This window comes from Paenibacillus sp. MAEPY2 (genome assembly GCF_000499205.1).
Classification (GTDB): domain Bacteria; phylum Bacillota; class Bacilli; order Paenibacillales; family Paenibacillaceae; genus Paenibacillus; species Paenibacillus vandeheii.
The window spans coordinates 1-56,347 of sequence record NZ_AWUK01000029.1 but is presented as its reverse complement, the minus strand read 5'-3'; the positions used below and the strand labels follow the sequence as shown (position 1 = coordinate 56,347).

The 56,347-nt window shown below is 42.2% G+C and carries 73 protein-coding genes (1 of these 73 cut by a window edge); 67 read left to right on the top strand and 6 right to left on the bottom strand.

Going from position 1 to position 56,347, the window contains the following annotated elements; genetic code table 11:
• From P364_RS0121375 to P364_RS0121265, 26 genes are all read left to right on the top strand, one after another.
• On the top strand, positions 1-643 hold the 3' portion of the coding sequence (locus P364_RS0121375; RefSeq protein ID WP_024632113.1) for an aminoglycoside phosphotransferase APH(3'). Its footprint begins 137 nt before the window's first position; only the last 643 of its 780 coding nucleotides appear in the window; the start codon falls outside the window, past its left edge; it ends in the stop codon at positions 641-643.
• Positions 644-798: 155 nt separating this feature from the next.
• The gene (locus P364_RS0121370; protein WP_024632112.1) at positions 799-1,326 is read left to right on the top strand and encodes a hypothetical protein; all 528 of its coding nucleotides are present in this window, start codon (positions 799-801) and stop codon (positions 1,324-1,326) included.
• 130 nt (positions 1,327-1,456) lie between these two features.
• Complete coding sequence (locus P364_RS0121365) at positions 1,457-1,918, top strand: DUF5662 family protein (protein WP_081718070.1); 462 nt, start codon at positions 1,457-1,459, stop codon at positions 1,916-1,918.
• 551 nt (positions 1,919-2,469) lie between these two features.
• Positions 2,470-2,997, top strand: a complete 528-nt coding sequence (locus P364_RS0121360) for an AAA family ATPase (RefSeq protein ID WP_024632110.1) — start codon at positions 2,470-2,472, stop codon at positions 2,995-2,997.
• 206 nt (positions 2,998-3,203) lie between these two features.
• On the top strand, positions 3,204-3,728 hold the full coding sequence (locus tag P364_RS0121355) for a GNAT family N-acetyltransferase (RefSeq protein WP_024632109.1): 525 nt from the start codon (positions 3,204-3,206) through the stop codon (positions 3,726-3,728).
• A 162-nt stretch (positions 3,729-3,890) separates the two neighbouring features.
• Positions 3,891-4,124 (top strand): hypothetical protein, encoded by a 234-nt coding sequence (locus tag P364_RS38775; protein WP_024632108.1) that lies wholly within the window; start codon positions 3,891-3,893, stop codon positions 4,122-4,124.
• 18 nt (positions 4,125-4,142) lie between these two features.
• On the top strand, positions 4,143-4,322 hold the full coding sequence (locus tag P364_RS38770) for a GNAT family N-acetyltransferase (protein WP_442952295.1): 180 nt from the start codon (positions 4,143-4,145) through the stop codon (positions 4,320-4,322).
• Positions 4,323-4,346: 24 nt separating this feature from the next.
• Entirely contained in the window at positions 4,347-4,853 is a 507-nt protein-coding gene (locus P364_RS0121345) for a GNAT family N-acetyltransferase (protein ID WP_024632106.1), read from the top strand.
• A 74-nt stretch (positions 4,854-4,927) separates the two neighbouring features.
• Positions 4,928-5,308, top strand: coding sequence for an NUDIX hydrolase (locus P364_RS36985; RefSeq protein ID WP_328285969.1), 381 nt, complete (start codon positions 4,928-4,930; stop codon positions 5,306-5,308).
• 333 nt (positions 5,309-5,641) lie between these two features.
• A complete protein-coding gene (locus P364_RS35535; protein ID WP_052016706.1) occupies positions 5,642-5,923 on the top strand; it encodes a hypothetical protein in 282 nt (93 codons plus the stop codon).
• Positions 5,924-6,135: 212 nt separating this feature from the next.
• On the top strand, positions 6,136-6,270 hold the full coding sequence (locus P364_RS38625; protein WP_328285967.1) for a hypothetical protein: 135 nt from the start codon (positions 6,136-6,138) through the stop codon (positions 6,268-6,270).
• Positions 6,271-6,627, top strand: coding sequence for a GNAT family N-acetyltransferase (locus P364_RS35530; protein WP_328285968.1), 357 nt, complete (start codon positions 6,271-6,273; stop codon positions 6,625-6,627).
• Between the two features lie 195 nt (positions 6,628-6,822).
• Positions 6,823-7,599: a class I SAM-dependent methyltransferase gene (locus tag P364_RS0121330; RefSeq protein ID WP_024632105.1), complete on the top strand. Its 777-nt coding sequence runs from the start codon at positions 6,823-6,825 to the stop codon at positions 7,597-7,599.
• A 75-nt stretch (positions 7,600-7,674) separates the two neighbouring features.
• Positions 7,675-8,160 (top strand): NUDIX hydrolase, encoded by a 486-nt coding sequence (locus tag P364_RS0121325; RefSeq protein ID WP_024632104.1) that lies wholly within the window; start codon positions 7,675-7,677, stop codon positions 8,158-8,160.
• A gap of 15 nt (positions 8,161-8,175) precedes the next feature.
• A complete protein-coding gene (locus P364_RS0121320) occupies positions 8,176-8,412 on the top strand; it encodes a hypothetical protein (protein WP_152532733.1) in 237 nt (78 codons plus the stop codon).
• 23 nt (positions 8,413-8,435) lie between these two features.
• Complete coding sequence (locus P364_RS0121315) at positions 8,436-8,858, top strand: DUF1801 domain-containing protein (protein ID WP_024632102.1); 423 nt, start codon at positions 8,436-8,438, stop codon at positions 8,856-8,858.
• A 33-nt stretch (positions 8,859-8,891) separates the two neighbouring features.
• Positions 8,892-9,323, top strand: coding sequence for a GNAT family N-acetyltransferase (locus tag P364_RS0121310; protein WP_024632101.1), 432 nt, complete (start codon positions 8,892-8,894; stop codon positions 9,321-9,323).
• Between the two features lie 83 nt (positions 9,324-9,406).
• On the top strand, positions 9,407-9,808 hold the full coding sequence (locus tag P364_RS0121305) for an NUDIX hydrolase (protein ID WP_024632100.1): 402 nt from the start codon (positions 9,407-9,409) through the stop codon (positions 9,806-9,808).
• Positions 9,809-9,826: 18 nt separating this feature from the next.
• Positions 9,827-9,952 carry a hypothetical protein gene (locus P364_RS38505; RefSeq protein WP_268870904.1) on the top strand — a complete coding sequence of 42 codons (126 nt, stop codon included), beginning with the start codon at positions 9,827-9,829 and terminating at the stop codon, positions 9,950-9,952.
• 177 nt (positions 9,953-10,129) lie between these two features.
• Positions 10,130-10,591, top strand: coding sequence for a GNAT family N-acetyltransferase (locus P364_RS0121295; protein WP_024632099.1), 462 nt, complete (start codon positions 10,130-10,132; stop codon positions 10,589-10,591).
• A 57-nt stretch (positions 10,592-10,648) separates the two neighbouring features.
• Complete coding sequence (locus P364_RS0121290) at positions 10,649-11,203, top strand: GNAT family N-acetyltransferase (RefSeq protein WP_024632098.1); 555 nt, start codon at positions 10,649-10,651, stop codon at positions 11,201-11,203.
• Positions 11,204-11,233: 30 nt separating this feature from the next.
• On the top strand, positions 11,234-12,118 hold the full coding sequence (locus tag P364_RS0121285; RefSeq protein ID WP_024632097.1) for a hypothetical protein: 885 nt from the start codon (positions 11,234-11,236) through the stop codon (positions 12,116-12,118).
• A 46-nt stretch (positions 12,119-12,164) separates the two neighbouring features.
• Positions 12,165-12,971, top strand: coding sequence for an N-acetyltransferase (locus tag P364_RS0121280; RefSeq protein ID WP_024632096.1), 807 nt, complete (start codon positions 12,165-12,167; stop codon positions 12,969-12,971).
• Positions 12,972-13,037: 66 nt separating this feature from the next.
• Positions 13,038-13,316 carry a hypothetical protein gene (locus tag P364_RS0121275; protein WP_024632095.1) on the top strand — a complete coding sequence of 93 codons (279 nt, stop codon included), beginning with the start codon at positions 13,038-13,040 and terminating at the stop codon, positions 13,314-13,316.
• 12 nt (positions 13,317-13,328) lie between these two features.
• Entirely contained in the window at positions 13,329-14,126 is a 798-nt protein-coding gene (locus P364_RS0121270) for a phosphotransferase (protein WP_024632094.1), read from the top strand.
• A gap of 21 nt (positions 14,127-14,147) precedes the next feature.
• Positions 14,148-14,621, top strand: coding sequence for a GNAT family N-acetyltransferase (locus P364_RS0121265; protein WP_442952296.1), 474 nt, complete (start codon positions 14,148-14,150; stop codon positions 14,619-14,621).
• 286 nt (positions 14,622-14,907) lie between these two features.
• Here the strand turns inward: P364_RS0121265 and P364_RS0121260 are convergent, their stop codons facing one another.
• Positions 14,908-15,255 carry a hypothetical protein gene (locus tag P364_RS0121260; RefSeq protein ID WP_024632092.1) on the bottom strand — a complete coding sequence of 116 codons (348 nt, stop codon included), beginning with the start codon at positions 15,253-15,255 and terminating at the stop codon, positions 14,908-14,910.
• A 103-nt stretch (positions 15,256-15,358) separates the two neighbouring features.
• On the opposite strand from P364_RS0121260, the gene P364_RS0121255 reads away from it, so the two are divergent.
• The 22 genes from P364_RS0121255 (at position 15,359) to P364_RS0121145 (ending at position 34,293) form a co-directional block, all read left to right on the top strand.
• Positions 15,359-15,889: a DUF6933 domain-containing protein gene (locus tag P364_RS0121255; protein WP_052016704.1), complete on the top strand. Its 531-nt coding sequence runs from the start codon at positions 15,359-15,361 to the stop codon at positions 15,887-15,889.
• A 170-nt stretch (positions 15,890-16,059) separates the two neighbouring features.
• Positions 16,060-16,599: a GNAT family N-acetyltransferase gene (locus tag P364_RS0121250; protein WP_024632090.1), complete on the top strand. Its 540-nt coding sequence runs from the start codon at positions 16,060-16,062 to the stop codon at positions 16,597-16,599.
• A gap of 418 nt (positions 16,600-17,017) precedes the next feature.
• Positions 17,018-18,082, top strand: coding sequence for a polysaccharide deacetylase family protein (locus P364_RS0121245; RefSeq protein ID WP_024632089.1), 1,065 nt, complete (start codon positions 17,018-17,020; stop codon positions 18,080-18,082).
• Between the two features lie 249 nt (positions 18,083-18,331).
• Positions 18,332-18,886 (top strand): GNAT family N-acetyltransferase, encoded by a 555-nt coding sequence (locus tag P364_RS0121240; RefSeq protein ID WP_024632088.1) that lies wholly within the window; start codon positions 18,332-18,334, stop codon positions 18,884-18,886.
• A 61-nt stretch (positions 18,887-18,947) separates the two neighbouring features.
• Positions 18,948-19,424 (top strand): GNAT family N-acetyltransferase, encoded by a 477-nt coding sequence (locus tag P364_RS0121235; RefSeq protein ID WP_024632087.1) that lies wholly within the window; start codon positions 18,948-18,950, stop codon positions 19,422-19,424.
• A gap of 172 nt (positions 19,425-19,596) precedes the next feature.
• On the top strand, positions 19,597-20,532 hold the full coding sequence (gene cysK / locus P364_RS0121230) for a cysteine synthase A (RefSeq protein WP_024632086.1): 936 nt from the start codon (positions 19,597-19,599) through the stop codon (positions 20,530-20,532).
• 144 nt (positions 20,533-20,676) lie between these two features.
• Positions 20,677-21,735 carry an alpha/beta hydrolase gene (locus tag P364_RS0121225; RefSeq protein WP_024632085.1) on the top strand — a complete coding sequence of 353 codons (1,059 nt, stop codon included), beginning with the start codon at positions 20,677-20,679 and terminating at the stop codon, positions 21,733-21,735.
• 76 nt (positions 21,736-21,811) lie between these two features.
• On the top strand, positions 21,812-22,747 hold the full coding sequence (locus tag P364_RS0121220) for a GNAT family N-acetyltransferase (RefSeq protein WP_024632084.1): 936 nt from the start codon (positions 21,812-21,814) through the stop codon (positions 22,745-22,747).
• Positions 22,748-22,930: 183 nt separating this feature from the next.
• Positions 22,931-23,113 (top strand): hypothetical protein, encoded by a 183-nt coding sequence (locus P364_RS0121210; protein WP_024632083.1) that lies wholly within the window; start codon positions 22,931-22,933, stop codon positions 23,111-23,113.
• A 151-nt stretch (positions 23,114-23,264) separates the two neighbouring features.
• Positions 23,265-24,122, top strand: a complete 858-nt coding sequence (locus P364_RS0121205) for an MBL fold metallo-hydrolase (RefSeq protein WP_024632082.1) — start codon at positions 23,265-23,267, stop codon at positions 24,120-24,122.
• 264 nt (positions 24,123-24,386) lie between these two features.
• Positions 24,387-25,028 (top strand): FusB/FusC family EF-G-binding protein, encoded by a 642-nt coding sequence (locus tag P364_RS0121200; RefSeq protein ID WP_024632081.1) that lies wholly within the window; start codon positions 24,387-24,389, stop codon positions 25,026-25,028.
• A gap of 173 nt (positions 25,029-25,201) precedes the next feature.
• Entirely contained in the window at positions 25,202-25,837 is a 636-nt protein-coding gene (locus P364_RS0121195; RefSeq protein ID WP_024632080.1) for a hypothetical protein, read from the top strand.
• Positions 25,838-25,876: 39 nt separating this feature from the next.
• Complete coding sequence (locus P364_RS0121190; RefSeq protein ID WP_024632079.1) at positions 25,877-26,377, top strand: GNAT family N-acetyltransferase; 501 nt, start codon at positions 25,877-25,879, stop codon at positions 26,375-26,377.
• Positions 26,378-26,427: 50 nt separating this feature from the next.
• Positions 26,428-26,940 (top strand): DUF6886 family protein, encoded by a 513-nt coding sequence (locus tag P364_RS0121185; protein ID WP_024632078.1) that lies wholly within the window; start codon positions 26,428-26,430, stop codon positions 26,938-26,940.
• Positions 26,941-27,199: 259 nt separating this feature from the next.
• On the top strand, positions 27,200-27,670 hold the full coding sequence (locus tag P364_RS0121180) for a hypothetical protein (protein WP_024632077.1): 471 nt from the start codon (positions 27,200-27,202) through the stop codon (positions 27,668-27,670).
• 131 nt (positions 27,671-27,801) lie between these two features.
• On the top strand, positions 27,802-28,350 hold the full coding sequence (locus tag P364_RS0121175) for a glutathione peroxidase (RefSeq protein ID WP_024632076.1): 549 nt from the start codon (positions 27,802-27,804) through the stop codon (positions 28,348-28,350).
• A gap of 159 nt (positions 28,351-28,509) precedes the next feature.
• On the top strand, positions 28,510-29,370 hold the full coding sequence (locus P364_RS0121170; RefSeq protein WP_024632075.1) for an AraC family transcriptional regulator: 861 nt from the start codon (positions 28,510-28,512) through the stop codon (positions 29,368-29,370).
• 53 nt (positions 29,371-29,423) lie between these two features.
• Positions 29,424-30,194 carry an acyl-[acyl-carrier-protein] thioesterase gene (locus tag P364_RS0121165; RefSeq protein ID WP_024632074.1) on the top strand — a complete coding sequence of 257 codons (771 nt, stop codon included), beginning with the start codon at positions 29,424-29,426 and terminating at the stop codon, positions 30,192-30,194.
• A gap of 180 nt (positions 30,195-30,374) precedes the next feature.
• A complete protein-coding gene (locus P364_RS0121160; RefSeq protein ID WP_024632073.1) occupies positions 30,375-30,620 on the top strand; it encodes a hypothetical protein in 246 nt (81 codons plus the stop codon).
• A 129-nt stretch (positions 30,621-30,749) separates the two neighbouring features.
• Positions 30,750-31,352 carry a nitroreductase family protein gene (locus P364_RS0121155; RefSeq protein WP_024632072.1) on the top strand — a complete coding sequence of 201 codons (603 nt, stop codon included), beginning with the start codon at positions 30,750-30,752 and terminating at the stop codon, positions 31,350-31,352.
• A 149-nt stretch (positions 31,353-31,501) separates the two neighbouring features.
• Positions 31,502-33,133 carry an S-layer homology domain-containing protein gene (locus tag P364_RS0121150; RefSeq protein WP_024632071.1) on the top strand — a complete coding sequence of 544 codons (1,632 nt, stop codon included), beginning with the start codon at positions 31,502-31,504 and terminating at the stop codon, positions 33,131-33,133.
• Between the two features lie 197 nt (positions 33,134-33,330).
• On the top strand, positions 33,331-34,293 hold the full coding sequence (locus P364_RS0121145) for an NAD(P)/FAD-dependent oxidoreductase (protein ID WP_024632070.1): 963 nt from the start codon (positions 33,331-33,333) through the stop codon (positions 34,291-34,293).
• 99 nt (positions 34,294-34,392) lie between these two features.
• Here P364_RS0121145 and P364_RS0121140 read toward each other — a convergent pair whose 3' ends face one another.
• A complete protein-coding gene (locus P364_RS0121140) occupies positions 34,393-34,581 on the bottom strand; it encodes a hypothetical protein (protein ID WP_024632069.1) in 189 nt (62 codons plus the stop codon).
• 147 nt (positions 34,582-34,728) lie between these two features.
• On the opposite strand from P364_RS0121140, the gene P364_RS0121135 reads away from it, so the two are divergent.
• The 7 genes from P364_RS0121135 (at position 34,729) to P364_RS0121100 (ending at position 39,991) form a co-directional block, all read left to right on the top strand.
• Complete coding sequence (locus P364_RS0121135) at positions 34,729-36,156, top strand: FAD-binding oxidoreductase (protein ID WP_029881176.1); 1,428 nt, start codon at positions 34,729-34,731, stop codon at positions 36,154-36,156.
• A complete protein-coding gene (locus P364_RS0121130; RefSeq protein WP_024632067.1) occupies positions 36,153-36,707 on the top strand; it encodes an MFS transporter in 555 nt (184 codons plus the stop codon). Before P364_RS0121135 ends, P364_RS0121130 begins: the two co-directional genes overlap by 4 nt.
• Before the next feature lie 138 nt (positions 36,708-36,845).
• A complete protein-coding gene (locus tag P364_RS0121120; protein WP_024632066.1) occupies positions 36,846-37,193 on the top strand; it encodes a DUF3243 domain-containing protein in 348 nt (115 codons plus the stop codon).
• A 283-nt stretch (positions 37,194-37,476) separates the two neighbouring features.
• Complete coding sequence (locus P364_RS0121115) at positions 37,477-38,043, top strand: hypothetical protein (RefSeq protein ID WP_024632065.1); 567 nt, start codon at positions 37,477-37,479, stop codon at positions 38,041-38,043.
• Positions 38,044-38,199: 156 nt separating this feature from the next.
• On the top strand, positions 38,200-39,057 hold the full coding sequence (gene cyoE / locus P364_RS0121110) for a heme o synthase (RefSeq protein ID WP_024632064.1): 858 nt from the start codon (positions 38,200-38,202) through the stop codon (positions 39,055-39,057).
• Positions 39,058-39,257: 200 nt separating this feature from the next.
• Positions 39,258-39,740, top strand: coding sequence for a tetratricopeptide repeat protein (locus P364_RS0121105; RefSeq protein WP_024632063.1), 483 nt, complete (start codon positions 39,258-39,260; stop codon positions 39,738-39,740).
• Between the two features lie 47 nt (positions 39,741-39,787).
• Positions 39,788-39,991 (top strand): hypothetical protein, encoded by a 204-nt coding sequence (locus P364_RS0121100; RefSeq protein WP_024632062.1) that lies wholly within the window; start codon positions 39,788-39,790, stop codon positions 39,989-39,991.
• Here P364_RS0121100 and P364_RS0121095 read toward each other — a convergent pair.
• The gene (locus P364_RS0121095) at positions 39,988-40,863 is read right to left on the bottom strand and encodes a LysR family transcriptional regulator (RefSeq protein WP_024632061.1); all 876 of its coding nucleotides are present in this window, start codon (positions 40,861-40,863) and stop codon (positions 39,988-39,990) included. The two genes, P364_RS0121100 and P364_RS0121095, sit on opposite strands and share 4 nt — an antisense overlap.
• A 166-nt stretch (positions 40,864-41,029) precedes the next feature.
• On the opposite strand from P364_RS0121095, the gene P364_RS0121090 reads away from it, so the two are divergent.
• The 3 genes from P364_RS0121090 to P364_RS0121080 all read left to right on the top strand — a co-directional run bounded on the left by P364_RS0121090 (position 41,030) and on the right by P364_RS0121080 (position 46,001).
• Positions 41,030-41,977, top strand: a complete 948-nt coding sequence (locus tag P364_RS0121090; RefSeq protein ID WP_024632060.1) for a DMT family transporter — start codon at positions 41,030-41,032, stop codon at positions 41,975-41,977.
• Positions 41,978-42,171: 194 nt separating this feature from the next.
• Positions 42,172-43,197: a LacI family DNA-binding transcriptional regulator gene (locus P364_RS0121085; RefSeq protein ID WP_024632059.1), complete on the top strand. Its 1,026-nt coding sequence runs from the start codon at positions 42,172-42,174 to the stop codon at positions 43,195-43,197.
• A 254-nt stretch (positions 43,198-43,451) separates the two neighbouring features.
• The gene (locus P364_RS0121080) at positions 43,452-46,001 is read left to right on the top strand and encodes a beta-mannosidase (protein ID WP_024632058.1); all 2,550 of its coding nucleotides are present in this window, start codon (positions 43,452-43,454) and stop codon (positions 45,999-46,001) included.
• A 135-nt stretch (positions 46,002-46,136) separates the two neighbouring features.
• Here the strand turns inward: P364_RS0121080 and P364_RS0121075 are convergent, their stop codons facing one another.
• Positions 46,137-46,811 (bottom strand): hypothetical protein, encoded by a 675-nt coding sequence (locus P364_RS0121075; RefSeq protein WP_024632057.1) that lies wholly within the window; start codon positions 46,809-46,811, stop codon positions 46,137-46,139.
• Positions 46,812-46,854: 43 nt separating this feature from the next.
• Entirely contained in the window at positions 46,855-47,376 is a 522-nt protein-coding gene (locus P364_RS0121070; RefSeq protein ID WP_024632056.1) for a hypothetical protein, read from the bottom strand.
• A gap of 226 nt (positions 47,377-47,602) precedes the next feature.
• On the opposite strand from P364_RS0121070, the gene P364_RS0121065 reads away from it, so the two are divergent.
• The 5 genes from P364_RS0121065 to P364_RS0121045 all read left to right on the top strand — a co-directional run bounded on the left by P364_RS0121065 (position 47,603) and on the right by P364_RS0121045 (position 51,657).
• Positions 47,603-48,280, top strand: coding sequence for an SOS response-associated peptidase (locus tag P364_RS0121065; RefSeq protein ID WP_024632055.1), 678 nt, complete (start codon positions 47,603-47,605; stop codon positions 48,278-48,280).
• Between the two features lie 199 nt (positions 48,281-48,479).
• Complete coding sequence (locus tag P364_RS0121060) at positions 48,480-49,610, top strand: NADH-dependent flavin oxidoreductase (protein WP_024632054.1); 1,131 nt, start codon at positions 48,480-48,482, stop codon at positions 49,608-49,610.
• 152 nt (positions 49,611-49,762) lie between these two features.
• Positions 49,763-50,530: a DeoR/GlpR family DNA-binding transcription regulator gene (locus tag P364_RS0121055; protein ID WP_024632053.1), complete on the top strand. Its 768-nt coding sequence runs from the start codon at positions 49,763-49,765 to the stop codon at positions 50,528-50,530.
• Positions 50,531-50,549: 19 nt separating this feature from the next.
• Entirely contained in the window at positions 50,550-51,008 is a 459-nt protein-coding gene (locus tag P364_RS0121050; protein WP_024632052.1) for an OsmC family protein, read from the top strand.
• A 58-nt stretch (positions 51,009-51,066) separates the two neighbouring features.
• Positions 51,067-51,657 carry a DUF2062 domain-containing protein gene (locus tag P364_RS0121045; RefSeq protein WP_024632051.1) on the top strand — a complete coding sequence of 197 codons (591 nt, stop codon included), beginning with the start codon at positions 51,067-51,069 and terminating at the stop codon, positions 51,655-51,657.
• Here the strand turns inward: P364_RS0121045 and P364_RS0121040 are convergent.
• Entirely contained in the window at positions 51,635-52,564 is a 930-nt protein-coding gene (locus P364_RS0121040; protein WP_024632050.1) for an AEC family transporter, read from the bottom strand. The two genes, P364_RS0121045 and P364_RS0121040, sit on opposite strands and share 23 nt — an antisense overlap.
• Positions 52,565-52,778: 214 nt before the next feature.
• On the opposite strand from P364_RS0121040, the gene P364_RS0121035 reads away from it, so the two are divergent.
• From P364_RS0121035 to P364_RS0121020, 4 genes are all read left to right on the top strand, one after another.
• Positions 52,779-53,861 carry a lactonase family protein gene (locus P364_RS0121035; protein WP_024632049.1) on the top strand — a complete coding sequence of 361 codons (1,083 nt, stop codon included), beginning with the start codon at positions 52,779-52,781 and terminating at the stop codon, positions 53,859-53,861.
• 404 nt (positions 53,862-54,265) lie between these two features.
• Entirely contained in the window at positions 54,266-54,898 is a 633-nt protein-coding gene (hxlA, locus tag P364_RS0121030; protein ID WP_024632048.1) for a 3-hexulose-6-phosphate synthase, read from the top strand.
• A 6-nt stretch (positions 54,899-54,904) separates the two neighbouring features.
• A complete protein-coding gene (gene hxlB, locus P364_RS0121025) occupies positions 54,905-55,468 on the top strand; it encodes a 6-phospho-3-hexuloisomerase (protein ID WP_024632047.1) in 564 nt (187 codons plus the stop codon).
• Positions 55,469-55,753: 285 nt separating this feature from the next.
• Positions 55,754-56,119 (top strand): winged helix-turn-helix transcriptional regulator, encoded by a 366-nt coding sequence (locus P364_RS0121020; protein ID WP_024632046.1) that lies wholly within the window; start codon positions 55,754-55,756, stop codon positions 56,117-56,119.
• Positions 56,120-56,347: the final 228 nt, after the last annotated feature.

Genomic DNA, 56,347 nt, shown 5'->3' with positions numbered 1-56,347 from the left:
AGAAAACGATCTCTATAATGAATGGTTATTAGAAGAATACAAGGTGCTTCAATATCTTTACCATACGGGACTACCAGTTCCGAGAGCATATTCGTATCATGTTGAGAATAAATCGAGATGGCTTTTAATGGATTATATTGATGGAATAAGTTTAAGGGAATTTCTCTCTAGAGAGCTCGACCTCAAAGATAAAGAAAAAGTTATTTTTAACTTTGGCCTTAGTTTAAAGAAAATACATGAATGTTCTTGCCCTATTGAATTATTGGAAAATGATAATCCTTGGTTAGATACAATGCTTAATAAAGCAGAATATAATCTTAATCACTTTGCTGTAGACGGATCAGAAGAATTACTTAAACGGTTGAAAGAAGTAAGACCCAAACCAATAGATAACACTTTAATTCATGGCGATTTTACAATTGATAATGTATTAATTAAAGAATGCAACATAGTTGGAGTTATTGACTGGTCAGGAGCGACATACGGGGATCCGAGATATGATGTAGCATTGGCCATTAGACCCAAATGTAATACTTTTGATAATGAAAGAGATAAAGAAATATTTTATAACGCATACGGCAAGTTACGAATAACGGATGAAGAATATAACTATTTTGAAGACGGAATATATAGCTTCTTTTAGTATCGCTTCGGAGTGTGCTTCATCAGATAACACTATATTCAGGCAGACACTTCCATACTGACTAACCGCATCGAGGCTAGGCAACCACCCCTTAAGTAGGTGGAGGGTTCATGAATACAGAATCGTTATAAGCTACACATATTAGGAGGTCAACTATGTTAGATCATAAAGAAATCTTACCGATTATTAGAAGGTTTGAAGAGAATGATTTAACTTATTCACTTGGTGGAAGTGGATTGTTATATTATTTTAATTTATCAAATACAGTGAATGATTGGGATTTCATAGTTGATTGTCCAAAAGATATGCTGCTTAAAGTTATAGATGGATATGATTGGATAGAACAGGATAGTGGTGACTACCCCTTTGCAAGTGAATACAGGATACATATTCCTTCATTAAGAATAGATATCATTGGAGGATTTGCTTTTTATGCTGAAGGAGAAGTAGTTTGTTTACCTACATCTCATATTCGAAATAGAGAATGGGATGGAATAAAGCTATCCAATCCTGAAATCTGGTATGTTGCATATTATTTAATGGGAAGAGAAGCGAAATCAAATTTGATCTTAGATCACTTACAAACACATAAAGAAATTGTAGATCAACAAGTAATAAGAGATTTATTAATGAAAAATGGTTTAAATTATGAAATTAAAGAAGAACTTAGTAAATTAATTTAATGATGGTTCCTACATCTAAAGCATAAAACGATAAATCCATGTTATTAAGGCATTTCAAATCAAGTAACTTACGAGACTCATCCGCACTGCCTTAAGCAAGAATTGATAAGAGACTATAAAGCCGAAGGAGATGGTCGCTATACTCCTAGTATATTGGCGGTATTTTCTTTATGTTTTGGATCATAAATTAAACGTTCTCATCGAATGTTGGCATGAAGGATTATATCTTCAAGGGATAATCCATGACATGTCTAAATTTTCTCCTCACGAATTTTTTCCTTATGCACATAAATTCTATTCAAATCATAAGGACGAGAATATCGAGCTGAGGTGGAAGAATGCGTGGCTGCACCATCAAAATCATAATAAACACCACTGGGAATATTGGATAGTAAATAAAAATACTAGAGAAGCCTTACCCATGCCAAAGAAATATTTGATAGAAATGGTATGTGACTGGCGGGCTTTCTCAAGAAAATGGGGGCGTAAAGTTAAAGAAACTAATTTACCAGAAAGAATGATGACATCTGAAAGTATAATATTACATCCAAAGACAAGGAAAGAACTTGAAAATTTCATGAAGAAAAACTAATAAAAATACACATTTTGAAATTTATTTCAATGAAGTCGATCATTATATATAATGATCGGCTTCATGCTGCTAACCGATTAACAGTGTCTCTTGTCCCACCCTTGGATATTGTCAGAGAAGTAAATTCAGGCAGACAATCCAGTTTAACTGTGCAAGTGCAGTTGGGGACTTTGCGGCCTTAAGCCTCTCGGTTTCGTTAATACTCTGAGGGGTATAACAAAGATCTGCGAATAAAAATGAGAACATAGCAAGCGAAAAATCTATACGCTTCGTATTGAGTTCGAATTACTCTAAATAAATGATAACAATTTAAGATATATATACGAGGATTGTTCATTTTTCATAGACATCACCAATAAGCAAAACACACAAAAATATTTGAGAGTAATTCAGGAGGACCGTATTTATATAACATTGTATCTACGCAGCGGGTTCTGCTCTAAGATCACATGAAGATGAGAGTAGAGTAGTTTGAACCAGAACACAACGACGAACATTAGACGAAAGCGCAAAAGGCTAATATATTGCAGTAATTTCAAGGAGGATACAACATGTCAAGATCCGTTTATATTATTTCCGGTACTGCCGGTGTTGGGAAATCTACTACATCAAAGAAACTTGTTGAACATCTGGATCGCAGTTCATATATATCTGGTGATGATATTAGTCATCTACCTGTAAACGGGAGGGGAAAGCCGTGGATCTGTCAAGAAACTCATAAGCTAACGTGGATAAATATTTTAAGTTTAGTGAAGAATCTAATTCAATTTAATTACGATGTTGTTATAGATTATGTGACGTTTCCAATGGAGGCTAACTGGTTAGCTAGTGAGCTGGGGAGTATAAATGTAAGGATTATTTATGTAGTATTTATGGTCGATGATGAAACAATTATTAGAAGAGATCAGTTAAGAGATCCAACGACACAAATGGGAGAACGAAGCGTAATCCTTTTGAATGAATTTAAAGAAGCCCTAAAAGACGAAAGACATATATTAAATACAGAAGAATATTCTGTTGACCAGATAGATGAAGTGATTGAAGAGATATTAAACAACAATAGATTTTTAATAAGCTAATTTGAAGAAGTAGTGACATCGTATAACATATAATTAAGCTGCGGCTCCTGGGAATACCTGATTCAGCAAGATGGGTCTGGAAGAGGCATTTCATGCTAGTCTCACGAGAGTAGCCTACACCTTCGAACTTCATATTTCTATATTCTGGTAATAGTAAATCTCTTCCTCTAAATTTGGTTACAAATAAAAACAGGGAGGTGAGTGAGATGGAACAAAGGAATGCGCCAGAGGTAAGAATTGAACTGTGGGATGAAGGAGATCTAGATTTGCTTCGTCAATTAAATTCGCCTGAGATGACAGTACACTTCGGAGGACCAGAGACTGAGGAGAAAATCCTAGCTCGCCATAAGCGCTATTATGAAATCGCCCAAAGTGGAACAGGGAAAATGTTTAAGATCCTTTTGCTTCCGCATCTTGAAGTCGTGGGTAGTGTAGGGTATTGGGATCAGACGTGGAAAGAAGAATCTATTTTCGAGATAGGTTGGAGTGTTTTATCTGAATATCAAGGTAGAGGAATAGCGACTGAAGCAACAGCAAAGGCCATAGCTTCTATTCGTTCTGAAAAGAAGAAACATAATTTTATTCACGCTTTTCCTAAAACTAAAAATCCCGCTTCGAATGCCATTTGTCGCAAGCTGGGCTTTTCGTATATTGGCGAGTGTAATTTTGAATACCCTATTGGGACTACCATACGATGTAATGACTGGAGATTGGCAGTCGAGGAAAATTAAGATCAAGATCATGGAGGGAATTTTAAATCAGCTGCATGGCTTTCTCCCATATTTCAGGGCAGATGAGAGACCATCTGCTTTTTTTTGCTTGATTTACTTCATATATGTAATAATATGGATTAGTACTGAGTGAGGCTACTTAAACCATTAAGGAGAACTAAAATGTCGCAGTTTCCCGAATTAGAAACAAAAAGACTTGTATTAAGAGAGCTAACACAGAATGATTCCACAGAACTATTTCAATTTTTTTCATTGGATGAAGTTACGAAGTTTTATGATGCGGAGAGTTTTACAACCATTAAACAAGCAGAAGAATTAATTCAAAGATGGATGAAAGATATGAAACAGGTCAAGCCATTCGTTGGGGAATCACTTTGCAGTCGGAAAACAAAGTAATTGGAACATGTGGCTTTCATGGCTGGCTTAAACCGAATTGAAGCATTTGTAGAACCAGAGAATGTGGGATCAAGAAAGGTACTTGAGAAAATCGGCTTTAGAGAAGAAGGGATATTAAAGGAAAATTATTATTGGAAGAATCGATTTGTTGATAAAGCCATTTATGCATTTCTTAAGAAAGACTATAAAGTTCGTTAATTAATAATGAAAGAAGGATACCAGATGATTACAATTCGATTTGTTTCACATGAGGATATCCCACACATTCAATCCATAGCTCAAGAAACATGGAATTATACTTATAAAGGCATATACTCCGAAGGCTACATACAAAATTTTCTAAGTAGAGCATATTCAGATGAGAATTTAAGTCGATCTGTCGAGAGAGATCTTCAAAGTGCCAAACGGCAGTTTTTAATAGCTGAATTTAATGGAAAAATCGTTGGATATGCTCAAACAAGACAAGTGAATGAAGAAGAATACGAATTGCTAAGAATCTATATACGACCTGAAAATCACAAAATGGGAATAGGTAAAGAGTTCATTCAGAGATTCACTCAAGTTTTAAAGCCAATAAATAAAATGTTTGCCTGGGTAGGGAAAGAGAATCATATAGGAAGGGCATTTTATGAGAAAAGTGGATTTAAAGAAATAGAGGAGATGATTGAAATAATAGAAGGTCAGAGTAAAACCCAAGTTAAATATGAATCGGAGATCTCGAAGGTATAGATATGCACTCATATTAAGAAAGGAGAGAGGACAATGAAACGAGTCAACGTAACATACACTCTAATTACAGATGAATCAAAATCGAAAGTCTTAATGGTCAAAAATGTAGGACGTTCAAGCTGGTCTTTACCAGGAGGAGAGTAGAACCAGATGAATCATTAGAGCAAGCTGCTATCCGAGAAGCTAAAGAAGAGACAGGTTTTGATGTTAAGGTCTATGGCATCGTAGCTATAAATGAATGTAAATTTGAACATTTAAATGAACATGCAATTTTTATAGTCTTCAGGGCTGAAATTACTGGAGGTACTGAACAAATTGTAAGACATGATGAAATCTCCGAGATTGCTTGGAAGGATATAGAGGAAGCAGATCAATTAATGCCATATTATAAAGGGGGTATAAGGAACTTAATTAGCGGTAATGAGATCACTTACTTCAATGAAGGAACCAAGTGATATGTGATACATAAAGTGAATTGATGAAAACCATACACACTGTGGCGTTCGCCCCCCCTGGTTTGACAAGTACTTTTCTAAGACTAGAAGAACTAACTGAATACGCCCAGCTCCTTAAGATAAGAGAGCTAAGAGCATCTAAGGGTGAGAGGCGTCATGAGAAGTTCATAAAAAGTTATATGAGACAGGGGGAATAATATCATTAAAATACTGAAAACGCTCATTATCACAGTAGTACTTCTTCTTATAGCTCATTTCTCTTATCAATATCTCAATCTAGAAAATGAACAGCTGAATAAAGAGATTTCTATCGATCACATTAAAAGTACCCAAATGACAAAAGCAGTCTACTCGCACAAAACGCCTAACATTACATTTGTGGATATTAAATTGACAGATGAAAAAATTAACAAAATTGTTGGCTGGATCAATTCTGTGCCTGAATCCTCAATTATCGAACTTCATCAAACGCCTTCAAACATCAGTGCTGGAATAGCATTTCGACTTCATTCAAGAAGAGATATTACAATCCAATATGATCTTGAGCAAATATATATTACACGAACAGATAAAAATAATAAAGAAACAAGCATTCCATTGTACAGGACAACTTAAAATCATTTTTTGATGAACAACTCAAGGGATTTTATTATGGTAAGGATAAATTAAACGATTAGCCCAAGAAAGGACTATCAATATCTATGAATCCACCTAAGCATATTGTTTCAGAGGCAGCGATTGTAATGAATGAGAATAATGAACTAGTGAAATCAAGAGATTAAACAAGCAAAATACAAATTAGCTTCAATAACGGAGGATGCTATGAAATGGAAATCTCATTATCCAAAGCAGGTGTTAACGAAGCTTCAATAATTCATGAAATCCAAATAGAAGCATTCATGCCTCTATTAAATAAATATAAAGACTATGAAACAAGCCCTGCAAATGAAACGGTGGAATAAATAGCAGATCGAATTAATCAAAGCTTTACAGATTATTACTTGATAAGAGAAGCAAATATTCCAGTAGGGGCCATTAGAATTGTTAAAAAAGAGAATAAAATCTATCGAGTGAGCCCCGTGTTTATTTTACCTGAATATCAAGGGAGAGGGATCGCACAAAAAGTATTTTCAATGATAGAAGATAGATATAGTGATGCGAGAATATGGGAGTTAGCTACAATTTCAGAAGAGCAGGGGAATTGTTACCTTTATGAAAAATTAGGATATAGGCAGAAGGGAGATGCAAAACAAATTAACAATAAAATGACAATTGTGCGTTATGAAAAATGCATGATTTTAGGTAATCAAGAACAATAAGATTAAAAAATTTAGATCAATGCACGTGAAGGATGAAAAAATTGTATAACGTAATATTCAAGCTTTGGTCCTGACGGAAGTTTGATCTGAGGGATGGTTATTGGAGAAATCATCTCAATTGAGAACCCTTATAGGGTTCATAGATACAGAAACGTTATTGGATTTAACCAAAATCATAATAAGGGAGTGTGTCCAGTGGAAAATAAAGAGACGTTTAATTGTATTGCTAGTGAATATGAAAAATATAGACCCACCTATCCTGATGAAATGTTTGACGATATTTTTAATTATTCAAATGCAGTAGAAGAAGATAAAATCCTTGAAATAGGTTGCGGAACTGGACAAGCAACAAATGGATTAGTTGATAGAGAATATAAAAATATTACATGTATTGAATTGGGGGATAAATTAGCCCGGCTCACTGCAGAAAAATTCAAATCCTATAAATCTCTTAAAGTGATCAATACATCGTTCGAAGAGTGGGACGGTGAAGGTGGTCCTTTTAAATTAGCAGTTTCGGGTACTGCATTTCATTTTATTGATCCTCAGTTTGGTTATCGCAGGGTGTGGGAGTTACTTGAGGATTCAGGTGCAATTGGTTTCTTCTGGACCATTCATGTGCCAATGTACGATGAGATTCACAATGAAATACGATCTCATTATAAAGAGTTTGCACCACATTTAGACGATTCCAAATTACAAACGCCTGAAGAAACCATAAATGAAAGAAAAGCGATCACTGAGGAAACAGGTAATTTTACAAGTATAGAAGTCAAAGAATATATCCAAATTCTTCCATACACAAGCAGCGATTATATTTCGTTGCTTAATACCAATTCAAAGCATAGACAACTGTCGGAACCGGACAGAAACAATTTGTTAAATAGAATCAAAAATTCTATTGATAGATCAGGTGGATATATTTTTAAAGACCATAGAGTTGCTTTGTTTTTAGGAAAGAAGTTGAAGTGAACTGAATTATTCATTTCGAATATAACAACGATATGAACATTGTAGAAAATTCAAACCTTATAAAGGACTGGTTGGATGTTCTATGTTAACTCAAGAGCGATCATTGAAAGATCTGGTAACGAAGCAACGGAGATTATCATTCAAAGAAGAACAAAGTCGGACTCTGCTTTTCAGTTTGAACTTCCTGGAGGTAGAATTGAATTGTTTGAATCGTTAGTCCAAGCTCTGGTAAGAGAGGTTAAAGAAGAGACTGGATTAACTATCTACGAAATAGAAGGAATGGAAACAAGAATTGATACGACTGGAATTAATCCTGAATTTGAAGTGGAGTGTATTAGACCATTCGCAGCTTATCAAACCACTAAGGGACCAATTGATTCCGTTGGATATTATTTTAGATGTAAGGCAAGTGGAGAATTGTTAGAAGCTGGTGATGAAACAGTAGATATTCAATGGATTGATATTAAGGAACTAAATAAATTATTTATTGAGAACCCATTAGATTTTTCCGATGTTGATCGTGCTGGAATTAAGTATTACTTGAATCATCAAGGATTTTGAGAGGGGCTGGAGGGTGTGAATTCTTTGAAGAGAGCTGTTTATTTCCTTTCTTTGATCATTGGAATCGTTTTTGTTGCCCTGGGAGTAATACCAGCTATTTTTGCCTATCCCTACAGTGATGGACCAAATTCTGGGCCAGTAGGTTTTTGGGAACTGATTCTGATTACTAGTTATGAACAATGGACAGTGTTTCTGATTGTTGGCATGATATTAAGTCTGTTTCTTATATTAAAACGGCAGAGAGTAATCTGATATATGAAGGAGCGATTTTATCAATGTACAAACTTAAAACAAAAGAAACAGACAACAGCGTCATTGAATTTATTGAAAGTGTTGAGAATACCAAAAAACGTGAAGACGCGTATCAACTATTAGATATTTTTACTGAAACAACAGGGTATAAAGCAAAGATGTGGGGACCGAGTATTATTGGATTCGGCGCTTATCATTATAAATATGAATCTGGTCATGAAGGAGATGCACCGCTGGTGGGTTTTTCTCCCCGAAAAGCAAAAATCAGTTTGTATTTTGCGACAGGTGATGCAGAGCGAGAGAATCTATTAAAGGACTTTGGAAAACATACGACAGGAAAAGCATGTGTATACATCAATAAAGTTGCAGATATCCATGTAGATGTATTACAGGGGTTGATCAACCAATCCATCAGGTTTTTGAAAGAAACCTATCCGGATCACTAATTGCCGTTGACAGATATTATTGGAGGTCATGTGATGACAGAAGAGAAAATGTATATTCGCTGGGCGAACGCAAATGATGCAGAGGACCTTCTAAAGCTCAATGATGCTTTTAATGGAGTGGGTACATCCGTAGATGAAGTAAAAGAGAGCCTTGCTTTATCTGATGAGCTGATTGCTCTAGCTGTTATTGACGATCAGGCAGTTGGATTTGCTTGTGCTCAATATTTTAAATCTTTTTGTTATCGTGGTCTCCTAGGAGAAATCACAGAAATGTATATTACCGAAGTTGCCCGGAGAAGAGGGCTGGCTACTTTGTTGATTGCTTTTATAGAGGATGAACTCAGAGCACGAGGTGTGACCAGTGTGAAGATTCTGACAGGTGAAAGAAATGAGATGGCTATAAAGACATACGAAAAATCAAACTATGAGAGAACGGAAGAAGTATTACTTCAAAAGAAGTTATAAACCACAAAGATATTGGATGACTCCAGAGGGGAATTAAATGTGGATTACGGCTATGAACTAAAACTAAAGAAGGGGGATTTTGAATGAAATTTATCGTATCTGCAAGTGTAATTGTCCTTAATGAGAACAATGAAATCTTACTTATGAAGGGACGGAGAGGCTGGGAAATGCCTCAAGGCTGTGTAGAAGAAGGCGAGACCATCTCACGAGCAGCCGTTCGAGAGGTGAAGGAAGAGACTGGTATCGATATTGAACTTATTAAGTTTTGTGGTCTATATCAGAACACTACCCGGGGAGTATGTAACAATATATTCACTGGAAAACCGATTGGAGGAACTCTAACTACAAGTAGTGAAAGTGATGAGGTTGGATTCTTTACATTGGAACAAGCCAATGAAATGATAACATGGGGGAATTTTAAGGAGAGAATTCACAAAGCATTGGATGAAAGCACTCATCCCATTTTAGTTGAGTTTTCTGAATAACATAGGGGTGAAGGTATCTTGGAAAATAACATCGTTGTTGTGGTTAAAGGAGTCATTGAAAATAAAAGCAGGGTACTAATATTAAAACGTTCAGCTGTAGATGAAGTTGATGCGGAAAGCTGGGAAACCGTTGGTGGAAAGTGAGTATATGTGGGCGACCCAATCTGAGTTATTTGATCATCTACCACTGACTATTATAAATGATTTTGAGAAATATAACGTAATAGAGACGATAGAAATGATAGATTGATTATATGGACTCATGTAAGTCGTTAAACTACTTCAACGAAATAAGATTTGGAAGCCGAAAGGAATATTTAAATGAATCTAATTTCTATAGAGCCAGTCGATAAAACGAATTGGGAAGAAGCGATCGCAATATCATTACTTGAGACGCAAGTAAATCTTGTTCCAACGGTCATTGAATCTTTAGCATATGCCTACGTGAAGCCCTGGGATGCAGCTTTTGATCCATATCTTTTGCGTGAAAGTGACAAAGCGTTTGGTTTCTTCTATTTATCTTATACACCGCTAAGTACTGATAATTATTGGATTGGAGGATTTCAAATCGATAAGGACTATCAAGGGATAGGCTTAGGAAGTAAATCCCTTTATACGATATTGGAATGTATTCAGGAAAAGCATCCACAATGCCGAATCATCTCGTTAACCGTAGAAAAAAGTAATACTCGCGCAAGAGTGTTATATGAGAAGATAGGATTTAAAAATCAGGAATTGGAGAATCAGGATGGTGAAATGGTATATAAGATAAAATTGAAATAGAAGAGTAGTCATTTTGAAGGTATAATGATCTATTTTAATCAAATAAGGTGGGATAGCATGGTGTATGACGATATCAATAAAACGATGACTACAGAAAGGTTACTATTAAGATCATTTACGAAAGCAGATGCTGAAACCGTTACCAGACTATGTAATGACTACAACATATATAAGAGTACACTCACATTACCCTACCCATATACATTAGATTGTGCTTTGTCATGGATAGAACACCATAGCGAAAATTTTAATGCGGATAAGTTATACGAATTTGCTATTTGTGATAGGGAAACAGGCGCTTTATACGGGGCAATCGCATTATCTAATCACCAACGTTACGATAATGGTGAGTTATCCTATTGGGTCGGTCAACCCTTTTGGGGAAATGGATATGCAACAGAAGCTGCCAAGGCGATCTTGGACTTCGCTTTTGATATGAAAAAATATCATAAGGTATATGCGCGACACTTTGCTTCTAATCCGGCATCCGGACAAGTAATACAGAAAATTGGCATGAAGAAAGAAGGGGTACTGATGGATCATGTCAAGAAAGAAGACCGGTATGAGGATCTGATTTACTACGGAATAGTGAGAAATAAAATGAAAGAATAAATTCCAAATCCAACGCGGAGGAATACATATTTGAATATTAAGCCGGACAAAAAAGTTTTACGGTCTTGGGTCGATTGCTATGTACCGGAAAAAGATTTATTTTTCCTATCGAAAGAGCATCTTGATTATGAATTTGACTTTACTGATGTACTATTAATGCCAAAAGATGAGTTCTATAACCACAGCACATATAGGCAAGTGAATTATGTAAATGGTTATGAGTACTGGAATATAAAGAACGTTGATTATGTAATTATTGCTGAAAAAGAATGGATAGAAACCATCCCTGAAGATAAGAAACGATCTCTATTAAATGCACAAGTGCAAAGTAAAAGGGGACTTGTTTTACCCGTTGCATTTATACATGATCTGGCGGAAATACCTGCAAGCTATTTAATTGATGGACATGTGATCCTCCAACGCTTCCTGTGGGAAAATCTGGACATATCATGTAAAGAACAGATACTTACGACAATGGTTTACGAATGGTGGGATAAAGGGGAATGTGTGAAGCCACCTGAGTGGCTACCTGATTTTCTAAATCCATATGCCAATTCATTTGCTAGTTCCCAAGGTGCAAATTGCCTCGCAGCAGTTTTGTTTGCAATCTCCAAAGGAAAACAGGAATGGTTTATCTATGAATGGGTACATCAAAAAACGTTTCTTGAGAAATTAGAACAGTATCATTACGAGGAGCTAATAACAGAGGATCTGGTTCAAGGGGACGTTGTCATATGGACAGATAAGAATGGGATCATTCAACATGCAGCGTACCATCTGGGAGAACAACTATATTTCAATAAAGATGGGCAAACGATGTTTAATCCATGGAAGATACTCTCTAAAGAGCAGCTGTATAAGGAGTGGGAGCATCTAACCATTGTAAAGTATCGGCAATGCAAAGAAGTTTTTTGATGGAAATTAAAATAGAGTTCCCATAATTTTATTTGGAGGTAAAGATATGAATCCACTGATTCCATCCTTAGATTTAATTAAAGAAATTGAAATCTCTGAAATCGATTATATGACAGATCGCATGCTTGCTATACAAGGTCGGGAAAACAATCCGGAAGGAATTGAGATTCAGCAATTTGGAAATGCCATCTGTTTCTATAGTAAGACCATGCCTTGGCCCACTTTTAATACGGTGAAGGGCTTAACAAATAATGATATGGAACACATGGATGCTATCATTGATTTTTATAGACAGCGAGATCGAAAGGTTCAGGTCGAAGTTATTCCATCTGTGGTGGATCAGAGATTCTTGAAACGCTTAACCGACTTTGGTATGTATGCATCGGGATTTCATTCATCCCTGATCATCAAACCTGAAGACAATAGGAATCAATCAGATCATATCCGAATTCAAGAACTTGAAGAGGATCAATTCGAGCTATATGCGACCATCCATTGCAGGGGGACCGGTATGTCGGATGACGGTATACCTTATGTCGCGCAGAATAATAAGGTTCTTTATCATCGTCCAGGATGGAAGTTTTACATCGCATATGTCAATGAGATCCCCGTAGCGGTAAGCGTTCTGTTTATTAAAAATCAAAAGGCGTCCTTAACCTTTGCAGCAACATTACCTGAGTTTAGAAATCAGGGTGTACATCAGCAGCTTTTGAATAGAAGAATAACGGAAGCCATGAATAAGGAATGTAACCTAGTGGTGGGGCAATGTTCTTTTTTATCACAAAGCCATCGAAATATGGAGCATGTTGGAATGAAGTTGGGATACATCCGAACCGCGTGGTCTGAAAGATAAGAACCAGTTGACGAGGCTTGGCATTAAAAATGGATTATAATCATAAACGGAAATAGGAGGCAGCTCATGAACAATACAAATAAAATCCTGGGTGCGGTTCTTATGGTTAGCAGCGTTTTTATTTCTACCCTAGATAGAATTTCGGATAGAATATCCATTGCAATAGTAGAAGCTGGTTATGCTTCAGGTGGGAAAGCGCGTGAGTTAATACCAGCAAGTGATAATGGTTTTACGGGTATACTCGTATATTTCTTATTTTTCGTCGGATTTGTACTATTGGTTTCCGGATTTCCGGGGAGTTCCAGAAAGGATAAAACCAATAGATATACCCAAAACCGAACATAGGAGGAGTTTATTTTGCGGGAACACGAGGAGATTCTTAACGGAGGCAATGTGAACAAGGTTGTAAAGGTTGGGAGCACCGTTCGGCGTGAAGCAATACCGAATCTGTATGTATATGAATTGCTTTTGTACCTTGAAAAGGTGGGCTATGCGCATTCCCCTAGATATTTGGGAGCAGATGAGCAGGGTAGAGAGATTCTTTCTTACCTGGATGGTGAAGTGCCGGGAAATGATTATCCTGAGATGGAAAGTTATATGTGGTCGGATGAGACCCTAAAAGAAGTAGCGAGACTTTTAAAAGGCTATCATGATGCTACAGTGGGATTTATTACAAGTACCGAGTCTTCCAATAACTTTCCAAAAACATCTTCACTTGAAGAAGTGGTCTGCCATAACGATTTTGCTTTGTATAACGTTGTGTTTAAAGATCGACTTCCTGTAGGAATCATTGATTTTGACATGGCAGGGCCTGGTCCGCGTATATGGGATATCGTTTACAGCTTGTATACCTCTGTTCCGCTAGCAGGCTTTTCACCGGGTAAAGATGAAAGGGAAGTCGTTCCATATCACAAACACGATCATGCATCTGAACGGAAAAGACGTATAGCGTTATTTTTTAATGCTTATGGTATGGACGTGCCGACAGATCTGAAGGAATGGGTGGTTTCTCGAATTCATTTCATGTGTACTACATTATCTGATCGGGCTGCGTCTGGGGAGACTGCTTTTATCAAAATGATCGAAGAGGGTCATTTGGCTCATTATGAGAAGGAAGCAAAGTTTCTTGAGAAGCATTTCGATGACTGGAGTTAATCGACTAAAAAATGAAACGGAATGAGTGATTTTATTGTGATCAGATTAATACCTACAACAAGAGAGAACTGGAAAGATGCATTAAACTTACAAGTTCAAGCCAATCAAAGTCATTATGTTCCATCAGTAGCCGTGTCTCTAGCAAAAGTGCACATTCGTCCAGATGGGGATGAGTACAAGTATCTGCCATTTTGTATATATAATACGGAGGATAACTTAGTGGGTTTTGTCATGATTACAGTAGATGAAACAACAGCTTGGTCCTATTGGTTAAATGGTTTTATGATCGATGTAAGTTATCAAGGTAAGGGATATGGAAAAGCAACGATAGATTCGGTAATTAGATATATCAGAGAGAACTATGTCCATAGCAAATGTTTGAATTTAACGGTATGTTCAGATAATGAAGTTGCAAGAAAGCTTTACGAAAAAATGGGATTTGCTGAGACCGGAGATGTATATGATGATGAAATTGTATATAGGTTCCTATTTTAATTTATCGAGAGAGGTCCCAATCTCAGCCCCGCCTGAGTAAAACCGTATGGAAAACATCTCGACTTGATGATAGGTTTTCTTGCTACAAGGATTGGGGATTCCACACTGGAAAAAGGTTTCAACCAACGATATCCAACACTTGATAACCGATGTTCCATATTTAACTTAAAGGCAGCAACAATATGATGCATCAAGTTTTCAAGTGTGGCATCGTGTTAGGTCTTTTACCCTTGAAGCCCTTCCTTTCATTTGCATTTAAGCAGATGAAAGCACTTGTAACTGACTTCTATTTCTGCTTAACCAGAACAACACCAATAATGATGACCGCAAGACCAACCCACGTTTTCCATGAAGGGATTTCCTTCATAAACCAGTACCCCATCCATATGGAGATGAGCACTTCCATGCATTTGGCAATAATCAGGACATAGCCCAGTTGGCTGGCGGCTTTCATACCAAACTTGACGCCATATCCGACACTCAGATTAGCTGCGAAGAATAAAGGCAGCATCCAAAGATGGAATTTAAACGTAGACCAGAATTGAGGGTCGATATGCTTGCTCTGATATGAAAAAATAATATTGATACAGGCTAAGCCTGTAAACATGAGCACCAAGCTGATAAGGTACAGCATCACATCACTCCCTGGGATAAGTGGTATAATTAATGTTTCCTCGAACCAAAAATTTTATCCCGACGCATGAAATGTTGTTATTAATATTGATGAGAAAGCTAAAATGAAAGGAACAAGATTCATGATAATTTTTAAAGCAACGAAAGACACATTAAAGGATTTGAATGTGAAACCTGAAATAATCGAGCAGCCTGCAGATGCTTTCTTTAGTTGGCATGTCAATTTCTTTAAGCTATATGGCAAAAAACATTATGTGTTTATGAATGATTTTTCTAGATTGAGTTTAACGGTAACCGGAATTCGAACGAATCAAGCCAATAAACTAAAAGAGGTTTTTGTAAATCATTTGCAAGATTATTTTGCCGTTGAACAAATTCCTGAAGCGTTAGCTAATTCATATATAAAAGAATGTAGTGAAGAGGTAATTACAAAAACGGATAGCAGGAATGTTATAGGCACGATGAATGAAATGATGCTGATTTTGAATACGATTCAGCATGAAAACGATGATTTGAGAGACGAGGCCATACGACACCAATGGACTAATAGAATAATCTACAAACCAATTGATTATAAGGATCCCATCGAGGTATTTGTTAAGGAACTGGAAAACAGATTCAAAAATGAAAATTAACAGCACCCCTCATTGGGGCGGCGCGTGAAGTGTCCAGCCAAATGATGTGGAAAACATTTCTATGATGAATTTTACATAAAAGCAATATAGAATTCATTAAATTCCACAAGTCCTTTTATATACTTAGTTTGTTTGACTCAGCGAACTAAAAGGACTAGGTGGTCGTTTAAATGTTAAAAAAACGAGACTTGCACGAATGCCACTCACTGTATGATTTAATGCTGGACCCCGCAGTTTTTCCTTATGTTCGTCATAAGTGCCGATCTTATGAAGAATATTTATTCGTAACCAAGCAGGTGGTTGTTGAAGAAGAGCAAAACATATGTATTTCAAGAACGATCCTTAATGAGCTGGGACATCCCATCGGTACCATTGATCTATATCAAATCGATAATAAGACGGGGTTTCTTGCCACTTGGATTGGAGCTCCTTATTTTGGAAAAGGCTACAACCAACGAGCAAAGGAAGCCTTCTTTGCAGAATTGTTTCTGCAATATGAAATTGAAACGGTATTTCTGAAAATTCGCAAACAAAACATCCGATCCAACAAAGCGGTTGGAAAATTACCGTATGTCAAATTAGCAAATGATATATACCCGGAGATATATGAATCGATAAATTATGCCGAACAGATCTATGATTTATATTATGTGGAGCGAGCAGGCTTTCTAACAGGCAGTGAAGAAATGCAGCATGTCGTAGCAACATAAGCCTGCCTTTTATTCAAGATATGGCTTGACTTGAAATGAAGCGAGGGTTCTCATAGAAGCACATGCCCCTTGGTTTACCAAAGAGAAGCTGGAGAAGAAGTTAGAGTCCAAGGAGCCTTTTCCACAAGTTCATAGGGGCCAAGGGGAATAATAGCGACAAGTTGAAAAAATAGAATAATTTGGTTTAAATTGAATTTACTTTAAATATACATATCGTTTATACTGTATCCATCTGGAAGGAACTGCTTACATACACGAAACGAGGCATACAATATCAAATTATGAAAGCGCTTTTTTTTAGAGTTGGTAATCGTATGAAAGAGAGAAGGTCAACTTCCTAGAGCGTAGTAAAGAGGTTAAACGGTTGGGAGTGAAGCGAACAACGATATTGTTATTAAGTTTAAAGGAGGAATTTATAATGTTCAAAGCCAAACTGGTAAAGGCAGCAATGTCTGTTGCACTCTTTAGCACGTTGTTCTCCATACCGGTGATGCCTACCGTCAGCGCCGCCGATGCCAACTGTCCAAACGGTTATGTAGGCCTGACGTTTGATGATGGCCCCAGCGGCAACACAACAAACGTGCTCAATGCGTTAAAGCAGGCAGGTCTGCGGGCTACGATGTTTAATGTAGGGCAAAGCGCCCAAAATAATCAATCTCTTGTCAGCGCACAGGTGGCAGCAGGCATGTGGATCGGCAACCACTCCTATACGCATCCTGATATGACGACATTGAGCAGCTCCCAGATGTCATCGGAAATCACCCGGACACAGCAGACCATCCAGTCGATAACCGGAAGTTCACCGAAGTTTTTCCGTCCGCCTTACGGCGCGACCAATGCTACTCTAAAATCTGTCCTCAGCCAAAATGGTTTAACCGAAGTGTTGTGGAACGTGGATTCTCAGGACTGGAATGGCGCCTCCACCGCCCAGATCGTAGCTGCCATAAACAGAATGCAAAACGGTGACGTTATTCTGATGCATGACCAGTATCAAACGACATTGCAAGCGATTCCGCAGATAGCACAAAACCTGAAGAGCCGTGGTCTTTGCTCCGGTATGATCTCTTCGAGCACTGGCCGGGCTATCGCGCCTGACGGTGGTACAACCATTCCTCCAAGTACCGGGACGAAAGTGGAAGCCGAGAATATGACCAAAGGCGGCCAGTATACTGGTAATATTAGCTCGCCGTTTAACGGAGTTGTTCTTTACGCCAATAATGATTTGGTCAAATACACACAGTATTTTGCAAGCGGCACTCATAATTTCTCACTCCGTGGTGCTTCGAATAATTCCAATATGGCCCGAGTCGATTTGAAGATTGGCAGCCAAACGAAGGGAACCTTTTACTTCGGAGGAAGCAGTCCCGCGGTTTACACCCTTAACAATATCAGCCATGGGACCGGAAACCAGGAGATTCAACTCGTTGTAACCGCTGATGACGGAACATGGGATGTATATATCGACTATTTAGAGATTAACTGAATAATCAGAGTGGTTAAACTAATCTAGAATTTTTGATTTAAGATAGGATATGTATTCAAATGAAATCCTGTCGGGTCCGACCCGACGGGATTTTCAAGGTGCTCCTGGCGATGAATTATAGTAGATAGATGGGATATAAAGTAGAAATGCAGGAAAATGGAAAATTAAAGTCGAAAGAAGAGATATAACAGTTATGTATAAAACAAGTTGTGTGCTGGTCGCTGAAATATATATTTCTGGGGTGATGTAATGGATATCAAAAAAATAGAGACTCTATCCAATGAAGATTGGCTTCAACTTGGAAGCTTTGCATATAAATCCACTCAAAAATATGATCTTACCAAAGAAGAGATGCAAGGCTCCTTAAGTATGCATTTAACGTTAATAAATTTGGATGACATTTACGAAAAAGAAGAATTGAACAGTACAGAAGATTTGGAACGATATGAAGAAATCATAAAAATGGGATTTTCTTATGGAATATTTATAGATGGGAAAATCATAGCGCTCGCCATTTCAGAACCACAACATTGGAATAATACGCTGATGATATGGCATTTGCAGGTTAATGAGACATACATAAGAAAAGGATATGGGAGGCTGCTGATCAATAAAGTGAATGAGATTGCTCAGGAACAAGGCTTCAGAGCTATCACGTTAGAAACCCAGAATACGAATGTTCCAGCCATTCATTTTTACATACAATGTGGTTATCAAATAGAAGGAATTGATGTATCACTATATTCAAATAATCCGAGCAAAAACGAAGAAATAGCTTTGTATATGAGAAAGAAGTTCAAGTAAGATAACTGGGTATTATCATGAAAACGCTTAAACTATGATGTTTGATGAGGAGAGAATACACATGATTACGCTCAGAAAAATAACACTAGATAACCGACGTTCTATATTTAACTTGGAAGTTTCAGAAGAACAGCGACAATATGTTGCTTCGAATCTTTCAAGCGTAGCATCATGTTATGTCCTGGCAACCAATGGTGGCACCCCATTCCCGCTTGCGATTTACGCAGATGAACAACCCGTAGGTTTTGTCATGATAACTTATGGAATCACAGGTTATGATCTTCCTGTCATTGCTGATAATAGCTATTGTATTTTGCGACTGATGATTGATAAACAGCACCAGAGCATGGGCTATGGTCGTGAAGCATTTAAGAAAATATTGGAGTTTATTCGAACTTTCCCAGCTGGACCTGCACGTTATTGTTGGATTCCATATAGTCCTGATAACTTGGCTGCCAAAAAGCTATATGAGGGCTTTGGATTCCATGAAAATGGTGAAGTGTGCCACGACGAGCTCATAACCGTATTGGAACTTTGAATTCTATTTTTAGAGGGGGATTCTATAACAAAGTTTCACGCTCAGTCTAATAGCTCGAACTTCCCTGTGTCGTAAAGTAGAAGTTCAACAGTTGTATTTTTTTACCATACGTGATAACGTGATATTAAAACCAACTATTTTAGTATGAAATGTATTTTGGAGGTATAAAAAAATGGCTAATATCGCGAAGAACCTCACAGATCTGATTGGTAATACACCACTATTGGAGCTTTCTAATTTAGCGAGAAAGTACCAAGTTGAGGCGAAAATCATTGCCAAATTGGAATACTTTAATCCAGCAGGTAGTGTAAAAGATAGAATCGGATATGGAATGATTAAAGACGCTGAAGAGAAAGGCTTAATTAACCAAAATTCAGTGATAATAGAACCGACGAGCGGAAATACAGGTGTAGGGCTTGCTTTTGCAGCTGCAGCATTAGGATACAGATTAATCATAACACTTCCTGAGAGTTTCAGTGTAGAACGTAGGAAGCTTTTGATCGCTTTGGGAGCAGAACTAGTTCTTACACCTGCCACAGAAGGAATGTCTGGAGCCATCAAAAAGGCTGAAGAAATAGCAGCTGCAATTCCTAATTCATTTATACCTCAACAGTTTAAAAATCCAGCAAATCCACAAGTACATAAGGTAACAACCGCAGAAGAGATTTGGAGAGATACTGAAGGCAAAGTGGATATTTTTATTGGTGGAGTGGGTACAGGCGGAACCATATCTGGAGTTGGTGAAGCACTTAAACAAAGGAAAGAAAATGTGGAAATTATAGCTGTAGAGCCTTCGGATTCCCCGGTACTCTCTGGAGGGACTAAAGGAGTGCATTCAATTCAAGGAATTGGTGCCGGTTTTGTTCCAGACAATTTTAATAGATCTGTAGTTGATGAGATCGTACAGGTGAGAAATGAAGATGCTTTTGAAACAGCGCATTTGTTAGCTAAATCCGAAGGATTATTAGTTGGAATTTCGTCTGGTGCTGCTGCTTATGCAGCAGTAAAAATTGCAAAAAGGCCAGAGAATAAAAATAAAAGTATAGTTGTTCTATTCCCGGATACAGGGGAACGATATTTATCAACAGGCCTTTATTCTGAGGCATAAGATGAACTTAATGAGCCGCCCTCATTACTTTTTATCGCTTCGTTGATGTTTTCTTTGGAGAAATTTAGGGGTGAGGGGTCAAAAACGAAATAAGTAAACATTAAACCGTGTGGTATTAACAAAAATATAGAAAGGGTGAACGCGATGACTGTTGGTAGAAAGGTTTTTGTTTTAAAGGATGAATCACGTATTGATCCCATAAGTAAGGAAACTAGAGAAGTGCTCATTAGCATATACTATCCTTCCAATCCCGTGGAACATGAGTCGAAGTATACTTCGTTATTTGAACCTAATACTTCTCTAGCTGTTGATATGCTCTGTAGTATGGGCATTGATAGAGATTATATTTGTAAGCTGGATACAAAAATACATAATGATGAGAGTGTGGATATTACTGCTAAAAACTGTCCCATTATTGTTATAGCTCCGGCTTTTGGTGTAGTTAGAGATATGTATTCCTTTTGTGTAGAACATTTAGTGGAGTCTGGATTTGCTGTTATTACTGTAGGAGCGACTCATGAATCTATATTCTCCATTTTTCCTGACGGTCGCTTTGTCCAGCAATCCAATGAGATATCCGAAATAGACAGTTTAGATATCCATTCTTGGGAACAATTATTGAAGCTTAGAATTGAAGATATTCGTTGGGTTGTGAGAAATGTAGATGAGGTCTTGGATTCAGTTAAGGATCTTAGGGCTATAGTCGATGTGAATGAAATGGGGATCATTGGTCATTCATTGGGTGGGGCTGCTGCTTATGAATTGCTCAAAAGAGACAAGAGAATTAAGGCTAGTATTCTATTAGACCCTAGTTTTCATTTAATAACGGCGAGTAAAGATGAAGGAATATCTGTTCCGTTATTGGTAGCTCGACAAGAAAAATGCTCGTTTGAAGAACTGGAAAGTGAAATTTCACCCGAGCTGTTACCTTTGTTACTGAGTGGGTATGAGTCTCTATTTAACTCAAGAGATCTGAATAGTTCATTTATAAAACTAAACGATGCTTATCATATGACTTTTAGCGACATCCCGATACATTACAATGAAAATGGGATAGAAGACAAGCATTCTACTATTAATAAGTGTATTACTGCTTTCTTTGAGGAGCATTTAAAGAAGAAAGAAAATAAATTTCGTGAACTGCTGAAAAATAAGTTTGAAGATGGAATTGATCAAATAAATAGTAAAGGACAAGTTATTTAAGGGGGACTAGAGATGTTTAGATAACACACGCTTAAAATTTTTGAAGGTAGTTCGCATTCATGAGGAGGAATGACGCGTGGAATTAAATAATTGGTCTGAGGAACTTTATTCTTATGATTTATCTAATGAATATTCCATTCAAAAGGCTGATCCCGAAGAATGGGGAGTGTATTGTTCTGTCTATTATAATATGGCCTATACTGGATTTTTTAAAGGAGAAGGCTTCAATGTTTCGCGGAATAACTCTTTTTGGATTTATAAAGGAGATTCAAAAATCGGTGGGGTAAGAATGGCACCCAATACGTTATATCATCTATTCTTTATTCCCCCATTCAATGATTCATTTGAGGTACTGAAGCTTCTTAAAAAAATACTTATAAAATGGTCTGATCCAACTCAACGTATCAAGGTATATGAAATTCTCCCCGATCAAGTACATATATTTACGAGGGCTGGATTCTGGCCAGATGAGTTTAGATGCCGCTGGATGCAGCGCCCTACAGATCATTTCAATGTGCATTGGGATCCTGATCTTATGATTAAGAGCCCCGAAATTATCGAAAATGAAACGGGGACTAAGCAATACAGTAATGAAGATGAAATCGCTCTGTGTGACTTTGAAAGCTTTGTAGGCGGTTTTGAAGCCTTACGCAGAAAGAAGACATCTCTTGAAGACTTTATCCCGAACGAAGAAGTCCATTATACCAATGAGAACCTAACTCAAGCCTCTACCCTGGTATATGATAAGGTTACTGGACAGCTTGTAGCTAACTGTCGCCTATGTTTACAGGACAATCAAGCAGCAGTTTACAGCATAGGAGTCAACCCCGCTTACAGAGGAAAAGGACTTGCTACGCGCATGCTGCAAAGAGCACTGACTGAACTTAAAGACAAGTATCCAGTTCTACAGTTATATGTCATGGAAGGCAACGATGCTGAATCAGTCTATTTTAATCTTGGATTTGTTCCAGGTGTTCAAGAGATACAAACAATGTATCTACCTGTAAATTGAATAGTCACGGTTCCTGTTGCTGTAGGAAGGATGGATGGTAACTATTGGAGACTATCTTAATGTTGGTAGTGTCTTTGTTTCTTGGTATTTTTGTTGTGAAAATCGGAATGGATAATTCAAAGAGTAACCAGTACACCAAAGAAATATTGCAAGAATTAAGAGAAATCAAGGAGATTCTAAGGGATGAACGTTGACGAATTTCTAGGAGGAGTTAGGGTGCTTTATGATTTAAAAGGCGAAGCTAGTATGTACCTGTTGTTGGGATACTATTTTTCTGCGCTTAAAGAAAATATCCAACGACCCCGACGCTTACTAATGAACAATGAGAACCCAGCAATCGTATTGCATATGCCTTTGAGCAGCTAACAGTTCATAGAAAAAAGCCGAGTATGTGAAGAAACAAAGGAGGTGATTCCATTGGTAAACCAATAAAATGAGAAAATCTAAATGTTGATTCAAATAAGCATGCAGATTTTCTCTCTTATGGATCAAGAATTTACTATAGAGGAGAATGAACATGCTAAATCAATTAAGTGAAACGATCTATTATCTATCTAACCAAAATAACAAAGAAAGACCGACATTAGGGTTAGTGTGCGGTGATAAATACAGCCTTGTTGTTGATGGTGGGAATTCGGTTCAACATGCCAGGGATTTCTTATATGAAATAGAGAAGTTAAACGTTCCACCCGTTAAATATGTGGTCATCACGCATGCACATTGGGATCATTTTTTAGGCATGAATGAATACGGAGCTACGATTATTATGAATAGTCTAACTAGCCAAAAGATGAATGAGTGGAGGAACTATTCTTATGATGACCGCTCTCTTCAGGAGTATGTGGATTCCAAGAAGATGACTTCACATTGTATGGAGACGATACAAAATGAAATACCGGAGAGAGAGACATTTCAGTTATGTCCCCCGGATATTACTTTTGAAAAGTCTCTCCATCTGGACTTGGGCAATAAATTTTGTGTGCTTGAGACCATTCAAAGTACGCATACGGATGACTCAACAGTTGTGTTCATTCCGGATGAAAAGGTGATATTTCTAGGCGATAGTGTGTATTGCACAACGACAAACGCTTTGTATCATTTTAAACAGTCTCATTTATTGCCTATGATAGAAGATATTCAGAAATATGATGCTACGCATTTTCTTCTTGGTCATGAATCGATCTGTGACTTGGAGGAGATGGATAAATATTATAAAGAGCTCATCTTAGCCAATAATGCTGTGAAATCAACATCCTTAGAGGAAGCGATTGAGCGATTTGAGGCAGCCAATGAACGAAAAGCAAATGACGATGAGCTTTTTTTCTTACAAGGATTTGTGAATGATCAGATATTACAATCAAAAGCAACGGAATAAATGAATATCCATGAGGGCCCATTTCAATTGATCTGTCCGAAATTCTCTGATATACTTTTCGCATGATATTTGATTGGGGGTTACTCAGATGGCAATGCTGAATTGCTCGTTAGCTAGAAATAACTCATGCAAAGCCTGATCGGGGGCGATACTTTGCGTGGGGTGCGATAGTTTAGATTTTTTCGCCCATACTTAATTTTATCGTTTCTAATAACAGGCTTTGCCCTTATTGAATTTTTTATGAATAATAAGGAGCTGAAAGCTATGAGTACATCATTTATTAGAAACCACCAATATAATCTGATTAAAAGACAAGCTGAATTTGTTCGCAAAACGTTTCAATCCGCCGCGGACCGCAGGGTTCTGGAGACCGTGAGATACAGTGCTGCAACAAACATCATTGCAGCATTTACGGAACTGACAGAGAATCAGCAGCAACTGCTGGAGCAAATTTCGTCACTGGGGACAACAGATGATTTCCAAAGGTATTTGAAAACGTTAGAACCTTACCTGGAGTTGTATCCACCGATTACGTTGAAGCAAATTCAGAAGTTATTTCCGAAGAACAAAAAGATGAAAATGCCTGATCTACAATCCATTGATTTTCGTTATGTAACGTATCTGAGCTGGATAGATATTGCTACAAACAAATTATTCATTGTATATCCGTTCGAAGGACAGTTTATCGGTATTGAGGGGAGAATAACGCCGACACACAAGAAGGGGTATTGCCTATTCTGTAATCGGCATCAAGAGCTTGCCTTCTTCACGGTTAAAACCAAGAACGCTCTACCGGATAATTATTCTGCGATTGGTCAATACGTATGCATGGAGAACCAAGGATGTAATCACAGCATTACCAATACAGAATCGCTGGAGAAGTTCATTCTCTCCGTTCGTAAATAAGGTTATAACAAGTAAAGGGCTGCCTGCGAAGGTGGCCTTTTTTGCTTACGTATGTTTCCACAGAGGTGTTCAGAAAACATTGGAAAAAAAGGTTGATCATTGTTATTGTTAACATGTAGTCATACATAGGAATCTCAAAATCATTTATTTAACACTTACAAAGGAGAAACAATATGACGGTCGTTGGAATATTGGGGACGATTCATAATACAGAATTAAGAGAGAAATATCATAGCTCACTTACCTTGTATCAGGATTTGATTACAGAATTCAACCCGGATATTATCTGTGGTGAAGTGCATCCCATAAGTTGGAAGAAGTATAACGTGGATAAACAGGATAAGGGATACTGGGGAGAGCCGGCCAGTGAGTATTGGGAGCTTGTCTTTCCATTGTGCGAGGAACGGAATATAGAGTTTGTGCCGATAGACTGGTTTGAGTTAGATGTCTGGAATGATTTTGATCCCTTTAACGGCTTCACAGAAGAGGAGCGCAAAGCGTTGGAGAAGATCGATGATGAATGGTTTGCTAAACAAATGAATACATATGACGTTGGATCGATTCCCTTTAACTCGGTTGCGTTTGATACTATGACCAAACAAAAATATGAATGGCTGGATAAGATTAATCCAAAAGCCAATAACTTTAGATGGATCGTACGAAATCAGATTATGATTCAACGTGTGAAGAACACATATCATTTAAATCCGGGTAAGAAAATTCTATGTGTTGTGGGAGCAGATCATAATTATATTTTCAAAGAGGAATTGAGTAATGAACCGATTGAATTGATATATCCTTTACGATAGTTCAATCCAAATACTATGAACCTTTAGGAGGCTTATGCCATGATCAGATTGTGCAATAGCATGGATACGGATGCAATGATTGAGATCATTAATGATGCAGCAAAGGCATACCATGGAGTGATTCCTGAGGATCGCTATCATGAACCCTATATGTCATTGGAAGAATTGAAACAGGAAATCAGTGATGACGTCGTATTTTGGGGTTTTGAAGATGATCATAGATTATGGGGCGTTATGGGAATTCAGGATAAAGGCGATGTTGCTTTAATTCGGCATGCGTATGTAAGAACTCACCAACGGGGGAGCGGAATCGGCACAAAGCTGTTGGCTCATCTGGTGGCCTCAACCGATAAACCGATATTAATAGGAACGTGGGATTCCGCAGAATGGGCTATCAAATTCTATTTGAAGAATGGTTTTAACCTTGTTTCATCGGAGGAAAAGAAGCGGTTATTAACACAATACTGGAACGTTCCCGAAAGACAAATCGAAACCTCTGTTGTTTTATGTGACGGGAAGTGGAACACTTCTCGGAATTAGAAAGCATTAATCGGAGATTTAATCGTAACTAATTGATGAGAGGTGCTTGTATGCTTTATCATTTTAGCGAGGTTTCAGATATCCAAGTCTTTGTTCCTAGGGAGAAACAAAACAGACCTGAATTTCCTGCAGTGGTGTGGGCCATTGATGAAGAGCATGAATATTCATATTACTTTCCAAGAGATTGCCCCAGAATCATCTGTAAAAAGACAAACACGATAAGTGATGAGAATAACGAGAAGTTTTTCAAACATTCTAATGCCAATATCATCGTTACGGTTGAAAGTTCATGGTTTCCAAAAATCACGAATCAGGTCATGTACAGGTATCATTTCGATGACACCAATTTCGAGCTTTTTGATCCAACGGCGGGATACTACATTTCTTATCGGGTTACCAAGCCTCTACATATAGACCGCATGGATGGTTTAATAGAGAGATTATTTAAGAAAGGAATTGAACTCAGATTTACTCCAAATCTGTACCCGCTGAGAGAGGCGATACTTACATCGGATTTCAATGAATTTGGAATACATAGATTCAATAATGCAACGAAAGTTTAGAGCGATTACTTTTACGCTATGATGTGATGGTACGAAATTATAAGGCGCTTACGACATGTTGTATAAGGATGGGATCATTTTTGGAAGCTAAGGGTGAGAAGATTTAGTGGTTTTAATGATTATGAATTTAAGGACAATAAATAAATTGATCCAGGTTTTAAAATCAAATATTTCTGATTTTATTGAAGTTCCTAAGTACATGTTTGTTAACGTGAACATCTCAACATTTTGATTAGCCTTTTACTGGAGGGTGACACTTTTGAAAGTACTGATTTGTGTTCTTATGTTATTTTTAGGTATTTCAGCATTCTTCCCGACATTTTTTCCTTGTTGGCTTTTTATGCGATTGATGGGAGTTGTGATGGGAATATTATCTCTTGGATTGGGACTATTTCATAATATGAATAAATTTAAAAATGTGTTTAAGCGCATATCCTCCAAGTTTTTTTGTGTCATTGCCGGTATAGGCTTAATATTGTTTTTTCTACCTGGAGTTATATCTGGTGTTCGGGATATAGGTCCATATCTCTCCAAAGAATACGTGAAAATAACAGGCATACCTCACTCTATAACATCAATGGGTAGGAAGTGGAGGGAGCAAACTATTGAAATTAATCAGATTGAATTGAACAATACACACGATATAGCTTGGCAGGAGCGAGATAAAAAATTGGAGATAATGTTTTTGCCCAGATCCAAGTATGTTATAAGTATTAAAGTCATTGAATAAGTCGATGGTACCCTAAGAGATTATGGAGCAATAAAATGACCAATTTAGCTATACCTTTATTCTATTTCGTATATAATAGAAATTCATATGAGTCTGTATAACTACATAACATCGCGAGGTGCACTAATCTTATGCCAACCATCTATGACTTTAGCGTAACCAAAACGAGTGGTGAACATTTCCCGCTCTATCAATACGAAGGAAAACCTGTACTGATCGTGAACACAGCGAGCAAGTGTAAGTACACACATCAATTCGACGACATGCAGAAGCTTTATGACCGGTATAAAGAGCAGGGGCTTCAGATCATTGGTTTCCCGTGTAACCAATTTGCGGAGCAAGAGCCGGGAAGCAGCGAAGAGGCAGAATCCTTCTGTCAGATTAACTATGGCGTGAAATTTCCCATGTTCTCCAAAATGGATGTCAACGGCGAAGCGGCGCATCCCTTATTTGACTTTTTGAAGAAGTCGGGACCTTTTGCAGGCTTTGATGATTCAGATGTACAAGCGAAACTGCTGAAGCTGATGGTGGCAGACAAAGCACCGGAATGGCTGCACGGGGATGCAATCAAGTGGAACTTCACGAAGTTTCTGATTGATGCCGAAGGAAATGTGGTCAAACGTTTTGAACCTGTTGACTCGATCGACGAGATCCAGGCGAGTATTGAACAGCTACTGTAAGTTATCTTTCACAATCTCAAGGGGCCATGACACGTACCGTGCATACTAACGGATATGTGCATGGCCCTCTATATTTCAAAACTCCGCCCAGTACTATCCGACATGATGTGAAACGGGTAAAATGGGAAGAAACCTCTCCAGAACAGGAGGTGCTTGAACGTGCCAAGTATCATGCAAATTAGTGGCCCAATGGAATATAACTATCGCTCTACTAACGCGTATGACCCTGGAGTGTCGGACGGATTTCATTCACATCCGCATTACGAGGTGTATTATTTTCATGAGGGAGAATGCACCTATCTTATTGGAGATCGAGTATACAACCTTGAACCGGGTGATCTGGTCCTCATGCATGGGATGACCCTTCATCGACCACATCCAATGCCGGGCAGGCCGTATGTGCGAACGACGCTGCATTTCGACCCTTCGGCTCTCCGCAGCAGTCTGCACCCGGATCGGGTCAGCGATGTACTGAGGCCGTTCGAAGAACTGAGAAACTGCCGCATCAATCTGACAGGGAATACCCGCTCCGAATTCGAAACCTTGCTGCTGAATCTTCATCAGCTTATGGTGAATCCGGGGGATTTCAAAGAGGAGCGCATGAACGTTCGATTATGTGATCTGCTGTATGTTATAGCTGGCATCTGCCGAGGCAGGGTCGAGGACCACAGTCCCTCTTCCGAGAAGGAGCGGCATGTACAGCATATCATTCGTTATGTGGACACCCATTACATGGAGGACATCGGTCTGGATGATCTGGCAAGTGAGCTTCATCTGTCCAAGCCTTATCTGGCAGGGCTGTTTAAAGAGATGACGGGCAGTACCATCTTTAAATATGTGTATGACCGCCGCATCAATCAGGCCAAGCTGTTATTCCAGTTTCAGCCGGAAATCAGTGTAACAGAAGCCAGCCGGTTGGCCGGGTTCAAACGGTTATCCCATTTCAGCCGAATGTTCAAACAAAGTGTAGGGTGTGCACCTGATCTGTACCGGAGTCGTTTACATCGATCCCTTGATTAGTGTAGGTTACGGTCCAGAGATTACCTACTGCACAGCCTGAGGAGGTTTATTCAATGCAATCTGAACAACCATTCAAGCTTCATTACCGAATTGGATCAGCTGATGCCGATTACCAATCTCAATGTCGTCCATCTGCCTTACTGGAGCATATGCAGTTGGCAGCAGACCGCGATTTAGCAGGCATGGGAGTTACCGTATCGCAGATGCTGGATCAGGGATTCGGATGGATGCTGTTAACGACAGATGTCACGATATTACGCCCAGCTCAATTGGAAGAAGAAATATCATTGCAGACGTGGCATAAAGAAAATAAAGGCGTGACCTGGTTAAGGGATTATATCCTTACAGATCGAGACGGAACACATCTGGCTGAGGCTCGCACGGCTTGGGCATTGGTCGATCTAAAGAGACGCAGGGTCGTCAGACCATCAGCTCTGCCTTTTGAGGTGAAATCGCATCCCGATTTATCATTGGGCGAACCTCCTGCCAAAGTGACGGTTCCCTCTGAACTGAGCTTGCAGGAACAATATCGTCTAACTGTACAATATAGCAGCACAGACAGTAATGGACACATGAATAATGCCAGATATGCAGACGTGTGTTGTGATGCGCTAACACAAGAGGAGCTGGCCGCAGGTATAATCCGTCTGCAAATATCATATCACCGTGAGATTCGCATGCAGGAGCAAATGATCGTTGAGCGTTCAGTGGTTACGGATGGAGTTGTGTGGTTCCGAGGAAGATTGGCAGAAGAGAATGAGAGTGTTATTTTTGAAGCCAAATTGAGCTTGGGGGATTTCACCACACCGCCCCTTGTTGAATGAATTACAATTGAATACAAGTAGATCCAAGTCAACCAGTCTGTTCTGGTTGGCTTTTTGCTTTTTGCCTCGTGATGCACACACGGAATGTACCTTTTACGTTCATCTCATATGTGCTCCGTGTTTAGAAGGCAGTCAGAAAAGGTAAAAGAAGGGTAAATGAAAATAGAGGAGGAATCACGAATGAAAGAGCGCACCCCGGATCAAAATAACAAGGATACACATCAGGATCGTTCCCATGATAATCCGGAGCAGTATCCGACAGAGAAGGAAAGTTTGCTTGATCGGCATGAAGAAGAACAGACGGTGGACCCCATTCCGATGGAAGATCTGAATATGGAGAAGCAGGAAGAGAAGAATAAGGATCAAACCAAGAGCAATTCCTCAACCGAAGAAAAATATCGAGCGGATTATCGCGAGTCGCAGTGATCAGATTCATTCTAAAGAATAAAAGTACATTTGGTGAAAATAAAATAGTTTGTTGACTAATGTATGTTACTATATTATAGTTACTGTGTTGGCAAATTAGGAAATACCAGTTTGGGAGGCGAATGTTTTATGTCTAAATCTTTCTTTGAAGCATTGAAAAACAGAAGATCTTATTATGGAATCAGCAAGGAATCCACAATCTCGGATGCTAAAATCCAGGAAATTGTGGAAGAAGCGGTGAAATACACTCCGACTTCATTCAACTCACAAACATCTCGCGCTGTAGTATTGCTTGGTGAACAACACGACAAACTGTGGAATCACACGGAAGAAATTTTGCGTGAAGTAGTTGGCAACGAAGAAGCATTCCAATCTACAGCTGAGAAAATGGCCGGATTCCGCAGCGGATACGGTACTGTACTTTTCTTCGAAGACAACAATGTGATCGCACAGCTTCAACAAAACTTTGCATCGTATGCGGATAACTTCCCGATCTGGGCGAACCAATCTAACGGTATGTTGCAACTGGTGATCTGGACAGCATTGGAGCAAGAAGGTCTGGGCGCATCCCTGCAGCATTATAACCCGTTGATTGACGAGAAGGTCAAATCGGAATGGAACATTCCCGAGAACTGGAGACTGATCGCTCAAATGCCATTCGGCAAACCTACTGCAACACCAGGCGAGAAAGAATTCCAACCGATTGAACAACGTGTAAAAGTACACAAGTAAGGCTTTCGCCTGAATTCGAATGTCGACCTTGATTGAAAATATTGAGGTACATCACTTCAGCGAATTTCCCAGTATTTAACCACATACGGCCTCGCTTCAATTTGATACGATTGTGTAGATCGTACTCCAATGAAGCGAGGCTTTTTGATGTGAATAATAGAATAAACAAACGTACCCGCCAAAAGCTATGGAATGCTGTATTGTGCGGTGTACTTGCAATAGGCTCAATCTCCATCGGTAACCCTGCAGCTCAAGCAGCAGCAGCTCAGCAGGTGTTCCAGGATACAACCTCCAGCTATGCGAAGGATGCCATTGCACATCTGGTCAAGGCGGGAATTGCTGCTGGAACCTCAGAGAATACGTTTGAACCCAAAAAGGCGGTAACTCGTGCTGAATTTGCAACATTTGCCGTCAGACTGCTAGGGTTGAAGCCCGTTAAGAACAATATTAATCCATATAACGATGTCAGTATCAACGCATGGTATTACGGCAATGTCGCAGCCATGACGAATCTTTCCATTCTTGAGGGCAAGAGTCAGGGAGTGTTCCAGCCAAACGCCTCCATCACTCGGGAAGAAGCAGCTGCACTATTAGTGAGGATGTTAAAACAATCCTCCAAATCAACGAATCTCCTGTCATCCACGTATAACGACGCAGGGGGGATATCCGATTGGGCGCGTCCTTATGTGCAGACCGTATATCAGCTTGGCTTAATGCGCGGCAGTGACGGCAAGTTTCGGCCGCATGACCAGGTGACCAGAGAAGAGGCAGCAGTGATGCTGGATGCCATTTTGCAAAAGAAAACCTGGTCAGACCAGCTGAAAAGCGAAGACCAGCTCGGTATTCAGCTGGGATGGCAATATAACTCCTCTACTGCTGAGTTCAAGAAACAGATTGAACAGTCGGAAGCAAACACACTCGTTCCTCGTTGGTTTTTCCTGAACAGCAGCATGAAAATCACGGATCTCACGGACACGTCGCTGTTATCCTGGGCATCTGCTACAGACAGACAGGTATGGCCATTGCTTGGCAATCGTTCGAACCCGGACCTTACCCACCAGATGTTATCCAGTTCAGCCAACCGGGCGGCTGTGATCTCACAAGTCACGTCGTATGTGAAAACATACAAACTGGATGGTATTAACGTGGATTTCGAGAACGTACTACCTGCTGATCGCGCAGGAATGACCGCATTTATCACCTCTCTGACAACGTCATTGCATGCCCTGGGAGCCGTCGTATCCGTGGATGTATCCCCCGATCTGGGGACAGACTGGACCGATGCATTTGATTATGCCCAATTGGGTGCCGTATCGGATTACATGGTACTGATGGGATATGAGGAACATTGGAACGGCGACCCACAAGCGGGGTCAGTGGCATCTCTTCCTTGGCTCGAAAAGTCTCTGGATACGATGCTCGCTGAGGTCGTTCGCGCCAAAACAATTCTGGCCCTGCCCTTATATACACGAGATTGGTCTTCCGTTAATCCGGCAGCCAGTTCATGGGATATCACCCTGGCAGAACAAGGAACACGTGCACGAGCTTCAGGTTCTGTGAGACGGTGGGATGCCTCTCTGGTCCAATATGTCATTGGATATAACAGTAACGGTACGCCAAGATATATATGGGCAGAGGACAGTCGTTCATTATCCGCGAAAGTAATAATGAGTGAAGAACGTAACATTGCCGGCTTAGCCTATTGGTATATGGGCGGAGAGACCACAGATGTATGGAATGCCATTTCGAACGCTTCACGATTTGAATCATACATTTTCTGAATTCCGGAATGATCATTCTTTCTTAAACTGACCCAAACGCACCGTTATTCAGACGGATGGTTTGGGTTATTTTATTTTGGTAAAAGCTAAGTTGTAACAGATAACGTTTGATTCTGGTTGATTGGTGTAAATGGATAGAAGGATAGTGAACTGTCCAATAACATATAAGAGATAGAAGCATAGGAGGGAGATGGAGCATGCGAGAGTATGATTGCATTATCGTAGGTGGAGGACTCGCAGGACTTCAGGCAGCTATTCAGATGGGGCGATACTCTTCCCATCGGGTGTTGGTGGTGGACGCAGGAGAAGGCAGATCAACGTTATGCCGAACCTATCATAATATTCTTGGTTTTCCTGATGGAGTATCCGGTGAAGAGCTGCGCACCAAAGGCAGAATGCAGGCAGAAGGGACTGGAGTAGCTTTTGAGAAAGACCGTATCATTAAAGCAGGACGCCGGGGAGAACAGATTCAACTGTTCGGCTCATCCGGCTCTGAATATATGGCAAAAACAGTCCTGCTGGCAACCGGACTAACGGACAGGATACCAGATATCCCGGGATTAACACCTACGTTGGGACGAACCGTATATGTGTGCCCGGATTGCGATGGATACGAGATTCAGGATCAGCGCACGATATTGCTGGGTGCAGGTGAAGCGGGTGCAAACATGGCTATGGTTTTAATTCAACGTACCACTGAGCTGCTATACATCAACCATGAGCAGTCACCCATCTCCGCTGAGCTTCATCGCAGCATGAAAGAGGCAGGCGTTCGTTATCTTGAGGCGGCCGTACAAGAAGTGCAGCAGATGGAGGATGGCCATATTACAGGTGTACTGACGGAAGATGGACAGATTTTTGAGTCGGAGCGTGGATTTATTGCGTTTGGAGGCAATCGTGTACATTATGAACTGGCAGAGCAGCTTGGAGCCGTCATCGCGGATAATAAACATGTGGAAGCCAACCCGCGCAGCATGCTGGCCGCACCTAATGTATGGATTGCAGGGGATCTCGGCCTGCACGCGGAACAAGCTACGGTTGCCATGGGCGAAGGTTCGATTGCAGCGATCTGGATTCACAAGGCATTACAGCAGATGAATAAGGAAAACGAAGTGAATCAGATCAAAACGCAAATTGTGAACGGACCGATTTCTCATTAATACAAACACCAACAATGCAAAAGTCCCCCCACCGTTATGACTAAGGCTGGAGGGACTTTTTGCGTTGTCGGAAACGGCTTGCCAAAGAATGATCTAAATTTACTTGCTGTTTGTATTGCGGGTCTCGTTTGTTTTGGCTTTGTGAGGGTGGGTGATGTTGTCGACAATATCTCCTACAGCTTCCTCGATCATGTCTGTCGGTCCAGGATTGTTAGGGTCCGGATGAAGAATGGTATTAACACCAGGTTCGAGATCCTTGTTTTTTCGCTCCTTTTTATGTTCGCTCATGGAAAATTCCTCCTTATTCAGGTATGTTTAAGGTGTTCCTTAACATATCCAATCCTTGTAATGTATATGTAAACGATTAACCAATGGAATTAAATTGAAACGTTATGTTTTAGGAGAGGTGGAGTCCATCTGTTCAAAAAGACGAGCATGCTCCTGTTACTTCTGATTTTATGTGTGTGGACATATTGGAGAACCGATAGTGATGATCAGAATCCGTATTTGATTACCGACTACAGCCGCCTGCATCCGGTTAAGGTTGAACGTATAGTGGAAGGGCGTGAAGAGCAGCAGCTCGTTGAACTGCTTCAGGATGCCCGAAAGCGAAATCTGACGATATCTATTGCCGGGCAGCGTCACAGTCAGGGAGGGCACACCTATTATAAGGACAGCATTGTCATAGACATGACCTCGTATAACAAAGTGCTGGAAGTTAATGTCGATGCCAAAAAGGTACGTATACAGGCTGGTGCAACCTGGGCTGATGTACAGCGAGCCATTAACCCCTATGGATTGGCGGTCAAAAATATGCAGTCCCAAAATATTTTTACCGTAGGCGGATCTATCAGTGTTAATGCACATGGCCGAGAGCTCCATCAGGGTTCCTTGATTCAAAGTGTCGATTCCTTTCGTCTATTGACGGCAGATGGTCAGATTCGGCAAGTGAGTCGCACCGAGAATGCCGAGCTTTTCCCGCTTGTACTTGGGGGTTACGGATTGTTTGGACTGATTCTGGACGTTACATTGACGTTAACGGATGATGAAGTCTATCGTCTCACGACGGAACAGGTGCAGGTTGAAGACTACCCATCTTATTTTCAAAAGAGCGTGCTTGGAGATCCGATGATGCAAATGCATCTGGCCCGAATTTCAGTTCAGCCTGGTGAAGGCTATTTTCGTGAAATGTACGCACTGAATTATGCCGTTGATTCAACGGCTTCATTGGATGATTATAATCATCTGGATGAACATGAAAGGGGTGTGCTTCTTAGCAAACTCCTGTTCAACCTGAACCGTGAATTTGAATGGGGCCGGGCCTGGTTTTGGCCGCTGCAAAAGCGTTACTTCGAGTCGCAGGAGGGCAAAAGATTGAGCCGCAACAATGCGATGGCTTCTGCGTCTGCTTTTATGGAATACCATCAGCCAGGCGAAAATGATCTGTTGCAGGAATATTTTATTCCGGTGGATACGTTCCCGGCATTTGTTCAGGAGATGGGAGAGATCGTTTCCCGGGAGCAGTTGGATTTGCTTAATATTACAGTTAGATATGTGAAACACGATGAAGAAGCTGTACTTTCATATGCAACGCAGGATATGTTCGGTCTTGTCTGTTTGTTTCACGCTTCGTTGTCCGAGGCAGAACAAGGAAAGTTCAAGGACCATATGCAGCAATTGATGGACGCCGTCCTTCGATATAACGGAACATATTATCTGCCCTATGCAGGTTACGCGTCTTCAGAACAGTTCGAACAGGCTTACCCACGGAAGAATGAGTTTTTTGCAGCCAAAGAAAAGTTTGACCCCAATCATCTTTTTATGAATTATTTTATGGAGCAGTATGGAGGAAATCATCCATGAATATCAAGTGGCTTGTTCGATCTCAAAGCATCGTTACGCTCGCATCGGGCATGATTTATCCGTATTATCTTTTGTTTCTCAAAAATCTGGGTAACAGCTTCTCCAAATACGGACTTGCTTTTGCTGTATTTACAATTGCCTCGGCTGCTGCTTCGCAATGGCTCGCTCCCCGAATGGATCGACATGCCAAGCAGTGGCTCATGGTAAGTTCGGTGGGGATGGCAGCAGCCATGATTGCCTTTCCGTGGGTCATTTCATACATCTGGGTGCTGCTACTGCAAATGTTGATGGGGATATGTAATGCGATGCAGCGAATGAGTGAGCGGGTATTGCTCGCGGATTATACGGTGGCTGGACAACGGGGCCCAGCTGTAGGTAACTATCATTTCTGGACATCCGCCGCGTCAGGATTTGCTGTTATTGTAGGCGGTATTCTGATCGATTGGCTGACAATCGATGTATTATTTTATCTCAGTGCCATTTTATATATGTGGGGAGCACTGGCAGTATGGCGATTACGAAGTATTTCTGATGAAGCAACAGAAAAATAAGGATACTTGGCTAAAGGATAGAAATGGTCTGATTAATCTCCAGCGAGAAGTTTATATTATAGATAACACTGGTATGATTAAGCAATTTGAGCAATTTGCTTAGTCCCCAAAACGAATTTTCTCAAGGAGGTTTTTCAAATGAATGAACATGTGATCCACAAAAATGGCCAAGTTTCAACTGACAAGGTTGACAATGCGATTGAGAAGATTGCACCTGAAGAAAGACAACAGATTTTACAGAACTTTGATTCTTTCAAAGAATATCTGGGCAAACGAATTGCAATGGGCGAATCGATTGGGCTGGGCGAAGAACAGATGGCCAAAATTGCCGAGAAGGTAGCCGACTATTTGGCAGCCCGCGAAGAACCACGTAACCGTGAAGAGAAGTTGCTGCAAGAACTGTGGAATGTCGGGAAAGAGGAAGAGCGTCACATGCTGGCTCACATGCTTGTGCGTCTGGCGCAAGGCTCAACCCCGAATCATTAAGATTGAGCTATAACTAAAAGCTAAGCCAAATAGAGACTCTGGATGCCAAGGCATACAGGGTTTCTTTTATGATGATGTTATCCTACTTTTGTTAAGATGCTTCGCACAAGGACTGATGACACCTATTGTAACTATTTTTCATCTGGCTGATACTTTTGCAGCGGGCACACCTAGTATGATAGGGGAAGTAGAAAACAGGATTAAATATTTCAATATGAGCGTTTGAAGGGGAAGCCTTCCGGTTAAGGAATAGTAACGTTCATAATAAGGAGAGATGCTGCCTATGAAGAACGCGGCGAAACAATGGAAATTACGAATGCTGGGTGCGGCAGTTGCATTACTTGGCATGATTGTGCTTGCTACATATTTACTTACACCAGCGAACGCTGAGGAGAGCATGGACCATGTTCAGGCATCTGCCAAAGAGGCTCAGGCTGCAAACTCCGAGATGTTTACAGCGTATGTGGATGATATACAGCATGAAGATGGTAAGTTATTCTTAATTGTAGACAAGATTGGCTGGTACCAGGGGACAGAGGCTGATAAAGTTTTTGAACAACGGAATCCAGACTCCGGTATAGATGGTGCTCCTGATGGATATTATATTGTCAACGACAGCAAAGAGCAGGAAAAGGTGGAAGTCACTGCTAACGCTGAAGTGTTGATGCAGTTGTATGATCGTGACGGTACGGTGCAGGGCACCAACATTCAATGGAATGAGCCAGTGGCGCTCAGCAAGTTCGAATCCTTGTATAACAATACGAAACTGCTCGATCTGTCCATTTTCCCGTATCACCTCACTGTACAAGACGGAAAAGTGATCAAAATTGTACAGCAGTACATTCCATAAAATCAAATTCAACTTTAAATGGTTAAGCATTCCTCCGGTTCCATACCGGAAGGAATGCTTTTTGGTTATGACAAATTCATGAAGGAGATTGTAATTCATGGTATGTACAGGTATCATTATAGGAATGGTGTTTTTACATAGTTCAGGAGGCTTCTCATGCTTAAAGACATGATCGCATTAACGAAACCCGGACTTTTGCGGCTGAATGTGTTTGCGGTAGCCGTAGGGTTCTGGGTCGCTTCAAAATGGGATATCTCGTGGATATCGCTGCTCATGGTATTGATTGGATCAACCTTGGTCATCGCTTCGGCTTGTGTCATTAATAATTACTGGGATCGTGAATTGGACCAGAAGATGGAGCGAACCAAAAAACGGATTGATTACATCAACCATCTTAAACCCAACTTTGTATTGGGGTATGGAATTGTTCTCGGTGTGGTCGGTTTTGTGCTTCTATACTTCCTGGTTAATCCGTTGTCCGGTTGGATGGCATTGCTCGGATGGTTTGCTTATATCGTGATTTACACGATGTGGCTCAAGCGCAGCTCGACCTGGAGTACGTCATTGGGTGGAATTGCGGGGGCGATGCCGCCAGTAATCGGTTATTGTGCGGTAACCAATCAGATTGATGTAGGTGCCTGGTTGCTGTTCGCGCTGTTATTTCTGTGGCAGCCGCCTCACTTCTGGTCACTCGGTATTCGCAGAGTGGAGGAATATCGTGCAGCAGGTTTCCCGTTGTTGCCGGTAGTCAAAGGTGTGAAGCGTACCAAGTTCCAAATGATTCCTTACGTGTTTCTGTTACTTCCTGCTGTATTTCTGTTGTATTACTACAACTACGTTGGTCTCGTGTTTCTGCTTGTCTCCGCTATTGGTGGTCTGATCTGGTTTGTACATACACTAAGCGGATTGAAAACTGAGGATGATGAGAAATGGGCAAAGGTTAACTTTCTGATCTCTGTCAATTATCTCATGGTTGTATTTATCGTAATGGTGGTAAACACAACCTGGTCCTGAGCGAATCATCACTTTTGTACATTTACTTTAATATGAAGATGCCAATAGAGTTGGCACCTTACGAAGAAGCATACTGCGAAATTGGTTTGGACAACCTCTGGTTGCTCCAGCCTATTTCGCGGGATGTTTTTTTGCTATAATGAATGAATGATTTCCATACTATGGAAAATGGGGTTTTGGAAGGATGGGAAGTACCGTATATGAATGATTTGGAGCAGGCTATTCTCTTGAGGCAAGAGGGGGAAATGCAGGAGGCGATTGAGCTATTACAGGGACTGGCATTACAGGAACCGGAAAATGCGCAGATATGGTACCAGCTGGCTTGGGCTCATGATTCACTTGGATTGGAGCGGGATGCAGTACCGCATTATGAGAAGGCTTTAAATCTAGCGCTTCCGAGTGAGGACAGAGCAGGTGCCATACTTGGACTGGGCAGCACCTATCGGACTCTGGGGCAGTATGGGCAGGCGAAGGTTTGGTTTGAAAAGGGATTAAGTGAATTCCCGGAGAACCGGGAATTTGAAGTTTTTCTTGCCATGGTGCTCTACAATCTGGGCGAGCATGCAGAGGCAATGAAACGGCTGCTGATACAACTGGCAGATACATCAAGGGATAAGGGGATAACCGACTACAGCAGAGCAATCCGTTTCTATGCAGATCAGCTGGACCGGGTGTGGGAGTAAACAGAGTGTATACAAGCGATAACACCTAACTTAAAGGAGATGATTGGATGAATTCGAATCACGAACTTGAAGAGGTGCACGAGAGACTAGACCGGATGGAACAGAAGCTGAATTATCTGGCAGAAGCTCAACAGGTGAATAGACGCTCACCCGGCGTACGCTTCTTGATTGGTGTTGCAATTGTGATTGCCATCGCATTTGTTTTAATGATGGTCATTGGCATTATACAATTTGTAAGTAATGTCGATTAGAGCGATGGGGTCAGCCATTCTTGTACCGCTTCAATGAAACGACGCGAAGCGGGTGACAGATTGATAAGAGACGGGCAGGCTATGCCAATTGTTCGATAGGGATCTCCAGTGAGTGGAACGAGCGCCAGCTCATTGGTATGGTGTTGCAGAACCATTTCAGGCAAAAGACTGATGCCAAGGCCGTTTCGAACCATTGCCATAATGGCCTGATCCTCGGCAACTTCATAGACGACATTCAATTTGGCTGCATGCTGCCGGATCAATCGTTCGATTTCGTTATCACCGCCCCATTTGGGCAGAATAAAGGGCTGTTCCAACAATACATCAAATGAGACAGATCTCTGCAAAGCGAGTGGATGCTCCAGAGGCAGGATGCACATCATCCTGTCTTTTTGTAAGGGAATGGTTTCAAAAGGCGAAGAATCCCCAAGAGAAAGAAAGCCGAGATCGATGGCGCCTCCGGCTAGCCAGCCTTCAATTTCTGCATAGTCCCCTTCCCATAGCTTAATTTCGATTCCAGGATGACGCAGGCGAAATTGCTTCAGGATACCAGGCAGCCACTGTGTGGATACACTGGCGAATGTGCCAATACGCACGGTTCCAATCTCGGCGCCGCGAATTAATGAAATTTCCTGGTTCATCAGTTCCGTCCAGCGCAGAATTTCACGCGTATAGCCCAGAATGCGTTCCCCTTCGGCAGTCACTCGTACACCGGAGCGGCCACGATTTAGCAGCGAAAAACCACAATCGGTCTCCAGACTGGCGATCGCATGACTGACCGCGGATTGGGTAATATTCAGTGCTTCCGCTGCTTTCGTAAGGCTGCCGTATTCGACTACGGCATTCAAAATTTCGTATTTGACCAATGACATGAAAGATCCCGTTCCTCTCCTCATTTCATACATGAGTTTATTTCATATATACTATTATAAATATTCATTTTTATAATGCAAAGAGATCGTTTATACTTGCCAAGGCGAGTTAGTTCGAGAGAGCCTCGGATCGATTACAATATATAGAAATGAAGGTAGAAGCAAGATGAACGGAGTACGTGCACTACAAGGTCAGGCATCAAGAAGAGCGGATTTGCAGATGCTGCTCGCAACGGTAATATGGGGATCATCCTACCTGTTTATGAAATCTGGACTGGAATCCATGCAGGAGTTGAATCTAGTCGCTTTCCGGTTTGGCATTGCCTTTATCGCGGCAGCGGTTCTTTTCCATCGGCGACTGTTCAGAATAGATCGCAAGACGCTTGTGGCAGGGGTTATCATGGGGACAGCGTTATTCGCGGCCTTTGTATTTATAACATATGGAGTCCAGCGCACAACGGCTTCGCAGGCAGGATTTCTAATCAGTTTGGCAGTGATCTTCGTGCCTATTCTGACGACAATTTTGCATCGAAGATTGCCAGATTTGCGGTTAACGATAAGTATTCTCGTGGCGGTAGCCGGGCTCGGATTGTTGACGCTTCAGCATCAGCTCAGTCTGCATATGGGAGATATCCTTTGTATTCTCGCAGCATTAATGTATGCAATCTATATTATGATTGCTGGCAAGTATACGCCGAAGCATGATCCGCTAACCCTAGGAACGGTTCAACTGGGCGTTGCAGCTCTGTGGGGGTTGGCTGCTACATTCCTGCTGGAGACACCACGTCTGCCTGACACGCCGCAATCTTGGGCGGCCATTCTGGGTCTGGGGGTATTGTGCAGCGGCATTGGTTACATTTTGCAGACCCTTGCCCAGCGGCATGCTTCACCAACGAGAACGAGCCTGATCTTTTCGCTCGAACCGTTGTTTGCCGCAGCATTTGCGTTTACCTTCCAAGGGGAGTCTCTTACGATGCAAGGGTATGCGGGTGCTGCGTTGATGCTCATTGGTGTTCTGATTACGGAGATCAGAGTCCCTTATCCGTTATTCTGGCGCAGAAAGCGGACGGCATTACAGACCGAACTGGGAGACCAGGGAGCACCGGGCATATAGTTTTGAAATAAAGGAAGAGTTCTTCCATCATCTTCATCGTGAAGGTGGTGGAAGAACTTTTTTATTACACTCGGAAGAGTTTCAAATCCCAAGCAAAGTAACCTAACAAAATGAAGTTTTTCATAACTTGTTTTGTTGAATTGCTATTTTTATGCTACACTAAATGAAAAATAAAGGAAAAACGGGTGAGTAGGATGGGCAAAAGAGTAACCATGCAGCAAATTGCTGATGCTGCGGGGGTATCCAAATTCGCAGTCTCCCGTGCGTTGACCGGCAAACCTGGTGTGAGTGAACATACCCGGGAGATGATTGTCAGGACGGCGGGACAGCTTGGATATTTCAAAGCTGAACCGAAGCGTTATTTGGTAGAACCCACTGTTGAACAGGAGATAAGGCTGGATAGACAGGGGACTATTCTGATCTTGTTCCCCAATATCCGTTCACAGAATCGTTCCTCCCTGTACTGGGGTCCCATCTTTGACGGAATATCTGCACGGCTGAATGAGAAGGGCATGGATATCCTGACCTTGACGGAACCTTCCTCGGATCGCATGTTTTCGGTACTTAACCCCGAAGCGATCAGTGGAATTATTACCGTCGGTTCCATTTCCACATCCGTATTGCTCGAAATCTACCGACTGCACATTCCGCTTGTGATGGTTGATCATGAAGACCCGGCGATTCATGGAGATACGGTATTTACAGATAACATGAAATGCATGAAGGAACTGGTGCTGATGCTTGTTGGAAAGGGCTACAGGCGGCTGCAGTTTGCTGGTGAATTGCCTGATGCAGCCAGTTTCAGAGAGCGATGGCTCGGCTATCGTTCAGTTTTGGAAGAGATGCAATTGCAAGTTACGCAGCAAACCGATTTGCTGGGACCCGATCTGGATCACATTCGGGAATCCATCGTCTCCATGCAGATGGAAGACATCCCCGAAGTGATTGTATGTGCGAACGATCACATGGCTGCTGTTGTGATTGGTGCACTCCAAGGCAGGGGCATCGAGGTGCCGGAGCGCTGTGCAGTAACCGGGTTCGACAATACACGTTCAGAAGAGCCTATTCTTGCTACGGTTCATATTGACAAGGAGAACATGGGCAGACGGGCGGTGGACCAGTTATTGTGGCGCATGGAGCATCCGGACGGGCCTTTTGAAAGAAAGCTGATTTATTCGGAATTAATCATTCGTGATGAGCACAGTGCTATTTTGCAATGAAGTGAACGAACGCAGTTCTGGAATGCCAAGAATAGTGCGCACCAGTTCTATATAATTATGGGGTGAAAAGACATGGAGAGATAAGGCTTCATGTCTTTTTTGTTTGGATAAAAAGGTTTTTAGAAATAAATCACAAAACAGATTGACTGAATTGAGCATATCATGTTAATTTTGTTTTGTAAGTTATTTGTTTTTATAATAACAAAACCTAACAAATTGTTTTTCAAACAACTTCAACGATAACGGAGGCTGTCATGAGCAAAATACAATCGCAGACATTTCAGAATTGGACGTTCAAGGCTTGTGAGGATCAGGAGTGGATGCCGGCTCACGTGCCCGGCTGTGTGCATACGGATTTGCTGAAATTAGGTAAGATACCAGACCCTTTCTATGGAACTAACGAAAAGGAAATTCAATGGGTCGACAAGAAAGACTGGGAATATCGTACCGAATTTGATGTTAATGAAGCACTGCTGTCACAGCAGTGTCTGGAGCTGGTCTTTGATGGTCTGGATACGTATGCAGATGTGTACGTGAATGAACAGCATGTGTTGTCGGCGGATAATATGTTCCGGGTGTGGACAGTTGACGTGAAATCGGTTGTAAAGGCAAGCGGCAACATCCTCCGAATACGTTTTCGTTCCCCGATAAATGAAGACCTGCCGAAGCTGGAGAAGCTCGGATATGCCCTGCCTGCATCGAATGATCAATCTGACGTGGGGGGACTAGGCGACAAAAGAGTGAGTATTTTTGCACGGAAAGCCCCGTATCATTATGGCTGGGACTGGGGGCCGCGTTTTGTAACCAGCGGAATCTGGCGCGAAGCGCGTCTCGAAGGCTGGACCGACGTACGGATTAATGATGTTTTTATCCAGCAAAAAGAAGTAACCGCTGCTTCCGCTTCTCTGACTGCGGTCGTGGAAGTAGAGTCTGCGCAAGCAATAGAAACGGTTATTCGAGTAGGAACGGACGGACAGAGCTGGGAGCAGGCTGTAACGTTGAAACCAGGCGTCCAGACTGTGGAGGTTCCAATCTCCGTGGATGAGCCGAAGCTGTGGTGGAGCCGTGGACTGGGTGACCCGCATATGTATTCCTTCCTAACGGAAGTGATTCAGGGAGAACAAGTTGTGGCTGAGTCCACGGTGAAAACGGGTATTCGTTCCATTCGTCTGGTTCGTGATCAAGATGAAGCGGGAGCCTCCTTTTATTTTGAATTAAACGGAGTTGCTGTCTTTGCCAAAGGTGCAAATCACATTCCAAATGATAGCTTCATTACAGAAGTGACACGTGAGCGTTATCTGCATGAGATTGTTTCTGCTGCCGAGTCGAATATGAATATGCTCCGTGTATGGGGTGGTGGCTTCTATGAAGAAGACGTGTTCTACGAGTTGTGTGACGAATACGGTCTGCTCGTATGGCAGGATTTTATGTTTGCTTGCAGCATGTATCCTGGAGACGAGGCTTTCCTGAACAGTGTGAAGCATGAGGCGATTGATAATGTAAAACGTCTGCGCAATCATCCAAGCATCGTGCTGTGGTGTGGCAATAACGAGATTGATTCCGCATGGGCTCATTACATTGAGGATGGCGGCTGGGGTTGGAAGAAAGATTACAACGAAGAGCAGAAGGAACGCATTTGGGCAGATTACGAAGCCATTTTCCATGATCTTTTGCCGGAAGTGGTGGAAGCCTATGCTCCTGGTGTGGATTACTGGCCTTCTTCGCCACTCGTATCCCTGTCGGGAGACGAGAAACAGCATGCTCACCCATCCACATCAGAAGGGGATATCCACTATTGGGGTGTATGGCATAATGTGGAGCCATTTGAGAACTACAACGTTCATGTTGGACGCTTCATGAGTGAGTATGGCTTCCAGTCCTTCCCTGAATATGATTCGGTTCGCAAGTATGCAGAGGAGGAGGACCTGGCGCTGGAGTCTGAAGTGATGCTGGCGCATCAAAAGAACGGGGCGGGTAATCGTCTGATCAAACAATACATGGACATGTACATGCATGAACCTAAGGATTTCCCTTCCTTCCTCTATATGAGCCAGGTGCTTCAGGCTGAAGCGATGAAAACAGCCATTGAGGCTCACCGTCGCCGCAAACCGTTCTGTATGGGAACGCTCTATTGGCAGATGAACGATTGCTGGCCGGTAGCATCATGGGCGGGGATGGACTACTTTGGCCGCTGGAAAGCATTGCAATATTACGCCAAACGCAGCTTCAGCGATGTTTTGGTATCGGTAGATGGCACGAAGCAAGATGTGACGGATATTTATCTGATCTCGGATCAGCTTGAACCTGTGAAAGGGAAACTTCAGCTGCGCCTAATCGGCTTTGATGGCACGGTATACCGTGATGAAGAGCATGAAATTGCTCTGGCATCCAACTCTGGTCAACAGGTGCTGTCATTGAGTCAGGCTGAATGGCTGGAAGGTCGTGATGCTGCAACAACGTTGCTGCGTATTGATCTGAAGCAGGATGGGGCAGCCGACATCGTACAGGAGCATTATTTTGTACCATCGAAGGATCTTGCACTGCAACCAACGCAAATTAAGGTAACTGAAGTGACTGAGAACGATGGCTTACATTTGTTCCTGCAAAGTGATGTGCTTGCGAAACAAGTGTGGATTTCTACAGAGGCAGAGGGCGTGTTCTCGGACAATTTCTTCGATCTCATTCCTGGCATTCCGGTGAAGGTTAAGTTCACATCCAGAGGGGAATTACAAGGATCTGATGGCGCTGTCTCCCAGGCTGGGGCCATCCAGGTTCGTTCTATGGCTGACTTTATCAAACTGTAGTTCATCACGTATCAAACAGGCATAGTAGTCTATTATTAAATTCAAAAAAACGTGCTGCCCAGTCTCTACTGAGCGGCACGTTTTTACTATATATGACTGAACAGTAGGAGGGGAATGGGTGCAGGTCCAATGAGGTTATTTGTTCTGATCTTCGTTCTGGATTTCTTGCAGCTCCTCGATGCTTAGCGTGAGATCATTCTCAGGGTTGGCGCTCACAACAACTTCGGACTTCGATTGCTGCTCGCCGGGTTGAGTCGATTTAGCTGCGGGTTTGATCACATACAGGCTTTGCACGGAATTCAGCAGGCTGGCGGGAGTGTCCTCATACGTCTCCAGGAAGAGCACATAATCTTTGGTGGGGATGAATTTGATATTGTCATCGTTAATAATCTCGGTATTGCCCAGCTGTCCGCCAAGCTGCTTCACTTCAATGGTGTCCCCGGCTGTATGAATTCCCTTGAAGGATTCAGCAACCTTAATCGTATAAATCGTATAGATTTTTTCAAAAGGAACGATGTCCTCACCGCCCGGATTCAATTCTTCATCCAGAGCACTTTCATTTACAGCCGGGGCTTGTACCATGTCATTTAATGCTTCAACACGTGTTTGGATGACACTGCCTCTAACGATGGTGTTTGCTCTCTCCGAGAGATCGCCGATGCTTGAGTAACTTGGGAAGTCCTCGGAAGCAATCATCGTGATTGGTTCATCCTTGGTGGCAGCTGTATTAGTCGTAACTGAGGAGCAACCTATAGCAGACAAAATGAAAATGGAAGAGGCCAGCATCGTCAATACTCGAATTTTTTTCATGGGTAGAAATCCTCCTTGGATTTAGGGGTTTGAGAATAGCGGATTAGTACTTGGATCTGACATTGTTGATATCGAAGGTTTGAGGCTTAGTCATGGTGTTCCGGTTGCGGGAGTACAGCATAATGGAAGGGCTGGTGGTGGTAGGGTTGTCTCCAAGCCAGACTGAATGTCCGAGCTCATGAACGAATACACTTTGAATAAAATTGGACAAGTTGGTTGCGTCAGCCGTAATGGTTGTTGCATTCAATTCAATGCGGAAGCTTACGACCTGACTGCCTGATACAGAAGCGTAGTTGACGCCATATGCCGTGTTATTGAAATTTCCGGCAGTAATGGTGTTGGGGGAGCTGCTCGTTTTGGTAAACTGTACTTTGGCACCGGCATTGTTCCAATTGCTGAGGGAAGCGTCCATTGGAGCTTGCCATGTAGAGGCATAATTGTAAGTGCGAATCGGAATTGTCGAGCTGGGGTAGCCATAGGTTAGAAACGTTGCCGCATAGATCGTACTGCCGAACATCGCGATGGCTGAAAACAACATGATGCTCATGAGAAACTTCCTTTTCATACTTAAAACCTCCAATAATTGTATTTTTTCTCTATTATAGTAACAAGGAATAGAACTGTTGAAATGAGTCTTAAGTCTTTGTTTTCGTGATAAAAACAAAGGATTCTGCTGAGTTAGACCTTATTTTCGTCTGAAAAAGTCGATTGCTGTCCATGTGTGCATGCATAATTTCCCTGCAATAACAAACAATACATTCAACTTCACACAGGGAAAGGAAGCGTTGAACATGTGTAACCGTTTTTCATTGGCAGCCGATTTGGATGAGGTCAGAGATCATTTCAAGATTGAACGGGTGATGTATTATTACAAAAACCGGTACAATATCAGCCCAACCCAGCACACCCCGATAATTTTGCATCAGGATGGAGAACGGGTATTGGACGAGTTCCGGTGGGGGTTCATTCCGTTCTGGGGTCGCGATGCAGTTAACGCCAATCTTATGACGGTGCATGAGAATCCAGCCTACTATAAGCTGGTAGAGACGAAGCGTTGTGTTATCCCATGTAATGGTTTGTACTACTGGCGTCAGGAAGGCAAGAAAAGCTATGCGGTGCGTGTGGTTATGCCGGATCGTGGATTGTTTGGCATTGCGGGATTATACGAGGTATGGAAAGATACACGCAAACAGCCACTGCGTACCTGCACGATGCTGATGGCGGGCGCGAACATGGTTACACGTGAGTTTGGCAGCAAAATGCCGGCGATTCTGTCTGAAGAAGAGATTAATACTTGGCTGGATCCGGCAAATACACGAGTGACCCAGCTGCTGCCGTTGTTGAAATCCTACAACAGTACTGAGATGAATCTGTATCCGGTCACTCCGATGGTAGCCAATGATGAGCATGACTGTTATGAATGTGTAGAAGAGATGGATCAGAAGCTAGCCTACGTACGCAGTTTCTAAGCGGATAAAGGGAGTGAAGGAGGCGGAGAGTCACAGGACACTCCGTCTTTTTGGGTTGAGCAACGAAATAAAATGTAGTGAAAAAAATAAAAATGAAAAGTTGCAATGTGAATGAAACGTAACTATAATCATTACAGTAAGTGGAAGCACATATTCATATATCTATTAAAAGAGATGTTTAATCAGGAGGGAACCACGAATGAATCCAAAGTATAGCCCGATGTTTGAACAAGTTTCACTGCCAAGCGGCATTACATTGAAAAACCGGATTGTGCTCGCTCCCATGACTCATATGTCCTCGAACCCGGATGGTACTGTTTCAGACGCTGAACTTGCTTATTATGCACGTCGTACCGGCGGTGCAGGCATGTCCCTTACAGCGGTAACTCATGTAACTCCGAATGGAATCGGTTTTCCGGCTCAGTTCGGTAGTTATGACGACAGCTTTATTCCTGGTCTGAAACGTCTGGCCGCTACCATGAAGCAGCAAGGCTCCAGAGCCGTACTGCAAATTTTCCATGCAGGTCGTCTCACACCAGAACAAGCGGTACCAGCCGGTCAAGTCGCTGCTCCAAGCGCTGTTGCCAATGAGCGTCCGGGATCTCCTGTACCAAGAGAGTTGTCTGATGAAGAAATTACGTCCATCATCAAGGACTTTGGGGAAGCAACCCGTCGTGCCATTGAAGCTGGATTTGATGGTGTTGAGATTCATGGTGCGAACGGTTATCTGATCCAGCAGTTCTTCTCTCCGCATTCCAACCGACGTGAAGATCGCTGGGGTGGAAGCATCGAGAAACGTCTCACATTCCCACTCGCTGTAGTGGATGAGGTACAGAAGGTTGTAGCTGCACATACGAAACTGCCGTTTATCGTTGGATACCGTTTCTCCCCGGAAGAGCCGGAAACACCTGGATTGACCATGGAAGAGACGTATGCATTGGTGGATGCGCTAAAAGATAAAAATCTGGATTATCTGCACGTATCCGTTAACGAGTTCTGGTCCAAACCAAGACGAGGTGAAGCAGATACACGCTCCAGAATTGAATTTATCCTTGATCGTGTGGCGGGTAGAATGCCTGTCATTGGTGTAGGTTCTATCCATACTGCAGACGAGGCAGCTGAAGCTCTTCAAAGTGGTGTGTCATTGCTTGCGCTTGGTCGTGAGCTTATTATTGAGCCGGATTGGGTTGAGAAAATCGAAAGCGGTCGTGAAGAAGATATCGAGACGATTCTTACCAAATCGGATCAGGAGCGTCTGGTTATCCCTGACGGACTGTGGAATGCAATCATTCACACACCGGGTTGGTTCCCTATGGCTGATGATAAATAAGACATTATGATTTCATTGAACTTGGAGGGAGCGGAAGCTCCCTCTTTTTTGCACCCACTGTGTCTCGATGAAATTCTACTTCCGGGAGCACTGTGGTATGATGAGATGAACAGGATTCATCTTGGATAATCAACGGTTTGGAGTGAATGAAGATGCTCGTGGCTGAACGTTATGAGAAAATTGTGGAATGGGTAGATGCGCAGGGAAGCATGCGTGTGACCGAGCTTAGTGAGCGGTGCGGAGTGACGGAAGAAACGATTCGACGTGATCTGGACAAGCTTGAACAGGCTGGAAGGCTCAGGCGTTCCCATGGCGGAGCTGTCAGCGTAAAATATAAAGAAGAAGGGCAGTCGGAAATCCCTTATCCGGAGCGGGCTGTAACTCATGCAGAAGAGAAACGCAGAATTGCGGACGAAGCGGTAAAAATGGTAGAGCCTGGCGACCGGATAGCGCTGGATGCCAGTACAACGGCGTGGTATATGGCGGCAGGACTGCCAAACATCCCGCTCACTGTGTTGACCAACTCCATTAAGGTTGCGGCTGAGCTGAGTAACAAGGAACAGATTCGTGTGATCGCCACCGGCGGGCAGCTAGCTTCGAAGTCCTTGTCGTTTGTAGGGCCACTGGCTGAACGTTCGCTGGATGCCTATCATGTGGATAAAGTTTTCTTATCCTGCAAAGGTGTACATCTGACCAAGGGCATCAGTGAGTCGAATGAATTGCAGGCACTGGTGAAGCAGAAGATGCTCAGCATTGCGGATGAAGTTATTTTGCTGGCGGATTCAAGCAAATTTGGCGTGCAGGCTTTTACAAGAGTGGCGGAACTCAGCAGTGTGGCCAAAGTAATAACGGATCTGGGTTTAGATGAAGAACAGGTTAGCACACTAAATGAACAATCCATAACATGTGTCCGTGTCTAATTCGAAAGGAATGAATATAATGAAACATCCTTTTCACCTGAAAGCCGTTTGGAATGGTGGACGTAACAGTGAAGGGCATATTGATGCAGGCGGGTTAAAAACAGTTATTTCGATTCCACAGGAGATGGGTGGTCCGGGTACCGGCACCAATCCGGATGAAATGCTGCTTGGTGCAGCGTCCACCTGTTATTTGATTACACTCGCAGCGATGCTGGAGCGATCGGATATTACACCGGATGAGCTGACACTGGAGTCCGAAGCGACGGTGGATGTGACCAATAATGTATTTACGTACGAGCGGATCATACACAGACCTCGAATTGTGCTCAAAGCGGATGCATCTGATGCTGATGTGACGAAGGCAGAGCGCCTGGCACATAAAGCAGAAGAGTCCTGCATGATATCCAGAGCTGTAGCAGGCAATGTTGCTATCGAGACACAGCCAGTGATTATAACAGCAGGCGTTAACGCGGTGTGATATACTGAAGAATAGGCGGCTTGAGCCGTCATTTGTGTAAGATAAGGGGAAGTTCGGTATGAACCTACAGAAAAGCAAAAACTCACGTTTTGCACGTTTAACACGTGCTTTGAAGCTTAATTTTCTCAAATTGTTACGTGCTCCCGGCGGGGCACATAAAGTATCTACCGGATTTGCTTTGGGTTTTGGTCTGGAACTGATCGTTATCTCGACTGCCTCACTGGTTTATCTCGTGTTCTATCCGATTGTACGTTTGTCCGGTGGTTCCCTGCCAGCAGCTATCGTGGGCAATGTGGTCGGCAAGCTGACATTCCTGCCCATCATATTGATGCCGCTTGCCAAGCAAATTGGTTCATGGATCTTGCCGGCACATAGCATGGGGCAGGGACCTGTTCATGAGAGTGCCTTTATGGAGCTGTTTCGCGGTAACTGGTCCGCACTAAGTGAACTTTTGCTGGGTGGTTTGGATATTCTGGCAGGTATGTCCGTCTTTGGAGTTATCCTCGGCGTGATTTCTTACTTTGTCGTCAAGTTCTTCTATGTCAGAGCACTCAAACGCCGCTTTGAGCGCCGATTGGAGAAACGCAAGCAGGCAGCGATGTCTCCAACACCAGCTTCCGTGCTGATTAGGAAGACATCACAATCATGATCGGCAGAATAACCATTGACGCCGCGGTTGTCCACAGAATACAGCGGGACACAAACTGCGGAGAGGCATTGAATTGCTCGGCCAAAATTACTGCGTTCACTGCGGTCGGCATTGACGCCAGGATGAGCAGCACACTGAATAACGTTCCTTCAATCTGAAGTGCGGTCAGAATCAGATACGAGAGTACTGGCGCTGCGGCAAGTCGTACCACGAGTCCAGTCCAGAATGCTTTGCGGACGTTGGGTTTCCAAGGTTCCACAGAACCGCGCGGTCTTAACATCTGCGCACCCAGAATGGCCAGTACGACAGGGGAGTATCCGGCTGCGAGCATGGAGATGCCTCCATCCAGTGCCTGGGGCAAGCTCAGATTGGTTGCGCGCAGGATGATGGCTATCGCAGCAGCATAGATGGAAGGCATACGGAAGACGGACAGGATCGCGTTTTTGACGGTAAATTCGGATCTGGCTGCAAAAAAGATTCCTACCGTGTTAACAATGATCATCTGTCCGATGACATATACCGAAGCCTTATCCAATCCAAGCTGTCCAAAAGCAAGTAATACAAGCGGGAGCCCATAATTCACGCAGTTTGTAAACGTGGATACAAGGGTGAGGCCCGCTTTTTCGCTTGCGCCAAGATGGAATATCCGGCTCAACAGTTCAGCCAGTGCCCATAGGGCGATTAAATTAATAATAGAAAACCAGAACGTACCGGTTACGTCCGTCCATGTAATCTCGGCATGCAGCAGCGTATCAAAGATCAGTGCAGGGCTCAAAATATAAAGGGAAAAGGTCGACAGCGGCCGGGTATCCCAATTTTTGAAACGTTTTAACAAAATGCCTCCAATCACCGGAAGAGATATCGGCAGAAATACATGATATAACGTGAGCAGAAATGAATTAAACAACCGAATTCAGTCCTTTCTGGATGAAAAACCTATTTTATCATAGCAGAAGTTGTCCTTCGTCGGGAGTGGATTTTGGTATTGTCTTACGTAGTGGGCGATGTGGATGCCGCTTCTTTGATGGCTGCGCAGGGGCGGTGGATTGCTATTTTGATATGGCAGATTTATTATAGAAGAGGTGCAACCAGATTACATACACATAGAGGAGGAAACTGTAATGAGTGAATCAAAACGCTTGCTCGTATTGGCCGGCTCTTATGCCGAAGCGGAAAATGAGGGCATTTACGCATATGAATTGAATGAAGACACAGGTAGCCTTTCCAAGCTTGACGGCATCTCGGGCGTGAAGAACCCAACGTTTGTAAACGTGGATGCTGAAGGTAATAAACTGTATGCGATCGGTGAAACGGCGTCTGCTGAAGGCAATAAAATGTCTGAAGCTGTAGCTCTGAGCATTGATCCTTCTACAGGAAAATTGTCTTTGCTGAATCGTCATGATTCGATCTCGGCTCCGCCATGTCATATCCAACGCGACCCATCCGGTCGTTACTTGATCCTTTCCAGCTACCACGGTGGTCTGGTCGGTCTGCAAGCTCTGACCAATAACGGCGAAGTTGGAGAACTTCTGGATGAGAAGAAACATGAAGGCAAAGGTGCGCATCCTGAGCGTCAGGACAAGCCACATGTGCATTCCGCATTCTTTAGCCCGGATGGCAAATACATGATGGTACAGGATCTGGGTGCGGACAAAATTGCAATCTACTCCATAGATGCAGACAAGAACGAACTTGTACTGCACAGTGAAACCAAAACACATCCGGGTGCTGGACCACGTCACCTGGCATTCCATCCGAATGGTCAATTCGCCTATGTCATTAACGAAGTGGATTCCTCCATTACATCGTTCCGTTATGATGCAGCAGCAGGCACGTTGAAAGAGGTTTCCACCGTGTCCACATTGCCTGATGGCTATGACGGCAGTGAAAACACAACAGCTGAAATCGCCGTATCCAACGACGGACGTTTCGTATACGGTTCTAACCGTGGACACGACAGCATTGTTGTATTTGCAGTAGACGCGGAAACAGGGCATTTGAAACTGGTTGAGCATGTATCTGCTGAGGGTAAACACCCGCGTCACTTTGCACTGACTCCGAATGGCAAGCTGCTGATTGCAGCTAACCGCGATACCAACAATATCGTTTCCTTTACAGTGGATCAGGAGGGCGGACGTCTGAAATACACAGGGCACAGCACAGGTGTATCCAAGCCGGTATGTGTGAAACCTGTTTATCTGTAAACCCATGATTCGTAAGATAAACGTGAGGTTTGAATAAGCCTTTAGATCAATAGATTTGAACTAATTGACCTGAATTTTTGGGGAGACCCTGCCCTTGTGGCGGGGTCTTTTTTGATGAGGTGAGTATGGCGACTTCCTAGATGCCCGTAATTGATCCTTGTGGAATATAACATATTTTCATGATATAAGTTCAGATAACAACATAATTTATTCAATAGTATCGTGGAGGTAACTACCTGACTTCAAAGTGCGTACTTCCCCAATGGATAGTCAGGATCTACAATGAATGAGCAGCCAGGAAAAATAGTGCTTGCATCTGAACAGGCGAATTGGTGCAGGCTAAACCTTTAAATAATCTTTACAGAAATACTACTCACACTCGAACAACAAAGGAGAAATAAATGATGAAATTGCAATTGGCACTCGACTTGGTAAACATCCCTGAAGGTATCGCACTGGTTAAAGAGGTTGAACAATATATCGATATCGTTGAGATTGGTACGCCAATCGTTATTAATGAAGGACTGCATGCGGTTAAGGCGATGAAAGAAGCTTTCCCTAATCTGCAAGTACTTGCCGATCTGAAAATCATGGACGCAGGTGGCTATGAAATCATGAAAGCTGCTGAAGCTGGTGCGGATCTGGTCACAGTCCTTGGAGTAAGCAACGACATGACGATCAAAGGTGCTGTTGAAGAAGCGAAAAAACAAAACAAACTCGTTCTAGTTGACATGATCAACGTGTCTGATATCGAAACACGTGCACGTGAAGTGGATGCCCTTGGCGTAGATTACATTTGCGTACACACAGGTTATGATCTGCAAGCGGTTGGACAAAGCCCGTTCGAAGATCTGCAAACGATCAAAAAAGCCGTGAAAAACGCCAAAACGGCTGTAGCTGGTGGCATCAAACTGGAAACTTTGCCAGAAGTAATTAAAGCACAACCTGATCTGGTCATTGTAGGCGGCGGAATCACTGGACAAGCAGACAAAGCCAAAGTAGCAGCTGAGATGCAGCGTCTGGTTCAACAAGGGTAAGAACAGATGAGCAGCCGACAATACGCAGCAGACATCTTGAAGGAGTTGGAACGGACGTTAAGCCAGATCGACGACTCGGAGATGCAGGCCATGGCGGAACATATTTTGGCTGCCGAACAGATTTTTGTGGCAGGCGCAGGTCGATCCGGTCTGATGGGAAAGGCTTTTGCCATGAGGCTGATGCAGATGGGGCTTCGGGTATATGTCGTTGGAGAGACCGTTACACCGGGGATCAGCCCGAAAGACTTCCTCTTGTTATGCTCAGGCTCAGGGGAGACAGGCAGTCTGGCAGCGATGGCTCAGAAGGCCAGTAAAGCAGGTGCTCCTGTTGGTTTGATTACGATCAAGCCGGAGTCCACAATCGGACAACTGTCTAATACCGTGGTTCGTCTTCCGGCATCCGCCAAAGAGGATACGGCGACCGCCGGAGCGACAGTAACCATTCAGCCGATGGGCTCCCTGTTTGAACAAGGGCTGTTGCTGAGCATGGATGCCCTGGTGCTCACCATGATGCAAATGAAGAATATGACAGGAGCTGACATGTTTGGGCGTCACGCCAACCTGGAATAGTCCATACGTCATAGATTGATGTATTAAGAATAGATGGAAGACCGGAATTCCCTTGAGTAGCGGGAGTTCCGGTCTTTTCTGCTATCGTTGTCTGTGGACTGATTCGGGTCTGCTTAACAACTGGGTTGTGCTGTAGTAGAATGTATACAAGCTGTATTAAATCAATGAACCCGTTATATGATACAAAGGAGGCAGCATGCTCTTCTTGTTGCGGAGTGTTATTGTAATATGCGTATTGCATTTTAGCGATATAAGATGAAGTGAAAGAAAAGGGGGCTCGGAGCTATGGCGTCCGAAGTCAAGGAACGAATCAACCTGAAAGAGATTAACTGTGAGAAAGAATTGACCCTTGCTGTTATTGGCGGCAAATGGAAACTGATTATTTTATGGCATCTGGGTCTTGAAGGAACCAAACGTTTCAGTGAATTAAAAAGATTGATTCCTCATATTACCCAAAAGATGCTGACCAACCAACTGCGTGAACTGGAGGAAGACAAGCTAATTGAGCGCAAGGTCTATGCAGAAGTACCTCCTCGTGTCGAATATACACTGACTGATCATGGTCAGAGCCTGATGCCGGTGCTGCATGCCATGTACGATTGGGGTAAAAACTATGGTGAAAATGTGATCTGGAAAGCTGAATCAATTTAAGTTAAAACGAACCGCTGGGTGTAGGGAATTTTTCCATCACCCCGCGGTTTTTCTTTCCCCTTAATTAACTAACAGTTTAACAAAAGTTTTCTTGAAACGTAGAGGACAGAAAGAACCTGAAGAAGCGGAGCTAAAAGCTTTCTGAAAGAAAGCTACATCGGAAGCATGCGCCTCGCCTTTATCACCAGATTTTCACCTTTGTAAAATTGAATCAAAAAATCTGGGGAT

Bases quoted from the DNA above. Each gene is read 5' to 3' on its own strand.
- P364_RS0121370 (WP_024632112.1), top strand. From the start codon at position 799: ATGTTAGATCATAAAGAAATCTTACCGATTATTAGAAGGTTTGAAGAG.
- P364_RS0121365 (WP_081718070.1), top strand. From the start codon at position 1,457: ATGGTCGCTATACTCCTAGTATATTGGCGGTATTTTCTTTATGTTTTG.
- P364_RS0121360 (WP_024632110.1), top strand. From the start codon at position 2,470: ATGTCAAGATCCGTTTATATTATTTCCGGTACTGCCGGTGTTGGGAAA.
- P364_RS0121355 (WP_024632109.1), top strand. From the start codon at position 3,204: ATGGAACAAAGGAATGCGCCAGAGGTAAGAATTGAACTGTGGGATGAA.
- P364_RS38775 (WP_024632108.1), top strand. From the start codon at position 3,891: ATGTCGCAGTTTCCCGAATTAGAAACAAAAAGACTTGTATTAAGAGAG.
- P364_RS38770 (WP_442952295.1), top strand. From the start codon at position 4,143: ATGGCTGGCTTAAACCGAATTGAAGCATTTGTAGAACCAGAGAATGTG.
- P364_RS0121345 (WP_024632106.1), top strand. From the start codon at position 4,347: ATGATTACAATTCGATTTGTTTCACATGAGGATATCCCACACATTCAA.
- P364_RS35535 (WP_052016706.1), top strand. From the start codon at position 5,642: ATGACAAAAGCAGTCTACTCGCACAAAACGCCTAACATTACATTTGTG.
- P364_RS38625 (WP_328285967.1), top strand. From the start codon at position 6,136: ATGGAAATCTCATTATCCAAAGCAGGTGTTAACGAAGCTTCAATAATT.
- P364_RS0121325 (WP_024632104.1), top strand. From the start codon at position 7,675: ATGTTCTATGTTAACTCAAGAGCGATCATTGAAAGATCTGGTAACGAA.
- P364_RS0121315 (WP_024632102.1), top strand. From the start codon at position 8,436: ATGTACAAACTTAAAACAAAAGAAACAGACAACAGCGTCATTGAATTT.
- P364_RS0121310 (WP_024632101.1), top strand. From the start codon at position 8,892: ATGACAGAAGAGAAAATGTATATTCGCTGGGCGAACGCAAATGATGCA.
- P364_RS0121305 (WP_024632100.1), top strand. From the start codon at position 9,407: ATGAAATTTATCGTATCTGCAAGTGTAATTGTCCTTAATGAGAACAAT.
- P364_RS0121295 (WP_024632099.1), top strand. From the start codon at position 10,130: ATGAATCTAATTTCTATAGAGCCAGTCGATAAAACGAATTGGGAAGAA.
- P364_RS0121290 (WP_024632098.1), top strand. From the start codon at position 10,649: ATGGTGTATGACGATATCAATAAAACGATGACTACAGAAAGGTTACTA.
- P364_RS0121280 (WP_024632096.1), top strand. From the start codon at position 12,165: ATGAATCCACTGATTCCATCCTTAGATTTAATTAAAGAAATTGAAATC.
- P364_RS0121275 (WP_024632095.1), top strand. From the start codon at position 13,038: ATGAACAATACAAATAAAATCCTGGGTGCGGTTCTTATGGTTAGCAGC.
- P364_RS0121265 (WP_442952296.1), top strand. From the start codon at position 14,148: ATGAGTGATTTTATTGTGATCAGATTAATACCTACAACAAGAGAGAAC.
- P364_RS0121260 (WP_024632092.1), bottom strand. From the start codon at position 15,255: ATGCTGTACCTTATCAGCTTGGTGCTCATGTTTACAGGCTTAGCCTGT.
- P364_RS0121255 (WP_052016704.1), top strand. From the start codon at position 15,359: ATGAAAGGAACAAGATTCATGATAATTTTTAAAGCAACGAAAGACACA.
- P364_RS0121250 (WP_024632090.1), top strand. From the start codon at position 16,060: ATGTTAAAAAAACGAGACTTGCACGAATGCCACTCACTGTATGATTTA.
- P364_RS0121245 (WP_024632089.1), top strand. From the start codon at position 17,018: ATGTTCAAAGCCAAACTGGTAAAGGCAGCAATGTCTGTTGCACTCTTT.
- P364_RS0121240 (WP_024632088.1), top strand. From the start codon at position 18,332: ATGGATATCAAAAAAATAGAGACTCTATCCAATGAAGATTGGCTTCAA.
- P364_RS0121235 (WP_024632087.1), top strand. From the start codon at position 18,948: ATGATTACGCTCAGAAAAATAACACTAGATAACCGACGTTCTATATTT.
- cysK (WP_024632086.1), top strand. From the start codon at position 19,597: ATGGCTAATATCGCGAAGAACCTCACAGATCTGATTGGTAATACACCA.
- P364_RS0121225 (WP_024632085.1), top strand. From the start codon at position 20,677: ATGACTGTTGGTAGAAAGGTTTTTGTTTTAAAGGATGAATCACGTATT.
- P364_RS0121210 (WP_024632083.1), top strand. From the start codon at position 22,931: ATGAACGTTGACGAATTTCTAGGAGGAGTTAGGGTGCTTTATGATTTA.
- P364_RS0121205 (WP_024632082.1), top strand. From the start codon at position 23,265: ATGCTAAATCAATTAAGTGAAACGATCTATTATCTATCTAACCAAAAT.
- P364_RS0121200 (WP_024632081.1), top strand. From the start codon at position 24,387: ATGAGTACATCATTTATTAGAAACCACCAATATAATCTGATTAAAAGA.
- P364_RS0121195 (WP_024632080.1), top strand. From the start codon at position 25,202: ATGACGGTCGTTGGAATATTGGGGACGATTCATAATACAGAATTAAGA.
- P364_RS0121190 (WP_024632079.1), top strand. From the start codon at position 25,877: ATGATCAGATTGTGCAATAGCATGGATACGGATGCAATGATTGAGATC.
- P364_RS0121185 (WP_024632078.1), top strand. From the start codon at position 26,428: ATGCTTTATCATTTTAGCGAGGTTTCAGATATCCAAGTCTTTGTTCCT.
- P364_RS0121175 (WP_024632076.1), top strand. From the start codon at position 27,802: ATGCCAACCATCTATGACTTTAGCGTAACCAAAACGAGTGGTGAACAT.
- P364_RS0121165 (WP_024632074.1), top strand. From the start codon at position 29,424: ATGCAATCTGAACAACCATTCAAGCTTCATTACCGAATTGGATCAGCT.
- P364_RS0121160 (WP_024632073.1), top strand. From the start codon at position 30,375: ATGAAAGAGCGCACCCCGGATCAAAATAACAAGGATACACATCAGGAT.
- P364_RS0121155 (WP_024632072.1), top strand. From the start codon at position 30,750: ATGTCTAAATCTTTCTTTGAAGCATTGAAAAACAGAAGATCTTATTAT.
- P364_RS0121145 (WP_024632070.1), top strand. From the start codon at position 33,331: ATGCGAGAGTATGATTGCATTATCGTAGGTGGAGGACTCGCAGGACTT.
- P364_RS0121140 (WP_024632069.1), bottom strand. From the start codon at position 34,581: ATGAGCGAACATAAAAAGGAGCGAAAAAACAAGGATCTCGAACCTGGT.
- P364_RS0121135 (WP_029881176.1), top strand. From the start codon at position 34,729: ATGCTCCTGTTACTTCTGATTTTATGTGTGTGGACATATTGGAGAACC.
- P364_RS0121130 (WP_024632067.1), top strand. From the start codon at position 36,153: ATGAATATCAAGTGGCTTGTTCGATCTCAAAGCATCGTTACGCTCGCA.
- P364_RS0121120 (WP_024632066.1), top strand. From the start codon at position 36,846: ATGAATGAACATGTGATCCACAAAAATGGCCAAGTTTCAACTGACAAG.
- P364_RS0121115 (WP_024632065.1), top strand. From the start codon at position 37,477: ATGAAGAACGCGGCGAAACAATGGAAATTACGAATGCTGGGTGCGGCA.
- cyoE (WP_024632064.1), top strand. From the start codon at position 38,200: ATGCTTAAAGACATGATCGCATTAACGAAACCCGGACTTTTGCGGCTG.
- P364_RS0121105 (WP_024632063.1), top strand. From the start codon at position 39,258: ATGAATGATTTGGAGCAGGCTATTCTCTTGAGGCAAGAGGGGGAAATG.
- P364_RS0121100 (WP_024632062.1), top strand. From the start codon at position 39,788: ATGAATTCGAATCACGAACTTGAAGAGGTGCACGAGAGACTAGACCGG.
- P364_RS0121095 (WP_024632061.1), bottom strand. From the start codon at position 40,863: ATGTCATTGGTCAAATACGAAATTTTGAATGCCGTAGTCGAATACGGC.
- P364_RS0121090 (WP_024632060.1), top strand. From the start codon at position 41,030: ATGAACGGAGTACGTGCACTACAAGGTCAGGCATCAAGAAGAGCGGAT.
- P364_RS0121085 (WP_024632059.1), top strand. From the start codon at position 42,172: ATGGGCAAAAGAGTAACCATGCAGCAAATTGCTGATGCTGCGGGGGTA.
- P364_RS0121080 (WP_024632058.1), top strand. From the start codon at position 43,452: ATGAGCAAAATACAATCGCAGACATTTCAGAATTGGACGTTCAAGGCT.
- P364_RS0121075 (WP_024632057.1), bottom strand. From the start codon at position 46,811: ATGAAAAAAATTCGAGTATTGACGATGCTGGCCTCTTCCATTTTCATT.
- P364_RS0121070 (WP_024632056.1), bottom strand. From the start codon at position 47,376: ATGAAAAGGAAGTTTCTCATGAGCATCATGTTGTTTTCAGCCATCGCG.
- P364_RS0121065 (WP_024632055.1), top strand. From the start codon at position 47,603: ATGTGTAACCGTTTTTCATTGGCAGCCGATTTGGATGAGGTCAGAGAT.
- P364_RS0121060 (WP_024632054.1), top strand. From the start codon at position 48,480: ATGAATCCAAAGTATAGCCCGATGTTTGAACAAGTTTCACTGCCAAGC.
- P364_RS0121055 (WP_024632053.1), top strand. From the start codon at position 49,763: ATGCTCGTGGCTGAACGTTATGAGAAAATTGTGGAATGGGTAGATGCG.
- P364_RS0121050 (WP_024632052.1), top strand. From the start codon at position 50,550: ATGAAACATCCTTTTCACCTGAAAGCCGTTTGGAATGGTGGACGTAAC.
- P364_RS0121045 (WP_024632051.1), top strand. From the start codon at position 51,067: ATGAACCTACAGAAAAGCAAAAACTCACGTTTTGCACGTTTAACACGT.
- P364_RS0121035 (WP_024632049.1), top strand. From the start codon at position 52,779: ATGAGTGAATCAAAACGCTTGCTCGTATTGGCCGGCTCTTATGCCGAA.
- hxlA (WP_024632048.1), top strand. From the start codon at position 54,266: ATGAAATTGCAATTGGCACTCGACTTGGTAAACATCCCTGAAGGTATC.
- hxlB (WP_024632047.1), top strand. From the start codon at position 54,905: ATGAGCAGCCGACAATACGCAGCAGACATCTTGAAGGAGTTGGAACGG.
- P364_RS0121020 (WP_024632046.1), top strand. From the start codon at position 55,754: ATGGCGTCCGAAGTCAAGGAACGAATCAACCTGAAAGAGATTAACTGT.